At 46.0% G+C, this 57671-nt stretch carries 57 protein-coding genes (2 of these 57 running past the window's edge); 31 read left to right on the top strand and 26 right to left on the bottom strand.

Going from position 1 to position 57671, the window contains the following annotated elements:
- Window positions 1-311, bottom strand: the 5' portion of a protein-coding gene (locus tag AC5W2J_RS01075; RefSeq protein WP_496057631.1) for a DHA2 family efflux MFS transporter permease subunit. It extends 1072 nt beyond the left edge of the window; the window shows 311 of its 1383 coding nt (coding positions 1-311); it begins with the start codon at window positions 309-311; the stop codon falls past the left edge of the window.
- A gap of 63 nt (window positions 312-374) precedes the next feature.
- Between AC5W2J_RS01075 and AC5W2J_RS01070 the strand changes: the two genes are divergently transcribed.
- Window positions 375-674, top strand: coding sequence for an LPXTG cell wall anchor domain-containing protein (locus AC5W2J_RS01070; protein WP_496057630.1), 300 nt, complete (start codon window positions 375-377; stop codon window positions 672-674).
- A gap of 41 nt (window positions 675-715) precedes the next feature.
- Here the strand turns inward: AC5W2J_RS01070 and AC5W2J_RS01065 are convergent, their stop codons facing one another.
- From AC5W2J_RS01065 to AC5W2J_RS01050, 4 genes are read right to left on the bottom strand one after another with little or no spacing between them, the layout of a single operon-like run.
- The gene (locus AC5W2J_RS01065; protein ID WP_496057629.1) at window positions 716-1942 is read right to left on the bottom strand and encodes a Zn-dependent hydrolase; all 1227 of its coding nucleotides are present in this window, start codon (window positions 1940-1942) and stop codon (window positions 716-718) included.
- Complete coding sequence (locus AC5W2J_RS01060; RefSeq protein ID WP_496057628.1) at window positions 1939-3237, bottom strand: ArgE/DapE family deacylase; 1299 nt, start codon at window positions 3235-3237, stop codon at window positions 1939-1941. Before AC5W2J_RS01060 ends, AC5W2J_RS01065 begins: the two co-directional genes overlap by 4 nt.
- A gap of 27 nt (window positions 3238-3264) precedes the next feature.
- Window positions 3265-4857, bottom strand: a complete 1593-nt coding sequence (locus AC5W2J_RS01055) for a sodium:solute symporter family protein (protein WP_496057627.1) — start codon at window positions 4855-4857, stop codon at window positions 3265-3267.
- Window positions 4854-5027 carry a hypothetical protein gene (locus AC5W2J_RS01050; RefSeq protein WP_496057626.1) on the bottom strand — a complete coding sequence of 58 codons (174 nt, stop codon included), beginning with the start codon at window positions 5025-5027 and terminating at the stop codon, window positions 4854-4856. Before AC5W2J_RS01050 ends, AC5W2J_RS01055 begins: the two co-directional genes overlap by 4 nt.
- 265 nt (window positions 5028-5292) lie before the next feature.
- Here AC5W2J_RS01050 and AC5W2J_RS01045 point away from each other — a divergent pair, with 265 nt between their 5' ends.
- From AC5W2J_RS01045 to AC5W2J_RS01025, 5 genes are all read left to right on the top strand, one after another.
- Window positions 5293-6681 (top strand): sigma-54 interaction domain-containing protein, encoded by a 1389-nt coding sequence (locus tag AC5W2J_RS01045; protein ID WP_496057625.1) that lies wholly within the window; start codon window positions 5293-5295, stop codon window positions 6679-6681.
- Window positions 6682-6761: 80 nt separating this feature from the next.
- A complete protein-coding gene (locus AC5W2J_RS01040; protein WP_496057624.1) occupies window positions 6762-7511 on the top strand; it encodes a LiaF domain-containing protein in 750 nt (249 codons plus the stop codon).
- 129 nt (window positions 7512-7640) lie between these two features.
- Complete coding sequence (locus AC5W2J_RS01035; protein ID WP_496057623.1) at window positions 7641-8609, top strand: M28 family peptidase; 969 nt, start codon at window positions 7641-7643, stop codon at window positions 8607-8609.
- Window positions 8610-8786: 177 nt separating this feature from the next.
- Window positions 8787-9416 (top strand): type 1 glutamine amidotransferase family protein, encoded by a 630-nt coding sequence (locus tag AC5W2J_RS01030; protein WP_496057622.1) that lies wholly within the window; start codon window positions 8787-8789, stop codon window positions 9414-9416.
- A 106-nt stretch (window positions 9417-9522) separates the two neighbouring features.
- Entirely contained in the window at window positions 9523-10293 is a 771-nt protein-coding gene (locus AC5W2J_RS01025) for an acetoin reductase (RefSeq protein WP_496058209.1), read from the top strand.
- 68 nt (window positions 10294-10361) lie between these two features.
- Here AC5W2J_RS01025 and AC5W2J_RS01020 read toward each other — a convergent pair whose 3' ends face one another.
- Window positions 10362-10688 (bottom strand): four-helix bundle copper-binding protein, encoded by a 327-nt coding sequence (locus AC5W2J_RS01020; protein WP_496057621.1) that lies wholly within the window; start codon window positions 10686-10688, stop codon window positions 10362-10364.
- A gap of 70 nt (window positions 10689-10758) precedes the next feature.
- Window positions 10759-12144 carry an NAD-dependent succinate-semialdehyde dehydrogenase gene (locus AC5W2J_RS01015; RefSeq protein WP_496057620.1) on the bottom strand — a complete coding sequence of 462 codons (1386 nt, stop codon included), beginning with the start codon at window positions 12142-12144 and terminating at the stop codon, window positions 10759-10761.
- A 190-nt stretch (window positions 12145-12334) separates the two neighbouring features.
- Here AC5W2J_RS01015 and AC5W2J_RS01010 point away from each other — a divergent pair, with 190 nt between their 5' ends.
- Complete coding sequence (locus AC5W2J_RS01010) at window positions 12335-13105, top strand: hypothetical protein (RefSeq protein WP_496057619.1); 771 nt, start codon at window positions 12335-12337, stop codon at window positions 13103-13105.
- A 101-nt stretch (window positions 13106-13206) separates the two neighbouring features.
- Here the strand turns inward: AC5W2J_RS01010 and pucL are convergent, their stop codons facing one another.
- A complete protein-coding gene (gene pucL, locus AC5W2J_RS01005; protein WP_496057618.1) occupies window positions 13207-14190 on the bottom strand; it encodes a factor-independent urate hydroxylase in 984 nt (327 codons plus the stop codon).
- 45 nt (window positions 14191-14235) lie between these two features.
- On the opposite strand from pucL, the gene AC5W2J_RS01000 reads away from it, so the two are divergent.
- Entirely contained in the window at window positions 14236-14391 is a 156-nt protein-coding gene (locus AC5W2J_RS01000; RefSeq protein WP_496057617.1) for a hypothetical protein, read from the top strand.
- A 355-nt stretch (window positions 14392-14746) separates the two neighbouring features.
- On the opposite strand, the gene AC5W2J_RS00995 is transcribed toward AC5W2J_RS01000, so the two are convergent.
- Complete coding sequence (locus tag AC5W2J_RS00995) at window positions 14747-15673, bottom strand: NAD(P)-dependent oxidoreductase (RefSeq protein ID WP_496057616.1); 927 nt, start codon at window positions 15671-15673, stop codon at window positions 14747-14749.
- Window positions 15674-15875: 202 nt separating this feature from the next.
- Here AC5W2J_RS00995 and AC5W2J_RS00990 point away from each other — a divergent pair, with 202 nt between their 5' ends.
- From AC5W2J_RS00990 to AC5W2J_RS00970, 5 genes are all read left to right on the top strand, one after another.
- Window positions 15876-16646, top strand: a complete 771-nt coding sequence (locus AC5W2J_RS00990; protein ID WP_496057615.1) for a CpsB/CapC family capsule biosynthesis tyrosine phosphatase — start codon at window positions 15876-15878, stop codon at window positions 16644-16646.
- A 121-nt stretch (window positions 16647-16767) separates the two neighbouring features.
- Window positions 16768-18060, top strand: a complete 1293-nt coding sequence (locus AC5W2J_RS00985) for an ABC transporter substrate-binding protein (protein ID WP_496057614.1) — start codon at window positions 16768-16770, stop codon at window positions 18058-18060.
- A gap of 1 nt (window position 18061) precedes the next feature.
- A complete protein-coding gene (locus tag AC5W2J_RS00980) occupies window positions 18062-18982 on the top strand; it encodes a carbohydrate ABC transporter permease (RefSeq protein ID WP_496057613.1) in 921 nt (306 codons plus the stop codon).
- On the top strand, window positions 18983-19822 hold the full coding sequence (locus AC5W2J_RS00975) for a carbohydrate ABC transporter permease (RefSeq protein WP_496057612.1): 840 nt from the start codon (window positions 18983-18985) through the stop codon (window positions 19820-19822). It abuts the gene before it with no gap.
- 36 nt (window positions 19823-19858) lie between these two features.
- Window positions 19859-21352, top strand: coding sequence for a glycoside hydrolase family 32 protein (locus AC5W2J_RS00970; RefSeq protein WP_496057611.1), 1494 nt, complete (start codon window positions 19859-19861; stop codon window positions 21350-21352).
- 35 nt (window positions 21353-21387) lie between these two features.
- Here the strand turns inward: AC5W2J_RS00970 and AC5W2J_RS00965 are convergent, their stop codons facing one another.
- The 4 genes from AC5W2J_RS00965 to htpG all read right to left on the bottom strand — a co-directional run bounded on the left by AC5W2J_RS00965 (window position 21388) and on the right by htpG (window position 26839).
- Window positions 21388-22371: a LacI family DNA-binding transcriptional regulator gene (locus AC5W2J_RS00965; RefSeq protein ID WP_496057610.1), complete on the bottom strand. Its 984-nt coding sequence runs from the start codon at window positions 22369-22371 to the stop codon at window positions 21388-21390.
- 115 nt (window positions 22372-22486) lie between these two features.
- Window positions 22487-23617 carry a GTPase gene (locus AC5W2J_RS00960; RefSeq protein ID WP_496057609.1) on the bottom strand — a complete coding sequence of 377 codons (1131 nt, stop codon included), beginning with the start codon at window positions 23615-23617 and terminating at the stop codon, window positions 22487-22489.
- Between the two features lie 34 nt (window positions 23618-23651).
- On the bottom strand, window positions 23652-24782 hold the full coding sequence (locus tag AC5W2J_RS00955; protein ID WP_496057608.1) for a GTPase: 1131 nt from the start codon (window positions 24780-24782) through the stop codon (window positions 23652-23654).
- A 173-nt stretch (window positions 24783-24955) separates the two neighbouring features.
- On the bottom strand, window positions 24956-26839 hold the full coding sequence (gene htpG, locus AC5W2J_RS00950; protein ID WP_496057607.1) for a molecular chaperone HtpG: 1884 nt from the start codon (window positions 26837-26839) through the stop codon (window positions 24956-24958).
- A gap of 228 nt (window positions 26840-27067) precedes the next feature.
- Between htpG and AC5W2J_RS00945 the strand changes: the two genes are divergently transcribed.
- The 5 genes from AC5W2J_RS00945 (at window position 27068) to AC5W2J_RS00925 (ending at window position 33154) form a co-directional block, all read left to right on the top strand.
- A complete protein-coding gene (locus tag AC5W2J_RS00945) occupies window positions 27068-28327 on the top strand; it encodes an ArsR/SmtB family transcription factor (RefSeq protein WP_496057606.1) in 1260 nt (419 codons plus the stop codon).
- Window positions 28328-28341: 14 nt separating this feature from the next.
- On the top strand, window positions 28342-29832 hold the full coding sequence (locus AC5W2J_RS00940) for a M81 family metallopeptidase (protein WP_496057605.1): 1491 nt from the start codon (window positions 28342-28344) through the stop codon (window positions 29830-29832).
- Window positions 29833-29847: 15 nt separating this feature from the next.
- Window positions 29848-31074 carry a DUF819 family protein gene (locus AC5W2J_RS00935; protein WP_496057604.1) on the top strand — a complete coding sequence of 409 codons (1227 nt, stop codon included), beginning with the start codon at window positions 29848-29850 and terminating at the stop codon, window positions 31072-31074.
- An 88-nt stretch (window positions 31075-31162) separates the two neighbouring features.
- Complete coding sequence (locus tag AC5W2J_RS00930; RefSeq protein WP_496057603.1) at window positions 31163-32380, top strand: NRAMP family divalent metal transporter; 1218 nt, start codon at window positions 31163-31165, stop codon at window positions 32378-32380.
- A 12-nt stretch (window positions 32381-32392) separates the two neighbouring features.
- Window positions 32393-33154 (top strand): LamB/YcsF family protein, encoded by a 762-nt coding sequence (locus tag AC5W2J_RS00925; protein WP_496057602.1) that lies wholly within the window; start codon window positions 32393-32395, stop codon window positions 33152-33154.
- A 287-nt stretch (window positions 33155-33441) separates the two neighbouring features.
- Here AC5W2J_RS00925 and AC5W2J_RS00920 read toward each other — a convergent pair whose 3' ends face one another.
- From AC5W2J_RS00920 to AC5W2J_RS00905, 4 genes are all read right to left on the bottom strand, one after another.
- Window positions 33442-34845: a glycoside hydrolase family 32 protein gene (locus AC5W2J_RS00920; RefSeq protein WP_496057601.1), complete on the bottom strand. Its 1404-nt coding sequence runs from the start codon at window positions 34843-34845 to the stop codon at window positions 33442-33444.
- A 25-nt stretch (window positions 34846-34870) separates the two neighbouring features.
- A complete protein-coding gene (locus AC5W2J_RS00915) occupies window positions 34871-36280 on the bottom strand; it encodes a sucrose-specific PTS transporter subunit IIBC (protein WP_496057600.1) in 1410 nt (469 codons plus the stop codon).
- 157 nt (window positions 36281-36437) lie between these two features.
- A complete protein-coding gene (locus AC5W2J_RS00910) occupies window positions 36438-37427 on the bottom strand; it encodes a LacI family DNA-binding transcriptional regulator (RefSeq protein WP_496057599.1) in 990 nt (329 codons plus the stop codon).
- A gap of 108 nt (window positions 37428-37535) precedes the next feature.
- Window positions 37536-37808: a hypothetical protein gene (locus AC5W2J_RS00905; protein WP_496057598.1), complete on the bottom strand. Its 273-nt coding sequence runs from the start codon at window positions 37806-37808 to the stop codon at window positions 37536-37538.
- 177 nt (window positions 37809-37985) lie between these two features.
- Between AC5W2J_RS00905 and AC5W2J_RS00900 the strand changes: the two genes are divergently transcribed.
- Complete coding sequence (locus AC5W2J_RS00900; protein ID WP_496057597.1) at window positions 37986-38582, top strand: YdhK family protein; 597 nt, start codon at window positions 37986-37988, stop codon at window positions 38580-38582.
- A 158-nt stretch (window positions 38583-38740) separates the two neighbouring features.
- Window positions 38741-39946: a Bcr/CflA family efflux MFS transporter gene (locus AC5W2J_RS00895; RefSeq protein WP_496057596.1), complete on the top strand. Its 1206-nt coding sequence runs from the start codon at window positions 38741-38743 to the stop codon at window positions 39944-39946.
- Between the two features lie 45 nt (window positions 39947-39991).
- Here the strand turns inward: AC5W2J_RS00895 and cyoE are convergent, their stop codons facing one another.
- Window positions 39992-40930 (bottom strand): heme o synthase, encoded by a 939-nt coding sequence (gene cyoE, locus AC5W2J_RS00890; RefSeq protein ID WP_496057595.1) that lies wholly within the window; start codon window positions 40928-40930, stop codon window positions 39992-39994.
- Window positions 40931-41375: 445 nt separating this feature from the next.
- Between cyoE and AC5W2J_RS00885 the strand changes: the two genes are divergently transcribed.
- The 4 genes from AC5W2J_RS00885 to AC5W2J_RS00870 all read left to right on the top strand — a co-directional run bounded on the left by AC5W2J_RS00885 (window position 41376) and on the right by AC5W2J_RS00870 (window position 46028).
- A complete protein-coding gene (locus AC5W2J_RS00885) occupies window positions 41376-41840 on the top strand; it encodes a hypothetical protein (protein WP_496057594.1) in 465 nt (154 codons plus the stop codon).
- A 162-nt stretch (window positions 41841-42002) separates the two neighbouring features.
- Complete coding sequence (locus tag AC5W2J_RS00880) at window positions 42003-43061, top strand: alpha/beta hydrolase (RefSeq protein ID WP_496057593.1); 1059 nt, start codon at window positions 42003-42005, stop codon at window positions 43059-43061.
- 196 nt (window positions 43062-43257) lie between these two features.
- Complete coding sequence (locus tag AC5W2J_RS00875; RefSeq protein WP_496057592.1) at window positions 43258-44352, top strand: alpha/beta hydrolase; 1095 nt, start codon at window positions 43258-43260, stop codon at window positions 44350-44352.
- 95 nt (window positions 44353-44447) lie between these two features.
- Entirely contained in the window at window positions 44448-46028 is a 1581-nt protein-coding gene (locus AC5W2J_RS00870) for a hypothetical protein (protein ID WP_496057591.1), read from the top strand.
- A gap of 323 nt (window positions 46029-46351) precedes the next feature.
- Here AC5W2J_RS00870 and AC5W2J_RS00865 read toward each other — a convergent pair whose 3' ends face one another.
- Window positions 46352-47344, bottom strand: a complete 993-nt coding sequence (locus AC5W2J_RS00865) for an ABC transporter substrate-binding protein (protein ID WP_496057590.1) — start codon at window positions 47342-47344, stop codon at window positions 46352-46354.
- Between the two features lie 180 nt (window positions 47345-47524).
- Between AC5W2J_RS00865 and AC5W2J_RS00860 the strand changes: the two genes are divergently transcribed.
- From AC5W2J_RS00860 to AC5W2J_RS00830, 7 genes are all read left to right on the top strand, one after another.
- Window positions 47525-48553, top strand: coding sequence for a FecCD family ABC transporter permease (locus AC5W2J_RS00860; RefSeq protein ID WP_496057589.1), 1029 nt, complete (start codon window positions 47525-47527; stop codon window positions 48551-48553).
- A complete protein-coding gene (locus AC5W2J_RS00855; protein WP_496057588.1) occupies window positions 48550-49572 on the top strand; it encodes a FecCD family ABC transporter permease in 1023 nt (340 codons plus the stop codon). The genes AC5W2J_RS00860 and AC5W2J_RS00855 overlap by 4 nt, the downstream gene beginning before the upstream one ends.
- A gap of 51 nt (window positions 49573-49623) precedes the next feature.
- Window positions 49624-49911 (top strand): hypothetical protein, encoded by a 288-nt coding sequence (locus tag AC5W2J_RS00850; protein ID WP_496057587.1) that lies wholly within the window; start codon window positions 49624-49626, stop codon window positions 49909-49911.
- Window positions 49912-50401: 490 nt separating this feature from the next.
- Window positions 50402-51160 carry a peptidoglycan DD-metalloendopeptidase family protein gene (locus AC5W2J_RS00845; RefSeq protein ID WP_496057586.1) on the top strand — a complete coding sequence of 253 codons (759 nt, stop codon included), beginning with the start codon at window positions 50402-50404 and terminating at the stop codon, window positions 51158-51160.
- 194 nt (window positions 51161-51354) lie between these two features.
- A complete protein-coding gene (locus tag AC5W2J_RS00840) occupies window positions 51355-52191 on the top strand; it encodes a DUF4397 domain-containing protein (protein ID WP_496057585.1) in 837 nt (278 codons plus the stop codon).
- Complete coding sequence (locus AC5W2J_RS00835) at window positions 52145-52807, top strand: class F sortase (RefSeq protein ID WP_496057584.1); 663 nt, start codon at window positions 52145-52147, stop codon at window positions 52805-52807. Before AC5W2J_RS00840 ends, AC5W2J_RS00835 begins: the two co-directional genes overlap by 47 nt.
- A gap of 191 nt (window positions 52808-52998) precedes the next feature.
- Complete coding sequence (locus AC5W2J_RS00830; RefSeq protein WP_496057583.1) at window positions 52999-53931, top strand: AEC family transporter; 933 nt, start codon at window positions 52999-53001, stop codon at window positions 53929-53931.
- Window positions 53932-53976: 45 nt separating this feature from the next.
- On the opposite strand, the gene AC5W2J_RS00825 is transcribed toward AC5W2J_RS00830, so the two are convergent.
- The 7 genes from AC5W2J_RS00825 to AC5W2J_RS00795 form a co-directional block, all read right to left on the bottom strand.
- A complete protein-coding gene (locus AC5W2J_RS00825) occupies window positions 53977-54198 on the bottom strand; it encodes a DUF1659 domain-containing protein (RefSeq protein ID WP_496057582.1) in 222 nt (73 codons plus the stop codon).
- Window positions 54195-54395, bottom strand: a complete 201-nt coding sequence (locus tag AC5W2J_RS00820; RefSeq protein ID WP_496057581.1) for a YvrJ family protein — start codon at window positions 54393-54395, stop codon at window positions 54195-54197. The genes AC5W2J_RS00825 and AC5W2J_RS00820 overlap by 4 nt, the downstream gene beginning before the upstream one ends.
- A 68-nt stretch (window positions 54396-54463) precedes the next feature.
- Window positions 54464-54682: a DUF2922 domain-containing protein gene (locus tag AC5W2J_RS00815; RefSeq protein ID WP_252314205.1), complete on the bottom strand. Its 219-nt coding sequence runs from the start codon at window positions 54680-54682 to the stop codon at window positions 54464-54466.
- A 39-nt stretch (window positions 54683-54721) separates the two neighbouring features.
- Window positions 54722-54940 (bottom strand): DUF1659 domain-containing protein, encoded by a 219-nt coding sequence (locus AC5W2J_RS00810; RefSeq protein WP_496057580.1) that lies wholly within the window; start codon window positions 54938-54940, stop codon window positions 54722-54724.
- A 6-nt stretch (window positions 54941-54946) separates the two neighbouring features.
- Window positions 54947-55483 carry a sigma-70 family RNA polymerase sigma factor gene (locus AC5W2J_RS00805; protein ID WP_496057579.1) on the bottom strand — a complete coding sequence of 179 codons (537 nt, stop codon included), beginning with the start codon at window positions 55481-55483 and terminating at the stop codon, window positions 54947-54949.
- 219 nt (window positions 55484-55702) lie between these two features.
- On the bottom strand, window positions 55703-56773 hold the full coding sequence (locus AC5W2J_RS00800; protein ID WP_496057578.1) for an ABC transporter ATP-binding protein: 1071 nt from the start codon (window positions 56771-56773) through the stop codon (window positions 55703-55705).
- Window positions 56770-57671, bottom strand: the 3' portion of a protein-coding gene (locus AC5W2J_RS00795) for an ABC transporter permease (protein WP_496057577.1). The gene runs 772 nt beyond the window's last position; only the last 902 of its 1674 coding nucleotides appear in the window; its start codon lies beyond the right edge, outside the window; it ends in the stop codon at window positions 56770-56772. Before AC5W2J_RS00795 ends, AC5W2J_RS00800 begins: the two co-directional genes overlap by 4 nt.

Below are 57671 nucleotides of genomic sequence, written 5' to 3'. Positions count from 1 at the left end.
AGAATGAGCATGGCAAAGCTGTCGGACACAAGCGCAAGAAGCGTACCCGCTGCAAGAAATAAAAACGATGTCAGCACGAGGCCTCGTGTCGTAAACCGGTCAATTAAATAGCCGCTCATTGGAATAAACACAGCAGATGTTAACAAAAATGCGGTCGTCAGCCACTGCACCTGAGCCGCATTAACGTTGAATTCTTCCATCAGCGTCGGGAACGCCGTAATCAATAGAAACTGATTAAATAAAAACAAAAAGTTCCCTCCGACAACAATAAAGATAATCAGCCGCTTCTGCGCGGTATTCAGCGTGACCATGTCTGTTTCCTCCTTTAAAGCATTCTTTCCTATTGTAACAAGGAAGGGAAAGAATAAAAGGGAATGCAGCATGTACCATTTTTTTACATATTTTCTTTTGAAAAGGAAACAGTACACTTAGGAAGAATTGTATTTATTAAAGAGTTCGGCGGTGCAGAAGCACTGCCTGTGGTAGAGGAAGCAGCAGAACAAATCATCGCAGCAGCGCCTTCCGGTTCTGTAGAAAAACCTGCAGTACCAGTTGAGAAAGAGGGCGGCAAGCTGCCGGATACGGCTGGATATGACCTGGCTTATATGCTTACCGGACTGGCAGCTGCCGGCCTTGGCTTCCTGCTTTTGCTGAGAAAAAAAAGAACAGCATAAACAATCCCCTGTGAAGAAAATCTTCAGAGGGGGTTGTTTATTTAATAACAGTGCTGGGTCGTCCATTCATACATAAGCTGCACGGCCTGATCGATGTCCTCCCAGCGGGACAGTTCAGTCGGATGATGGCTTTTGCCTCCGATGCTCGGCACGAACAGCATGACTGTTGGAATGAATTTGCTGATATGCATAGCGTCATGCCCGGCGCCGCTGAACATGGTGGTGTAGGAGAAGTTCTGCTCCCGGCAGATGGATTCCAGCTCTTCGAGAAAAGGTTCGTGAAACGTAACCGGAGGCATGTAGGAGAGTGAAGTCTCCTCCCAGCTGCCCGGTTGCTGCTCCATCGTATGTTCCACGAGTGCCATCATCTCGACAAGACGCTCGTCCAGCACCGCTTTATCCGGATGGCGGATATCGACGCTGAACACCGTTTTTCCCGGTATCACATTAATAGTAAACGGCTCTGTTTTAATCTGGCCGAAGGTGATGGTCGTCTGGTCTTCCAAATGGAGGACCCATTCATGAAGAGCAAGCATTACTTTCATAGCCATAATACCGGCGTCTGCCCGGGAGGCCATCGGTGAGGGTCCGGCATGATCGGCGTCTCCAACAATCGTGAATTCATTCCATGATAACCCCTGGATGCCTTTCACGATGCCGGTCTGCCTGCGTTTATCTTCGAGCACGGGCCCCTGCTCGATATGAAGCTCCAGAAAAGCATACGCCCGCTGCAGCCGGTTGGCTTTGTCTCCCTGCAGATCGAGCCGCTTCAGCTCCTGCTCTATCGTCACGTGATTCTGGTCCGGCAGGTTCATCATTTTTTCGGTTGCATACGTGCCTGACAGTACCCCTGAGGAAATCATTGGTATAGGAAAACGGGCGCCTTCTTCGTTTGTAAAATTGACGAGCAGAAGAGAGCGCTTCGGCGTTTGGCCGGTGTCCCGCACAGACTGAAGTACTTCCAGTCCGGCGAGAACACCGATGACTCCGTCGAACGTACCGCCGTTTGGAACGGAGTCGAGATGGGAGCCGAGTACAATTGGATCGAGCGCAGGGTCGGTGCCGGGAAGAAGACCGTACATGTTGCCAAGGTCATCCTGCGTTATGTCCAGGTCCAGCTCCTCCATCCACTGATGCAATACGTCTCTTGCCTGTTTGTCTTCGTCACTCAGCGCCAGCCGGGATACTCCGCCGCCGGAAAGCGCTCCGATGCCGGCGATCTGGGCGTGACGATCGCGTACGCGGTCGATGCTGATACGATGTGTCATGACAGGTTCCCTTCCCGTTTTTTCAATCCGCACCAGTCTGCCAGAAAAGCGGCGTATACTTTCGTTACCTGTTTCACGCTTTCCAGATCGACCCATTCATCGCCGCCGTGCATATTGCCGCCGATAGGGCCGTAGCAGGTAGCCGGTGTATCATAGTACAACGTGTAAAACCTGGTGTCAGTCGTCGCCGTGATCGGCTGGAAAGAAAGAGCGTCCTCATGTATCGTTTCGTGAGCCCGTCCGAGCGTCTGCATCATCGGGGAGTCTTCCTCTACGGAAGCGCCTTCGGCATGAAAACCGAAAAAATAAACGTTAGGCGGATGGGAAGCGAGCCACTCGTCTTCTTTTACGTACTCGAGAACCCAGGCTTTGAGTTCTTCTTTTATCTCAGCGGGATCCTGACCCGGAAACAGTCCGGCCCGCCCTTCAATAACGGTTTCAGCAGGGACGCTCGAAGGCCAGTCGCCGGATTGAATCGTGCCTATATTAATGTTCAACGGATGGGGATGATCTTTATAGGCATCCGGCCGCTCACGTTTGTTGATCATCTGTTCGTAGCTTTTCAGCGCTTCAATCACTTTATAAGATTTTTCAATCGCATTGACGGCTTCGCTTGCCCGCTCCGTATGGGCGCCGGCGCCGAGGACCGTAATGCGGAACCAGACGACGCCTACCTGGGAGGTAGAGGCTTTCATGCCAAAGGGTTCCGGGATCAGCACCGCATCGGAGTGCCACCCTCTGTCAAGCGCGGCGAGCGCTCCGTTGCCGGTACATTCTTCTTCAATCACCGTCTGCAGCATAAAAGGAGCATCCGGCTCGTAGCCTGCCTCCCGAATGGCGCGGTAGGCAAAAATCATTGCCGAAGCGCCGGATTTCATATCCTGCATGCCCCGGCCGTACAGTTTATTGCCCCGCTGGACGGGGTCCCACGGATTGGTTGACCAAAACCGGAGTGCCCCGGGAGGAACTACATCAATGTGGCTCTGGAACAGGAGGCTTTGGCCGCTGCTGCCGTGGTCTTTGGAAACGGCCGCGACGACTTCCCGTCCATCATACGGATACTCCGGGATAGAGAAGCCCGGATGGGAGGAAAGCTTTTTCACATCCGGTGTGAAACGATCGACTTCCATGTCGAGCGTTTTTTCCAGGTAATCGGCGATATAGGACTGGAGCGGCTGTTCATTGCCAAGCGTGGAAGGGTAGCGTCCGATTTCTTTCAAAAAATCAAGCTGTTCTTCCCAGTGGTTATCAATGGCTTGATGAATATCAGTAAGAGCGGTCTGTAAATGAGGCATAGAACATATCTCCTTTTGTAGTGGGATTTAAAAGCCGAGCATCATCAGGAAGTAGCCCCAGACAATCGCAGCGATAAACACAAAGCTGATGCAGATGATCATGGTTTGTTTGTACTGCTTTTTCAACTGGGCCAGGCCATCCGGACGGCTGGCAAAGTCTTTAATCGTAATTGCAGACATGCTCGTCTGCTTCATTTTTTTGTAAAAAGCCTGTTCGTGGGCGGAAGGACGCGTCGAGAAGCCGACAATAAACAGCGTCAGCACGCCGACCGCAAAGGCTACCATTAAGGAGTCAATGTGAACCGGAAGGGTAATAACCGCCCTTCGCACAAGTTCATCTACAAGAATAAAAGCGCTCGTTCCGGCGAGCATACTGCCAATAGCAGCCTGACTGTTCATGCGTTTCCACTCGAGCCCGCCTACGACAGTAGGCAGCCAGCCGACACCGAAAATCGCGCCGGCATAAATGGAAATCCAGTAAATCGCCGCCGGCTGCATAATCGCGATCACGCAGACGACCGCGGCTACAAGCACCTGGGCGTAGCGTCCGACACGAAGGCTGCGTTTTTCGCTCAGCTTTTTATCAAATAAATGTTCATATAAATCGCGCGCAAGCGCAAATCCTGTCAGAACAAACAGGGTGGAGGCCGTGGACATAATAGAAGCCATCAGACCGGCCAGGCCGAGTCCGCCCAGTGCTTCCGGTACATGGTTCATAAATCCAATAATCATCACGTTATCGGTTGTTTCAATACCAGGCTGAATTACCTGCATGCTGCCGGCTGCCAAAAAGACAATTACCTGCATAAAGGGCGCCAGAAACACGCCGATAACCGCAGCTTTTAAAATAACAAAATCGTTTTTGGCCGGGAACACCCGGGATACGAGTGCCGGTGTGCAGGAAAAAAACAAGATCCAGACGAGAAACTGTGAAATCGACCAGCCCAGCGGACGCTGCTCTGCCCCGCCGATCGTCCAGTAGAATGGAATGGTCTCGCTCAAGGCTTTCATGTTTTCAAAACCGGCCTGGCCGATTAACAATGGTGCAATCAGGCAGGAGATGGCAAGCATCGTGAACAGCATAATAGTGTCTGTTACGACCACGCCATACATGCCGCCGAGGGCACAGAACACAAGCAGAGCCAGCGTGAACAATACGATCATGAAAGGAAAAGAAATGCCGGTAACCTGGCTCAGCACAAGCCCCGCCCCAATCAGCTGAATTACACCGTAGCCAAGCAGCCCAACGATCATAATGATAAGCGCAATAATGCTGACTGTTTTGTTTTTAAAGCGCATTTCGAAAAAATCGGGCATTGTCATGCAGCCTAATGCTTTCATCTTACGGCCGATATAGACAACGGCAATCAAGGTGCCGATCCAGGCTCCGAAGGAACCAAGAGCTGCGATAACGAGCGGTCCTTCAGCATAGGACTGCCCGGCAATGCCGAGAAGCGTCACGGCACTTAAGTATGTAGCACCAAGCGTACCAACGATTAAAAGCGTGGAGCCTTTTTCCCCCATCACGTAGAAATCGGATTTGTTTTTCACGAGCCGGGCGACAAGACCCCCGGCCACTACATAAAAGATCAGTACAACAAAAAATATCGTAGTAGTCACTGGGTGCCGCTCCTCTCTGATTCAGGCTGCTGCCTGGATTTTTCCTGCTCCTGCTCCATCCGCCGGATAGCGGGAAGGTATTTTCTTCTTAAGATAATTACAACAATAACGGAAGAAATGAGTGTGGTTAAAAACGCATTTAAAAATAACACGAATACATCAATATTCATCACGTTCACCTCCTGATTCGTTTCTACCTATATACATAAGCAAAAAGCATGCCAACTTTTACCGGGCTTATCAGCTTCCAAAACCTGTTTTGACAGGTTATCAGGGAATCGGTACACTAAAAGAAAGATAACGATAGTCATATTCGGTTCGTTTGAACCGGATATGATTCGGCTGTGTAAACAATTTTGAAGTATTGAACCAATAACGACTCAAAATGAAAGAATAGTCTAAATATTAATGATTATCTGCAGGGAAGAGGAAAAAATGAAGCTGAAAACATTATTTGAGACACCAATGATTAAAGATTTATTCAATGCGCTGGAAGACGGCTTTTATTTTTCAAATGGAGAAGGAGAAACGCTCTGGAATAATGATGCGAGCGAAAAGATCCTCGGTTCGAAACGAGAGGACCTGAAAGGAAGGAGTGTATGGGAGCTCGAAGGCAGAGGGATTATGAATCCTTCGATAACAAAAATGGTGCTTGAAGCAGGCGAATCGGTGAGCTCTGTGCAGACGACGCAGCAGGGCCGGCAGTATTTCGTGAGCGGCTATATTATTCCGTGGGAGCAGGAAAAGCTGGTCGTTGTACTCTCCCGTGATATTACAAAAGACATGCAGACGACCAAGCAGCTCGAGCAGGCGGAAAACCTGCTTCGTTTTTACAGCCAGGAAGTCCGGGGCATCCGCCTGCAGCGAAACAAGGAAAAAGGCGGGCAGTTTACCGGGAAAAGCAAAGCCTTTACCAATACGCTCGACCTGTTGAAAAAAGTAGCAGCAGTGGACACGACCGTGCTGCTGTCCGGCGAAACAGGAGTAGGAAAAAGCTCGGCTGCCGGTAAAATTCACGAATTCAGCGATCGGCATGAAGGGCCATTTATTTCAATCAACTGCGGATCGATTCCGGAATCATTAATGGAGTCTGAGCTGTTCGGCTTTAAAAAGGGATCATTTACAGGCGCTTACCAGGGAGGGAAAGTCGGGCTTGTGGAACTGGCTGATAAAGGAACATTGTTTCTGGACGAAATTGGAGAAGTGCCAATGCACATTCAGTCCAAGCTTCTGCAGCTCGTGCAGCACAAGACGTATCTGCCGATTGGGGAAACGGCGCCGCGGACCGTCGATGCCCGTATCGTAACGGCAACAAATAAAAATTTAAAAGAGATGATTGCCCGCAAAGCCTTCCGCGAGGATTTGTACTACCGGCTGAACGTGCTGCCTGTTCATCTGCCGGCGCTGCGCCACCGCCAGGAAGATATTTATCCGCTCCTGCAGGTGGCCCTGGATCGTTTTAATACGCAGCATGCCAAACAGCGCCACTTTACTTCTGGTGTGCTGAAACTGCTTCAGGACTACTCGTGGCCCGGGAATATCCGCGAGCTGGAGAATGTTGTGGAGCGGATGGTCATTACAGCAGAGACGGACAACATGAATACGAGCGACCTGCCCGATGATATTATCCGGGAGGTATCGCGAGGAGAGAGTGCGTTTGCTTATGGATTAAACCGGACTCTCGCGGAGGCCGTCGAAGAGCTGGAGCAGAAGCTGATTCTGGAAGCCGAGGCGAAGTATTCCTCCACCCGTAAGGCCGCTGCCGCACTAGGTTTGTCGCAATCCTCCTATATGCGGCGAAAAAAGAAATACATCACGGATTGAACCTTCTTTTCTTTTTGGCAGAAGCGTATAATAAAAGAAAGAGTATGTTTCTCCAAACAGAACGTAAAGGCGGGTAAAAGATGAGACATAATATGTGTTGGATCGTTCCGGTCGCGATTATTGTCGGCGCCAATTTCTTATCTTCTCAAGCCGGCATTAGTCTGGGGTTTCTAATCTGGCCGACCATTGCTTTTGGACTGGCCTATTATTTTTATAAGGGAGGATCGGGCTGGCTTTCCTTATTGTTTATCGGGCTTGCGGTTATTCATCTGGCCCGTCATCTGGAAGGAACATTTTTCGTGTTCGTCATGGCAGTTATACTTGCAGCCGCGGCGGTGGCAGGAGGCATGTTTATTTACTCAAGACGCAATCCGGTTGTTGATATTGACCGGGATCTGCCGGGAGGACGCACGGAAAAAGAAGAAGAACCGGCCGATATTCCACTCTCAGCAGGGATGAAACAAAAAAAGATGCTGCTTGGGGAAATTAAATGGACGAAAATCCCATTCAAACTTCCGCCGACAGCCATTCAGTTTTTCATTGGGGAAGTGACGATTGATCTGTCCAAGGCAGACGTTCAGGAAAAGGATGTGCACCTGCACATCAAAGGAGCCGTCGGCGGGATCAAGATTTTTCTTCCCGACACGTGGGATGCGGATGTTTATACAAAAGTAGGGATAGGTGAAGTAAACATGCTCAAGCAGAAAGAAGGCGGCATGTTTTCCAACTCCCATTTTGAGCACCATACGCCTATGGATCCGGAGCATAAGCTTTATCTTCAGGCCGATATCGGCGTTGGAGAAATTGTTATTAAGAAATCCAGGTGGTAAGACCTTTCTGTTTCGAACAGCCGAAAGGTCCTTTCTTTTGCTGCCCGAAGAAAAGGAGAACTTGGACCGATACTAAACATTCTGAATATATGCTTTAATAGAGAGACGGATAAAAGGAGGGTTTTTCAGATGAAAAAAGCAGGTACTGGTTTGGCAGCCGCTCTTACTGCGGTGGTTCTGGCATGGCCGCAGGCGGCAGAAGCTCAGGAGAACTATGGAGATACGGCAATGGAGCATATGCGCTATTTATCCCAGGATATCGGGGAACGTCTGGCAGGAACAGAAGGTGAACAAGAAGCGAAAGCATACATAGAGACAGCGCTTGAAGACATGGGGTATGAAACCCAAACGGAGGCATTTACATTTACAAGAGACGGCGAAGAGCTTGAATCCGAGAACCTCTCTGTCGTGAAGCCGGGAAAGTTTAAAAAGGAAATTATTGTTGGTGCCCACTACGACACCGTAGCAGATGTAGAAGGCATTGACGATAATGCATCCGGCGTCGGCGTAATGCTTGAAACCGCTGAGCGCCTGGAGGACATAGACGTTCCCTTCACGGTTCGGTTTGTTGCCTTTGGTGCAGAGGAAGGCGGCTTACATGGATCGGAACAGTATGTAGAAAACATGTCCAATAAAGAAAAAAACAATACGCTGGCGATGATTAATCTCGACAGTTTGGTTGCGGGCGATCATATGTATATACATGGAGGCGAAGGAAGAAGCGGATGGTACCGGAATTTTGCCCAGCAGCTGGCTGAAGATGCCGACATTGATATGAAGATCAACCCCGGCCTGAATCCTGAGTACCCGGAAGGCACGACCGGGCTGTGGAGTGATCATGCCCCATTCCAGGAAGCGGGTATGGATATCGGCTATTTCGAAGCAACCAACTGGGAAATCGGGGAACTGGACGGCTATACCCAGACAGAAAAGCATGGCTCGATCTGGCATGAGCCGGAAAAAGACAATCTGGCATTCATCGAATCCGAATTTCCCGGCCGGATGGAAACGAATATTTCCGGATTTTCTGAAGTACTGACCGAATCGTTAACCGAAATGGAGCCACGCACGAAAGCCCACTACCAGCAGTGGAAATAAGACAGCGGCACCAGCAGAGATGCTGGTGTTTTTTTATGCATAAAGAAAAAAGGAATTGTCGAAAAGAAGAGAACGAGGTATGTTTAAAACAAAGGTATTCCGTTGGAAAAAAAGCTGGATGGTATTGTCTGTCTATTGATCGTTTATCAAAAAAAATAAAGAGTGGAGTGCTGCGAAATGCATACGAAACATGTATACCTTTATGTCTTTGACACGATGGCCGACTGGGAATATGGATACGTTACGGCAGAGCTGAACTCGGGACGGTGCTTCAAAAAAGAGGTGGCACCTTTAAAAGTAATCACAGCAGGAGCAGACAAAAAAATGGTTACGACGATGGGGGGCGTGAGCATCCAGCCGGAAATTTCTATGGAGGAATGCTCGACTGCGAAGGAAAGCCTGTTCATTCTGCCCGGAGGAGATACGTGGGGAGAAGGAATTCACGAACCAGTCCTGCAAAAAATCGGGGAAGCGATTCAGAACGAAGCTGTCGTTGCTGCGATCTGCGGGGCGACGGTGGGCCTTGCCCAATCGGGATACCTCGATACGAGAAGGCATACAAGCAATGATCTGGAATATCTTAAAATGGTCTGCCCGGATTATAAAGGGGAACCGTTATACGAAACAGAGCCCGCCGTAACTGCTGGAAATGTCATTACGGCAACAGGAATAGCCCCTTTGGAATTTGCGAGGGAAGTGCTGAAAGCATTGGATGTATTTACACCAGATGCGCTGCATGCGTGGTATCACTTGAATAAAACGCATAAACCTGAATACTACCATCAGTTAATGAATGCGACGAGTTGAATAGGAACACAACCTTTTTTGCATAAAAGACTTAATTTTCCGAATATTGGGAGTATAATGATGATGTAGCATTGTAGAAAAATATAATAGAGAGGTTGGTGTAATGATGAGTAAGACAGCGGTAATCACAGGTTCAGGTCAGGGTATCGGACGGGGCATCGCTCATCGGCTGGCGGGTGACGGATTTAACATCGTTATTAGTGATATTGACGAAAACAAAGCAGAAGATGTTGTTCAGGAAATTCAAAACAATGGCGGCAAGGCCGTGGCAGTTAAAGCGAATGTGACGAGCAAAACGGATATTCATCATCTTGTGCAGCAGAGCGTGCAGAAGTTTGGAAGTGTGGATGTGTTTGTGAATAACGCCGGCATTGACCAGGTCGCGCCTCTATTACATGCAACAGAAGAAGACATTAATACGATTTTCAATGTGAATGTGAATGGAACAATATATGGCATTCAGGAAGCCGCGGAACAAATGAAAAAGCAGGGGGGAGGCAAAATTATTAACGCCTGCAGTATCGCCGGCCACAAAGGATTTGCCCTGCTCGGTGTGTATTCAGCCACTAAATTTGCGGTGCGGGGATTAACCCAGGCCGCGGCCCAGGAACTGGCACCGGAAAAAATTACGGTTAACGCCTACTGCCCTGGCGTGGTCGGTACCTCGATGTGGGAACGGATCGATGCCAGACTGGTAGAAGAAATGGGACTTGCTCACTCCGGGGATGCCTTCAAAAAATTCACAGAAGGCATTGCACTTGGACGGGCCCAGACGCCGGAGGATGTGGCGAACTTCGTATCCTATCTCGCCTCACCGGATTCTGATTATATGACCGGACAGTGCGTGCTCATTGATGGCGGCATTTTGTACAACTAACAGAAAAAAGCGCGGATCGATAGTTAAATCGATCCGCGCTTTTTTTATGACATAGATACATCGTGACATTAAGCTGCTGTCCGGCACGCTTCTGCACAGTCAAAGCAGGCTTTGGCACACTGCTGACAGTGGTCATCATCATGCTTTTCGCATTCTCTGGCGCAGGCTTCGCAGATGGTCGCACAGACAGAAGCCAATTCTTTAACAAATGGGCTTTTTCTTGTAATCGCCTGTTCCAGATAACCACACATATCAGCGGATTCTCTCGCCAGACGGATACATTCGGCCATCATTTTGACGTCGTCCTCCTGCAGGCATTCGCTGAAGCAGTTGTTGGCGGCCGTCATGCTGTCATGCAGTGTGCGGAGCAGATCTTCGTATTTTTCATGAGCCATATCGCATTCACTCCTTTATATCCAGTGTTCTATTGTTACTATTACCGGATAAAAGGAAGATAAAACTACTTTACAATCCCATCGAAAGATACTTGGTTTCTAAATATGGAGCAATCCCTTCGCTGCCGCCTTCACGGCCAAGCCCGCTTTCTTTCATGCCGCCAAATGGCGCTTCCGCAGCTGACGGGGCGCCGTCGTTCCACCCAACAATACCGTAATGAAGGCGCTCGTGCAGATAATGGCCGGTACGGTAGTTTTCCGTGAAAAAGTAAGCCGCAAGACCAAATGGAGTATCGTTGGCCATGTCGATTGCTTCGTCCAGAGTGGAAAAAGACACGATAGGAGCCACGGGTCCGAAGGTTTCCACATGCATAATGTCCATGGAGCGGTCGACGTTGGTGAGTACCGTTGGGTAAACAAAGTAGGTGCCTGCTTCTGCATCTTCCTCGTAGCGGCCCCCTGTAAGCACAGACGCCCCTTTTGCTTTTGCATCTTCAATCTGGCCTTTTACTTTTTCAAATCCCTGGGCGTTAATAAGCGGGCCGATATCGGTTCCTTCTTCGAGTCCGTTTCCAACCTGAAGCGCCTCCGCTTTTGCAGCAAGCTTAGCGGCATACTCTTCGAGCACGTTCTCCTGCACGAAAATACGATTGGCGCAGACGCACGTCTGGCCGGCGTTGCGGAATTTAGAAGCCATCGTATGCTCTACAGCGAGATCGATGTCGGCGTCTTCTGCTACGATCAGCGGCGCGTGTCCGCCAAGCTCCATCGACACATGCTTGACTGTGTCTGCACTGTTTTTAATTAAGAGTTTGCCAACCGGAGTGGAGCCGGTGAAAGTAATCTTTCGGATAAGCGGACTACTCGTAAACACGTCGCCGATCTCCGCATCGTCGCCGTTTACAAACTGAAGCACATCTTCCGGAATACCGGCTTCATGGCCGAGGCGCACAAGCTCCATGGCCGTCAGCGGCGTATTCGGGGCGGGCTTAATAACAAAGGTGCAGCCTGCCGCAAGGGCTGGTGCCGCTTTCCTCGTAATCATAGCTGCCGGGAAGTTCCACGGAGTAATCGCTGCAACCGGGCCGACCGCTTCTTTTGTAACGTATAACCGTTTATTGGCGGCTCCCGGAAGCGTTTTGCCGAACACCCGCCGTGCTTCTTCGGCGTAGTATTCAATATAGTTTGCTGCATATATCACTTCGCCGCGTGCTTCCTTTAACGGCTTTCCGTTTTCCTTCGTAATAAGAGAAGCAAGCATGTCCTGATTTTCCAGAATAAGCTGGTGCCATTTTTTCAACAAACCGGCGCGATGGGAAGCAGCCTGGCGGGACCAGGCAGGGAATGCTTCGTGCAGACGTGTAACAGCCGCTTCCACCTCTTTTTTGGAATGAAGTGGAACGTTTTGGATTGCTTCTCCGGTAGCTGGGTTTTTAATCGTAACAGTCGATGACATACATAACTCCTCCTTCTTCTTTATACCTTTCATTATCCTGTTATTTGGTTGGATAAAAAGAACCAAAATGAAAATATTTATGGTACCAGGAAATAGTATGTCTGGATAAAAATTAACTGTTTTATTGCACTTAGAATAGATATAATTAATTAAGTAAAAGTTAGAAAAAAATGTAAAAAGGGGCGGTGTAATGAGGAAATTTTATTTAATGGCGGGGTTAAGTTTAGTTGGATTAGTAGGGTGTTCTCAAAACGAAGCAGAGAATACTGTAAATAATGCTATGCAGCAAGGGATGGATTATATTGCTATGGAGGAATATGAAAAAGCCGAAGCGGCTTTTGAGATAGCGGCAGATGAAGATTCTCAAGACACTAAAGCTTCTAACATACTTGTAGAGTTAGAATTATTACAGAAATCTTCAAAAGCTATGGAAGAAGAATCCTATGAAGAAGCATTAGAATACGCAGCAGATTTAAAAATATCCGAAGATGGTTCTCAAGCTCTTGTTGAAAAAGGGGGAGAGATTTTTCAACAAGGGGAGTTGGCCCTTGCTTCTGTTAGCGAAGAAGAAATAGAAGAAACGGAAGAAGTTTCAGATGAAGATTCTAACGACATTGAAACGATAGAAGCAGAAGTCCCTAAAGAAGAAATGGATCAAAGCGCCTTAGAATTAGAAGATAGTTCTGAAATTTCAGTGGATGAAACAAACCAAGTAAATGAAAATGATGAGTATGATATTACTACAGATTACTCTCCAGAAGAGGCAATAAAAGATTTAGAAGAATATACAGGCATAGAAGATGGTCAAGATAATGGTGATGTTTATTTAAGCTATGATACGGAACCTGTCTATGATGATTTGGGAATCGGGTGGCGAATATTTATTAGAAGTCAAACAGCAGGGTCAGTAGGTATTTATACTGTAATGTCTAATGGAGAAATTATAGATGAGTGGGAATAATATTTAGAAATAAAAAAGCACCAATAAAATTGAAGAAATAGGCATAGTAGGATTAATATAAAAGGAACCCATAGTATGCTTTACACACTACGGGTCTTTTTTTATGATTTTTTATAGGCCTCCAGATCGGACTGGCGGAGCGAAAATCCCTGGAATCCGAAAGGCGGGCGTGGATCGGTAAACACCCGGCCTTCGTCGGAGCTGGTTTCGTCTACAATTAATTCCCATGTCCGGTTGTTGGATTCAAAGGACACTTCAGCAAGCTGGGGAAAGCGCTCCAGCACGCGCAGGCCGATGTAATAAATCAGGCTCTGGATGCTCGGGGAATTCAATTCGTGAAAGAGCGTGCGGGCAATGCCTGCGACCTGTTCGGAGCTGACATAGCTGTTCAGGTCATCACGGCTGTCTTTATAGATCCAGTTAATATCAAGGTAAATAAAGAGGGGGCGGTCCGTCGTTTCCGGAAGGGTCGTGTATTCGTCTTTAATATATCCCTGAAATGAACTGCCCTTTACTTTAATCAAATGAAGGTCTTTCACGCCGCTCTGCCGGGAAAAAATCGAATAGTCGTTATCTGCGGTGCGCTCTGTTTCAAGCGAAGCGACCGGCAGCTCCCCTTCTTTTTCTTCAAACACGAGCGGACTTTTCCGGAGACCGGATTCATCACCAATGGCAGCTTCAGTAAACAGCTTCTGCACAGCGGATACGACGATACCGTCAATATGGCTGTATGTTTCATAAAAGCGTTCGCTGATATATTCCAGAAACCCTTCCATCGTGGCGCCTTCAAAGCTGCCGGCATGGCGAAGAATAAAGTTTTTCATCGAATCGGTCGCAATCACTTTGGAGTTGTCGCCTTCTGAAAAGGAACTGAAAAAGGCATCTCCTTTTAAAGCGATTTGAATATCCATCGCAAAGATAATGTTACTGCGCCCTTCAAAAGAAGATTCAGGGATCGGCTGGATGTTTTCAAGTGGAGTGGCATAGGTCCGGTAGACAAACACATCTCCCTTTCCGTAATACATCGTGCGGCTTTGTTCGTTTTGATGCTTCACTGCTTCTGTTTTTTTTATTTTCGTTTCCATGTTGTATCCCATCCTTTTTTAAGAATTAAATGCACGGTGGTAAGGGTGCTGGTAATAATTTTCTCAAGCCTAATAAAAAAAGCCGCAGAAAAAGCCTGTAATGAAACTTACAGAGTCTTCGCTGCGGCTTCGGCCTCCCGTCAGGTGCTGCGTCATGACGCAGCACCTGACAGCGGCCAGATTATGTATGAAGCAGAATAACCGTACAGGAGGTGTTCGTGCCCTGATCAAAATCTTTGTAAATAGCTTTTGCCGCCAGGTCAAATTCGCTGACAGAAGTAAAAATGGTAATCCGGCGTTCGGAAATCTCAACTTTCCGGCTCTTTACGCCTTGCTGGTATCATTCTTTATTCATTTCATTGTAGCGGAGGGCCCGTTCTTTTTTGGAAATCTTAAGCACGAGGCTCACCTGCTTTGCTGCAATTCATGGAAGTATCGTATCACGGGGGAAAAAATCGTTCAGCGGAGTTGTAAGATAACGTGACACGTTTTTTAGAAACAATGAAAAAAATCATAAAAAAACAGAAGCTATGTAACACACTCCTGTTTCGTGTGCTTATTTCTCAAAGTAATTCACTGCATTATGAAGCGCCTGATCAGCAAAACGTTCGAGCACTTCATAGGTGACGTAGCCGATGTGAGGCGTAAGAATGACGTTGTCGCAGTCGTGAAAGGCGTGTTCCCGGACAGGTTCTTCCTGAAACACGTCCAGCCCGGCGCCTGATAAATGACGGGTGCGTAGAAGGTGGGCGAGAGCGGTCTCATCTACAAAAGCACCGCGCGATGTATTAATAAAAATAGCACCCTTTTTCATTAACGTCAGCTTTTCTTTGGTTAAGAATCCTTTCCATTCCGGAGCAAGGCGCATGTGAAGGCTGATCACATTGGAAGAGCGTAGAATATCCTCGAGGGACATCTGCTCAATGCCAAGTTCCTTTTCGGAGCCATCTCCGCCGGTAGGACGCCACACTTTAACGTTCATTCCCAATGCCTGGGCAACGCGTGCGGTTTCCCTGCCGATAGCTCCAAAGCCTAGTATCCCAAGCTGCTTGCCATGCAGTTCGGTTCCGGTATGCTGAATCCATTGATTTCGGCCAAACGCTTCCTGATGAGCCGGGAACTGCCTGGCAGCCCCGATCATCATGCCAATCGTTAATTCGACAACGGACGGCCTGGAACCGCCGGGCGTTGTCGCAATATCGATTCCCTTTTTTTCAAGTGCCCTCATATCTATGTGGGCGACACCTTTTCCGGTTTGGGAGATCAACTGCACATCGTGAAGCTGATTAATCACCGCAGCCGCTAGAGGCGTGCGCTCCCTGACAAGAATAATGGCTTTTTTGCCTTCCGCAAGCGAAGGGATCTGTTCCGGTTTGACCGGAATGGTAACAGCCTCCACGTTCCAGCCCTTTTGATGGAGCAGGCGGGCGGCGGGGGAGGAGGAATAAATATTTTCATAATCACCAAGCACGAGAATATTCAAGAAAATCCCTCCTTATTCGGCGGGCCGCAGCCTGTACCGATTCCAATTTAAAAGATAGTTGTATAGTCTTAGATTCCCTTTTTAAACGATCCGTAACCGCAGCCATATTCCATAAAAAGGGAGGGGATATAATTAATTTTCCAAATATGGTATGATGTTCTTAATAAAGTATATGGGGTTCGATATGAGAGGATGCTGACGGGTGATTAATTTATACTCTAAAATCGTTCTGGAAAAGCAGGAGCTGCAAGAGCCCTGGGCGGAAAGCCTGGGAATTGCTGAACGAGCCGTGCGAAACGGCATTACGAGTTTTGTGAATGCTCCGCCTTTTTTCATGCGGGGAAATGGACATCCGACCGGCCTGACGGTGGAAGAGCAGCAGGAGCTGCAAGAGCTTCTGGAAGAAAAAAGCCTGAAGCTGACGGTGCTTTCCGGCCATTGTATCCGTTCGCGCAGACGTATTTCGGAAGAAAAGAAAGAACAGAAGCTTTTGACCGTAAACAAAACGTCGTATGTGTATGTGGATTTAAGCGGGTTTTCGTCTGCTGTTTTTGCAAAAACACTTTTGGACCGGCTGCAGAAAAAGAACTATCGCCCGGTTCTGGTATTTCCTGAATTTGTACCAATGTTCATCAGCAATCCGGGTTTTCTGCATTATTTTGTCAATCGCGGTGCCGTCAGCATTCTATCAGCTGAATCGATCCTGCGCATTCACGGAAGAGATACCCAGCAGCTTGCGATAAAGTTTCTGCAGGGAAACCTTTCCCATGCTCTTTCTTCTTCCCCGCGTTCGGCTCAGGAGCCTTTCCGTTTGAAACAGGCCTATGACCATATGGATCTGGAGTTCGGCACGGACTGGACCGAATTCCTGCAGACGAATGCCGGGCATATTATCGCGGATCAGCCGGTCGTCACGTATGAACCCCAACCTATGTCAAAAAGCAAAAGGCTTTTTCCGTGGGGCAGGGGATAGAATGCCCGCAAGCTTTCTCTATAAAAGAGGAAGCAATATTTTTTTATTTTATGTCATCCGGTTGACATAAAGGAAAACCGGTAATATACTAAGATCAGAAAACGCTTACAAATAGGGAGTGATGAAGTTGAGAGTTTTGGTAGCAGGAATGGTTTCCACTGCTTTACTGCTGTCTGCCTGCGGGAATCAAGCAGAAAGTGATGGGAACGATAATGAAATCAGTCTATGGGTGCAGACATCGAGTGAAAGTCCCGAAGGACAGGCTATGCAGGGATCGGTGGAACAATTTAATGAAAAATTTAAGGGGACGTATACTGCTGATATAGAATTTATCCCACGCGGCGGAGGCGGCGGAGGATACGAAGACAAAGTAAATGCCGCGGTTTCCACTGGAACACTGCCGGATGTACTGACGCTGGATGGGCCAAATACAGCAGCTTATGCAGAAGCGGAAATTATTGCTCCGCTGGATAACTTAATATCCGATAAAGACGATTTGCTGCCCAGTATTGTAGAACAGGGCACATACGACGAGGAGTTGTATGCCGTTGGGTATTCTGAATCCAGCGTGGGCATCTATTACAACAAGGATATGCTCCAAGAAGCGGGTGTTGACCTGGATACGCTGCCTACTGTAGATAATCCGTGGACATGGGATGAATTTATAGAGCTTTCCGATAAACTCAACGCTTATTATGAACGACCTGCTATAGATATGGGACTCAATGATAATAGTGAGTGGTTAATGTACGCCTTTTCCCCATTTATATGGTCGCAGGGAGGCGAAATTGTTTCGGAGGATGGCAGACAGGCAGAAACCGTATTTAATAGTGAAGCCAATCTGAAGGCGATGTCTTTTCTGCAGCATATGCTCAATAACGGTTATACAACCATCTCTCCTGCTGAGAACGGATTTGAAACCGGTCAGTATCCCATGAAAATGAGCGGATCATGGACGATGGAACAGCTGGATACGAACTATCAGGACATAGATTACGATATTATGCCGTATCCTGTTTCACCGGATACTGGTGAATTAGTAACCCCTACCGGCAGCTGGCAGTATGCCATGTCCACGGCAACGCAGAACCAGGAGGGAGCCGGCGAATTAATTGACTTTCTAACCTCCACAGAAGCGGTCGTGGATGTCAGCCTGGCAAACAGTGTGCTGCCATCAAGGTATTCGGCTATTGAAGAAATCGAAGATGAAGTATCGCCGCAGATGAATACCCTGATTGAACAAAATGAAGCTTCTGGAAAAGCGAGACCGGTACTGCCGGAGTATCCGCAGATTACCCGTTCCTTTCAGCAGACCATAAGCGGTCTTCCTTATTACGAAGATCAAGCAGGCCTGCAGGAGCTGCTGGATGAAAAATCACAAGAGATGCAGACTTCATTAGAAAGAAGGGAATAACATGGATCTTACAAAAAAACAGACACGCTTAAAGCGCTGGGAAGGATGGAAATCCAGTTCCCTCGCGTTTCAGGCCCAGCCTTTTTATTTTCTGCTTCCGGCTATTATACTTCTTGGCTTGTTTCTTTTTCTTCCGGCCCTTTTAACTATTTATTATGCGTTTACCGATTACTATTTATTAACGCCCGATCAGCGTCAGTTTGTTGGGTTAAGAAACTTCACACAGATATTCGGGGATCCGGTATTTTTAAGAAGTCTGCAGAACATCACCATTTTTGTTGTAGGCATTATCATTTTTCAAGTAGGAATGTCACTGGGACTTGCCTTACTCATTAACAAGCAGCGAAGAGGAAACATATTTTTAAAAGTAGCCTTTTTCTCTCCTGTTGTAATGTCTCTGGTTGTTATTTCTGTTCTTTGGCTTTATTTGTTAAATCCAACAGATGGATTGGTAAACTCGATGCTGTTATCCGTTGGAATTGATGCTCAGCCATTTTTGACCAGTCCCAACCAGGCTATTTACGCTATTATTCTTGTTTCTGTCTGGCAGGGAGCAGGGTATCAGATGCTTATTTTTCTGGCAGGCCTTCAGAATATTCCGGGTGATGTGTATGAAGCAGCCCGAATAGATGGAGCCGGCAAATGGAAAAGTTTTCTGCATGTAACGATACCCCTGCTGCGTCCTACAACGACTTTGATTGTGTTTACGACCTTGATTGCCGCATTTAAATTGATTATTCAACCGATGATCATGACGCAGGGCGGACCGTTAAATTCAACCATGACGCCGATTTATTATATTTACCAGACGGGCTTTACCGATCGGCTGGTCGGATACTCAAGCGCCATGACCGTAGTGTTTGGACTATTGATTGTAATCGTAACGTTTGTGCAGCGCAGATTTGCAAAGGAGGATTTATAAATGAGGAATGTAAAAAAATTAGTAGAATACATCCTGCTTACGCTGCTGGCATTCTTCTTTATTTTTCCGCTTTTGTGGATGGTGTCTTCTTCCCTGAAATCAGAAGAAAGCATCTATCAGGATTTGAACTCCGTACAGGCGCTTCTGCCGTCTTTTCAGATTACCGAATGGCTGTCGACCTATACGGAGCTGTTCAGCCGATTTGATATTGGCACTTATTTATTTAACAGCGTTTTTTATGCCCTGTTAGTTACGGCAGGAGCGATCGTCGTAAATGCGATGGCAGGATATGCATTTGCTAAATTCCGCTTCCGTGGAAAAAATATCATGTTCAGCCTGCTGCTTGCCATGCTGATTATTCCGGTGGAAACCATTATTATTACCCAGTTTACTATCATCCATAATTTAGGGCTTGTTGATAACCGGCTGGCCGTAATTATTCCCCTGATAGCGAATGCGTTCTTCATCTATCTGTTCCGGAATTTCTTTATCGCGGTCCCGGATTCCGTCATTGAGTCGGCAAAGATGGAAGGCGCCGGCCACTGGACAATCTTTTGGAGAATTATGCTGCCAATGTCCAAGCCGGCAGTAGCTACAGTCGGCACGCTTGCGTTTATTGGAAGCTGGAATGACTATATCTGGCCTTTGATGATTTTAACGGACTCTGATAAATACCCGCTGCAGGTTGCTATAACAAGCATTAACGCGACAGAGCCGGTCTTTATTAATCAAGTAATGGCCATACTTACCATTTCAACAATTCCATTAATTATTGTGTATATCGTAGCGCAGAAATACCTGCTTCAGGGACTAAGCAGTTCCGGATCAGGACAGAAATAATCAAAAATTAAACCAATTAGTTAGGAGCTTCTTACTATGCAGAAAACAACATACAATCACGAGCAGATGCTTAAAAAAGGACAGGCCGCCTTGGAGCAAAATACAGAGCAGTTAAAAAACACGGCGTACCGGCTTGATTATCATTTCATGGCACCGTCAGGCTGGCTGAATGATCCCAACGGCTTGATTCAGCACAAAGGAATGTATCATTTATTTTATCAGCATCATCCGTACAGCGAAGATTGGGGGCCGATGCACTGGGGGCATGCGATCAGTAAAGATCTGATCACATGGCAGCATGAGCCGCTCGCTCTGGCTCCTTCCGAAGCCTATGAGTACGAATCCGGAAAAACGGAAGTCGGCTGTTTCTCAGGAAGTGCTGTAACAAACGGGGAAGAACTGGTATTGATTTATACGGGTCATGTAGAAGGCGGCGAGCCTAAGGAAGTGCAGGCATCCGCCGCATCGTCAGACGGCATTCATTTTACAAAAAATGAACAAAACCCTATTATATCCGGTCCCCCGTCGGAATTATCCGATGATTTCCGGGATCCAAAAGTATGGAAGCATGAAGATACATGGTATATGGTGGTCGGAACGAGTAAAGGGACAAACGGGGCAGCGGCCTTATTTTTTTCAAAAGACTTAGAGGATTGGGACTATGCAGGTACGGTTCTGGAAGGTGATGGGACGCAGGGGGACATGTGGGAATGTCCGGATTTGTTTCCGATCGGGGAGAAACATGCGTTAATTGTTTCCCCAATGAATATGGAGAACGGGAAAAATATCATTATCGTTGGCGAGATGGATTATGCATCGGGCACATTCATACCGGAAACCCAGCAAGAGATAGACGAAGGCATTGATTTTTATGCCGCCCAGACGTTTGCCGATGAGAAAGGAAGACGAATACTTATTGCCTGGATGGATACGTGGGATACCGATTTCCCTACCAAACAGGAAGGGTGGGCAGGGGCGATGACCATTCCAAGAGAAATCACCTTGGACAGCAGGAATCATCCTGTTTTTCTCCCCGTACCGGAGATGAAAGAACTGCGGACGGAACATGAAAGCCATCAAAGCGGAATGCTTAAAGCGGACAGCGTGTGGAATATTAATGCGGATAAAAACCTTACAAACAGCTTCGAGATACAAGCCGATATGAAGTGGAATAAAGCAGAAGGGAAAGGACAGGTTGGATTTAAACTGAGGGCTTCAAGCGAGAATAAAGAGCAGACTTTGGTCTACTATGACATAGAAAAGCAACGGCTCGTGGTGGATACGACGCGGGCAGGAGAAAGCGCTCCTGCTGCCCCTTGTGAAGTAAGTCTGAAGAGAGAAGACAGCCTGTCGCTTCGGATCTTTATCGATACTTCGTCAATTGAAGTGTTTACCGGAGAAGGGGATGCAGTAATAACGAATAGAATTTATCCAAACCCTTCGCATACAGAAGCTGCTCTTTTCACCACGGAGACAGACGTCACTGTGACAACAATGGATACGTGGAAATTGAAAAAAGTTATCGACTAATCTAAACCCCATCAATAAAAATTGATGGGGTTTTATTATACGGTGGATCCTTTATAGTAAGATACCGGATGGCGTGTTTCACTTCTTTCCAAAGGCAGCCGGTCTGTTATCTGCTGCTGAAGCATAGCAACAGCAGACTCGGCAATGGTAGAAATAGGCTGGCAGATGGTGGAAAGGTGAGGGGCGGCGGTGCGTATGGTTTCTGTTCCATCATAGCCGATGATTTTCAGTTTTTCAGGTATGGAAATACCCCTTTTGTAGGCCTCGCGCAGTACGTTAAGCGCTAACAAATCATCGCTTGCAAATATGCCGTCTGCATTAGGATGCTCATCAAGGATTTGACAGATAATGCTGTCCTGCTCCACCTGGTCAAACACACCGGTTATTTCATAAGTAATCGGTGCCAGGCCGCGTTGATTCATCGTATCTTCGTACGCTTTTCTTCTGTAATTTGCAGGAGTCTCCAATTCCCCCGGTCCGTTAATATGTATAATATAGCGGCAGCCGCTCTCCAGAAGTTTCTCTGTAGCAAGTTGTCCTCCCTGGTAATTATCCGAACCAATCACGGGAATGTTTTTAGATAAATAATGGTCGATTGCGACCGTCGGGAGCTGATGCTGGTCGTAATTAAGGATGCCCCGGTTATAGGTGCCGACAATTACGCCATCCACCTGATTGCGGCGCAGCATGTCCCAGTACTTTCTTTCTTTTTCAATGTTATTTAAGCTGTTGCATATAAGCATTTTATAGCCTCTGTTGGAACAGTGATTTTCAATTTCTGCGGTGATTTCCCCGAAAAAAGGGTTCTTGGTAGTAGGAACGATTAAACCAATAATGTTGGTTTTTTTATTATAAAGCGAACGCGCCAGATCATTTGGTATGTAATTGATATCTGTCATAGCCTGATATACTTTGTTTTTTGTGTTCTCGCTGATATAGCCCCTGTTATTTAGGACACGGGACACAGTAGTGGGAGAGACACCGGCAGCCTTGGCCACATCTTCTATTTTAGGTTTCATCGAAAGCCCCCTTAATGCTGTGGTAACGTACATTTGTAATAGGATGCAAAAAATAAAATACGAGACGGCGGCTTTAGTAGACCGGCCTCCGCCTGTATAAAGGGTGGGGATATATTTATCTTTTCTCTTGTATTTCCGCGTCCAGAATCAGTTCGGCTATTTCTTCACAGCTGCGGATGAATTCCCGTCCTGTGTAATAAGAAAGGCCGAAACCGGCTGTCATACTGCCGACGATAGGAACGACTTTTGTAATGTTGGTTACGCGGCGCTGGCCTTTAAATTTGGCCATATATTCCAGCACCATCTGCTCGCTGATGTCGTTTTCAGATGACAGAGCGGCAATCTGGTCGAAGTCTTCCACTTCTTCCTGGTCTTCCTGCATCATCTTCTGCAGCCGTTCTTCCGTCAGGCCGAACTGGTCCGACACCGTTTCTATCATTTCGGTGACAACGTCCACATCCACGGCTGTATCGAGCACATCTTCGTATTCCGCCCCTTTGCCGGCGGCGAGGAACGAATACTTAAACACAAGCCGGTGGGCCGCTTTGGATTTGCGCTTTAAAAAAGATTCGGAGTAGGCTTTTGCATTGCGGTAAAAGATGTCCTGCTTTTTAGCATCGAGCCGTTCGGTTACAGCGTCATGAAGTTTACCGATGCCAAGCTTCGTCTTCGAGCTCGTGAATACAAGCCGGCTGTCGCGTCCGAACACGTCATAAATTAAATGACGGCGGATTTCCCGTTTCAGCTCGCGCCGGCTTTTGTAAGGATCATACAAATTGTCGCTTTTCGTGCGCACAAAAATAACCTGGATGCCGTATTCTTTGGCTTTCTTAAAAAATGCTTCATCATCCCGGTTCAGCTTTGTCTCAAAGCAGCAGAGAAGCACATCAAAAGACTCAATGTCATAGTTGACCCAGTAGTCATCGACCGTATGCTCTTCGACCAGGCCTCCGTATCCGGGCAGATCGACAAACAGCATCGTATCGTCTTCGCCCCAAATATGAGTCGTTACGTTCGTGCCGGGCGTAGTCTTTGTGTCCGTTTTTCGTTCGCCGATCATTGCATTCATCAGCGCGGACTTTCCGCTGCCGGGCGAACCAAAAAAGCCGATTTTCAGCGACGTGCTGAGTTCTGATTCCACCCGCTCGGCAATAACCTCCACCGGTGTATCCTCTTCTACCTGCAGCTCCTGAAACAGCTGCTCTAATTCCTTATCCCATTGATTTCTTCGTTTCACACCCACCATCCATAACCCCCTTGTTCTCTTTCCCTATGATGGCTTACGTTCTTTTTTTATGAATTTCTGCTTCAAGAATTTCAGAAGCAATTTCCCGGCAGCCTTCAATGGCTTCCCGGCCTGTGTAATACGTTAATCCGAATCCCAGTCCGGCTCCGCCTACAATTGGTACGAGCTTGGAGAAGTTTTTTGTGGCTTCTTTTGCGGCGTTTTTCGAAAGCCAGCTTGTCATGATTTTCTGGTTGGAGCCTTTTGCCATAAAGCGGATCAGCTGTTCATACATTCTTAGCTTGTCTTCCTGTTCAGAAGTAAGCTGGCGCAGGCGTCTTTCGGTGATGCCGAACTGGCGACCGATCTGGTTGGTCATGCGCATAACGGCAGGAATATCAATGGCTGCTCCTAAGAATGGAACCGGTACTGCACTGCTTCCGGCGGATATAAAGGAATAATACATCACAACCCGGTGGGCGGCTTTTGCTTTTTCCTCCAGAAACAAATCCGAATAGGCTCTGGCATTACGGTAGTACTTCGCTTTTTTGTCGGTGTCCAGGTGATCGATAATGGCGAAATTCAGCTTATCAATCCCAAGTTTCGTACGGGCGCTCGTAAAGACAAGCACGCTGTCACTGCCGAACACGTCATAAATCAGGTGCTGGCGGATTTCCCGCTTGAGCTCGCGTTTGCTTTTCTCTTCATCATGAAGGGTATCTGTTTTCGTGCGGACAAAGATAACCTGAATGCCTTCAGCGATTGCTTCTTTAAAAAAGTTCTCGTCGTCCTTATTGAGCTTCGTTTCAAAGCAGCAGAGGAGGGCATCAAAGGAGTCAATGTCAAAGTTATCCCAGTATTCGCTGACCGTATGATCCTCGTCGAGGCCGCCGTAACCGGGAAGGTCCACAAACATAATCGAGTCATTTTCGCCCCACGTATGGGTGGTAACATTCGTGCCGGGTGTTACGCCGGTATCGGTTTTCTGTTCACCGATCAGTGTGTCCATCAGCGCGGATTTTCCGCAGCCGGGTGAGCCGAAAAAGCCGATCTTAAGCGGACTGTTTAAATCAGCCTCCAGCTTTTGGGCAATTACATCCACAGCTACAGAGCTGTTGGTTTCCACCGATTTCAAGTAATGATCGAGTTCCTTGTTCCAACGTCTTTCGACTTTATTTTTAGCCATAAGAACCTCCCGAAGTCTAGTGTTGTCGATTTATTTTCAAGCCTGCAGTCAGGCAGGATCATAAAGAGACATATTAAATCAAATTTTCCCTAAAGCGGAGCGGCTTAAACCTGTCTAGAAAAAGAGCTGTTCCTTAATCGGCTATAACACCGGGAACAGCTCTTTACCTATTATTATATCATTACTTTGCACATATCATTGGTAAAGGCGACAGGATCTTCGACGGAAAGCCCTTCAATAAGAAGCGCCTGGTTGTATAGAAGGTTGGTATAAAGCGCCAGTTTTTCTTTATCCTGCGTGTAGGCATCTTTTAAAGACTGGTACACGTCATGATTGATGTTGATCTCGAGTACTTTGTCTGCCTGCACCTGCTGGTTATAGTCCGGCATCTGCTGCAGGATCTTTTCCATTTCAATTGAAACGTCACCATCGGCAGACAGGCAGACGGGGTGGGTCTTCAAGCGTTTGGAAGCCCGCACGTCTTTTACTTTGCCGGAGAGGAGGTTTTTAATTTCTGTGAACAGTTCTTCGTTCTCTTTTTCTTCGGATTCTTCTTTTTCTTTTTCTTCCTCGGATTCAATGCCAAGATCTCCGGCAGCTACTGATTTAAATTCTTTGTCTTCGTAGCTTGTGAGCGTCTTAATGGCAAATTCATCAATGTCCTCTGTAAAGTAGAGAATCTCGTAGCCTTTGTCGAGAACCATTTCTGTCTGCGGAAGTTTTTCAATACGGTTGTAGGATTCACCCGTCGCATAATAAATATACTTCTGTTCTTCCGGCATTCTTTCTACATATTCAGCTAATGTAACGAGCTTTTTCTCTTTAGAAGAGTGGAACAGCAGAAGGTCTTTTAAATCGTCTTTGTTTGCGCCGAAATCCATTTGAATGCCGAATTTAAGCTGGCGGCCGAACGCCTGGAAGAACGTTTCGTACTTGTCCCGGTCTTCTTTAAGCAGCGTTTTCAGCTGGGTTTTGATTTTGTTTTTGATGTTTTTGGCAATCAGCTTCAGCTGTCTGTCGTGCTGGAGCATTTCTCTGGAAATATTTAAGGAAAGATCCTCTGAATCCACAATTCCCTTCACAAAGCCAAAGTAGTCGGGAAGCAGGTCTCCGCATTTTTCCATAATGAGTACACCGTTGGAATAAAGCTCCAGGCCTTTTTCGTATTCTTTCGTGTAGTAATCAAACGGCGTATTTTCCGGCAGGAAAAGAATCGCCTGGTAGCGGACGGCGCCGTCTACACTCAGATGAATATGGGTTAGCGGTTTGTCAAAACCGTAGTGCTTTTCCTGATAAAACGCTTCATAGTCTGCGTCGGTCAGCTCATTTTTATTTTTTCTCCAGATTGGAATCATGCTGTTAACAATCTGTTCTTCCTGTACTTCTTCTGTTTCTTCTTCATTGTCTGCTTTTGGCTGGTGGACGGACACATCCATTTTAATTGGATAGCGGATGTAGTCGGAGTATTTCTTCACAATGGATTTAAGCTTGTGCTCATCCAAGTACTCATCGTAGTTCTCATCTTCTGTGTTTTCGCGCAGCTTAATGATCACTTCTGAACCGACGGTGTCTTTTTCAGCAGGTTCAATCGTATAGCCGTCCGCTCCGTTGGACTCCCATTTAAAAGCCTGGCTGCTGTCGGCTGATTTCGTATAGACTGTTACGTGTTCAGCGGCCATGAAAGCAGAGTAGAAGCCTACACCGAACTGGCCGATAATGTCATGACCGTCTTTAATTTCATTTTCTTTCTTAAACGCATGCGAGCCGCTTTTGGCAATCGTGCCGAGGTTGGCCTCGAGCTCTTCTTCGGTCATGCCGATACCGGTGTCTGTAATAGTCAGCTCACGCTTTTCCTGATCGGTGCTGAGTTTAATGTAGTAATCATCCTGATTAAACGTCAGGGAATCATCGGTAAGGGCACGGTAGTACATTTTATCAATGGCGTCACTTGCGTTGGAAATCAATTCACGGATAAAAATTTCTTTCTGTGAATAAATGGAATTAATCATCATTTCCAATAAACGCTTCGATTCGGCCTGAAATGGTTTAGTAGTCATAAATTATCGTCACCTCGTCTGTATATTTGGCACTCCTCGTGTTCGAGTGCTAAAAAGTCTCCTCTTATATTGTACATGTCATGGAAAACGTGTCAACATGCCTTTTTTAAAATTAGGCAGCTGTTAATTTATTGATTTTTCTGACATTTATATTGAAATTAATTGGATAAAGGTTACAATAGGAACATAAAGGAACTATAAAGATCTTTTTATGAAAGAAGTGATGATATGAATCTATATAAAGTAGCAGTCATAGCTCCGCATGATATTATCGCTGACTGCATGGAAGTGACTGAAACTTTTCCGCTGTTGGAACTACTTCCGTATGCCTATGAAAAGGAAGAAGAAATTTCCAGGATAGTACAATCGGTAGATAGGGATGCCGCTGCCGTCCTATTTGGAGGATTGGTTCCTTTTCATAAAATAAAAGAAAGAATGCGTTTGACGGATAAGCCGGCATTTTTCCTGCCGTTTACAGGAGCAGGATTATTTAAAGCACTGTATTCCTTAAAAAACGTAAATATAAATAACATTAGCATCGACACGATGAATAAAAAACCAATAATAGAAACCCTTGTGGAAATTGGGGTGGAAGAAGCGCCGGTTCATCTTCTGGAGTTTGAAAGCTCCATGAGTGTCAGCGGTATCGTATCGTTTCATAAAGAGTTATTTGAAAAAGGAAAAACGCACTATGCACTGACAAGTCTCGGAGAGTGCTATGAAGCGTTGACTCAAATGAATGTGCCGGTAAGAAGAATCAAGCCGTCCAAATCAGTTATAAGGGAAACACTTGAAAAAATAGAATTATCCTGTGAAAGAGAGCCTTCAGATACCTTTCAGGCAGCAGCCTGCAGTATTTCTTTAAAAGGCTACAGCGAATGGACCGTTAATAAACATGTAATAGAAGCAAAGGAATACGAACTTGAACTGGAAAAATTAATGTATGCCGCTGCAGACAAGGTAAAAGGCTACCACGTCCGTCGATCCCCGGAAGAAATTATATTATTGACGACACTCCGACATACGGAAAAAAAGAAATTTATTCATGAAATAGATGCACTAAAAAAAAGAATAGAAGCCCTTCGTCCTGTTCCTATTCATGTTGGTGTCGGATTTGCACTTACGCTTCAAGAAGCTGCGCTCGAAGCCAGAGAAACAGCAGGAAAGCCATTCATAAAAGAGTTTTCTTATCTGAAACAAATAGAAAAAAAGCCAATGCAGGCGGACTTCCGTGAGCTCGCTGATAAAGTGGGCATCAGTATGCTCACGCTTAGTAAAGTTTATGAACTATCCAAGATATATCAAGGCAGGTTTACCGCCAATCAACTGGCAGAGGGGATAGGTATCACCGTAAAAAGTGCCCAACGGATTTTAAGACAGCTCGAAAAAGCAGATTTAGTGGATGTTACTGGAAAAGAATCACACAATACGAAAGGAAAACACCGGCGTGTGTATGGTTTAAGTAAACAGTTTGATAACCATTCATAAAGGAGGCAGAAGAAGTGAGAATAGTCATTGGACAGTTATCTCATGAAACAAATACTTTTTTGGAAGAAAGGACGGACCTGTCTTTTTTTGAGGTGGGAGAGTGGGAAATAAAAGAGACCCTGCTGACCAATCACACAGGAGTTCAAGATTACCTTGGAGGAATGATAGAGAGCGCAGCAGAAGAAAACATAGAAATTCTGCCTGCCTTATCTGCTTTGGCTTCTCCTTCCGGCCTGATTAAAAAAGATACATATGCGTATATTAAAAAAGTATTTTTGCAACAGTGCCTTCAGTATTCCAATGTAGACGCGTATTGCCTGGCTCTTCACGGGGCCGGGGTAGTGGAAGGTATTGATGACCTCGAAGGAGATCTATTAAAAACGCTTAGAAAAGAAATAGGCAGGTCCATACCGGTTGTTGTGACGTTGGATTTACACGCCAACGTTACAGAAAAAATGGCTGAACATGCAGATATTTTATTATCAATAAAAGAATATCCGCATATTGATACTTTTACGACTGGAAAAAAAGCGCTGCAGCTTGCTTCGCAAGTAGTACAAAAAAAGATTAAGCCGATCATGCATATCGAAAAACTGCCTCTGCTTCTTCCTACATTTACTACGATGAATGAGCCTGCTAAAGAACTCGTTCTAACATGCAGAAAACTGGAGCAGCGTGCCGGCGTACTGGACTGTTCCTTCATTCATGGCTTTCCTTATGCAGATGTAAAAAGTGCGGGTGTTACTGTTATTTGTATTACCGATGCTGACAGTTTTCTAGCAGAAGAAACAGCCTTAACAGCTGCGTCAGCCATCTGGCAGGTGAGAGAACAGTTTTTTCTACCTTTTCTTTCCCCAAAAGAAGGAGTGGAAGCTGCTGCTGCCAGCAGGGAATCGCCTGTCATTATTAACGAAACCTCAGACAACCCGGGTGCAGGTACACCGGGTGATGGTACTTTTTTATTAAAAGAGATGCTGGAAAAAGATATAAAGAACAGCTGCTTTGGCGTTATAAATGATCCTGAAGTAGTGCAGCTTGCTCATGCAGCGGGAGTTGGAGAATATATCGAATGCTTGATTGGAGCAAAAATAGATAATAAGCACGGACATCCTCTTTCTATTAAAGGCTATGTAAAATCGTTAACCGATGGGAAGTTCATTCAAGCTTCCACAATGTGGAAAGGTATGAAAAGAAACATCGGAAAAACCGCAAGACTGCAAATAGGAAATGTAGACCTTATTGTATGTTCCCGAAGAGCCCAGGTATTTGATGACCAGATTTTTTTGCTGCATGGAATTGATGTTTCTGCCTGCAAAGCAGCAGGCCTGAAATCCAGTCATCATTTCAGGGATTACTACAGTAAACTGGGTGGCTCTATCATTACTGTAGACTCTCCAGGACTCAGCACAAATGATTTATTGTCGTTTTCTTATCAACATATTCGTCCCTCTATGTATCCTTTTGAAGAAACAGCAGAGTACAGTGCCACTTCAACTAATTTGTAAAGGAGGAAAAGGAATATGGGTGAAGCATTAATTAGTCCTGATGATTATTGGGTGTTGTGGGGATTTTTAGCTATATGGGCTGCAGTAAGTATTTATTTAGAACAAACGTATCAATGGGCCTCCAAGATTTCGGGAGCCATTATCGCCCTGCTGGGAGCGATGATTCTTACGAATATCAATGTACTTCCCGTAGAATCTCCTGTATATGATGCTGTATGGTCTTACATTGTGCCGCTGGCAATTCCACTTTTATTGTTTCAAGTTAACTTGAAAAAAATATGGAAAGAAAGCAGCCGGATCCTTTTCATTTTCCTGATCAGTTCTATTGGAACAGTAGCGGGTACTACACTAGCATTCTTTGCATTAAAAGATGTCATCCCGGAACTCGATAAAATCGGTGCTATCATTACAGGTTCTTATATTGGGGGCGGAGTAAACTTCGCTGCAATGGCTGCTAAATTCGAGACACCCGGAGAGTTGGTTTCCGCTACAGTAGTCGCCGATAACTTAATGATGGCAAGCTACTTCTTCGTTCTTATTGCTATACCGGCGATTGGATTTTTTAGAAAGAATTACCGGACTCCTTATATAGAAGAAGTGGAAAAAGAAGCGCAAAATGCAAAAGGGAAAACGATTTCGGAAAGCTTTTGGGCAAGAAAAAACATTTCACTTAAAGACATTGCATTATCTATAGGAACGGCATTTCTGCTGGTCGTTGTGTCTTTTAAATTAGCGGAATGGTTCGCTTCAATTATTCCTTCTGGAGAAAACGTATTTTGGCTTTATGCGGTACTCGGTGGATTACTCGGAGACAGTTATTTAATGTTAACTACAATCACTATTGCAGCGGTTTCGTTGTTCCCCCGGAAATTTGAAGCAATGAATGGCAGTCAGGAGTTTGGCACCTATTTTATCTATATATTTTTCGTCGTCATCGGCATTCCTGCTTCTTTACCAATTATTTTTCAAAATGCTCCGCTGTTACTAGTATTTGTAGCTATTGTCGTGATTATTAATATGCTTATTTCCTTTACTTTAGGAAGGTTTTTCAATTTCAGCCTGGAAGAAATCATTCTCGCAACAAATGCTAATGTAGGTGGACCTACTACAGCAGCTGCAATGGCGATAGCGAGAGGATGGAAAGATTTAATTGTTCCGATTCTGCTGATAGGTACGCTTGGTTATATTATTGGGAATTATATAGCGACAGCGATGGGATTGTGGTTCTCTACTTTATTATAAAACGCAGTAAAGATATCATTTTTACAAATTAGGTCGGCACAGCCGCCTTTTTTGTTTATACTGGGCTAAAAGAAAAGGAGGCAGTGACATGAGAAAAGATCCGCTGGCTTCAGCCTATTTGTCTTCGAAAAGTCGAATGAATGCAATGATCGGTGCGGTATTTCTAATGGCCACTTCTGCGATAGGCCCGGGATTTCTAACACAGACGGCCGTTTTTACTGAGCAGCTGCTGGCAAACTTCGCCTTCGTAATCCTTGTGTCGATTATTTTGGATATCGGCGCCCAAATCAATATCTGGCGCATTATCGCCGTTGCGAAAATGAGAGGGCAGGACATAGCAAACGCGGTTTTCCCGGGGCTCGGCTACGTAGTGGCGTTTTTTATTATTTTAGGGGGCCTTGCCTTTAATATAGGAAATGTAGGAGGGGGCGGGCTCGGCGCCAATGCCCTGCTTGGCGTGGATCCGACAATTGGTGCCATTTTGACCGGTATTATCTGCATTGTGATTTTTCTATTAAAAGAAGCCCATGCGGCAATGGATCAGATTGTCCGTTATTTAGGTATTGTTATGATCGGATTTACCGCCTACATTATGATTGTCAGTAACCCGCCTTACGCGGAAGCGGCCTTTCGTACGGTCGCTCCGCTTGAAGTGGACTTTCTGATTATTATTACGATCGTAGGCGGTACGGTAGGCGGATATATTACGTTTGCCGGCGGTCATCGTCTGTTGGAAGCAGGCATTACCGGCAGAGAGAATTTAACATATGTCACAAGAACGGCGGTCTCGGGAATTATTGTTGCTTCTGTTATGCGGACCCTCCTGTTTCTTGCTATCCTGGGAGTAGTAGCCGCTGGATATTCGTTGAATGCGGACAACCCGACGGCCTCGGCCTTTCAAATAGCAGCGGGCGACATCGGCTACCGGATTTTCGGACTCGTGCTCTGGTGCGCAGGAATTACGTCTGTCATTGGGGCGGCGTTTACGTCGGTGTCATTTTTAACTACGTTTCACAAAAGCGTGGAACGGTATAAAAACTACTGGACGGTAGCTTTTATTGTGTTATCAACGACCATTCTGGCCATTATAGGAGAGCCGGTGATGCTGCTCGTCCTGGCAGGCGCGGTAAACGGGCTGATTCTGCCATTGACGCTCGGTTCGATTCTGCTCGCTGCTCACCGTGTCAGTATTGTTAAAGACTACAAGCATCCGATCTGGATGACCATATTCGGGGCGGTCGTTGTAGGTTTAACGGCGTATCTCGGTATTTATACAATGATAAATATGCTTCCACAGTTGTTTTAGAGGAGGAACACGATGGCGTACCACATTGATTTGAACTGTGATTTAGGAGAAAGCTTTGGAACCTATGTATTAGGGAATGACGAAGAAGTGTTAAGAGAAATTACTTCTGCCAATATTGCCTGCGGGTATCATGCAGGAGACCACCGGGTAATGGCGCAGACGGTAAAACGGGCGAAAGCCGCCGGTGTTTCTGTAGGGGCGCATCCGGGGTTTCAGGATCTGCAGGGGTTTGGACGCAGAGAAATCCAGACGACGCCGGAAGACGTCTATCAGTTGATAGTGTACCAGGTCAGTGCACTCCAGGGCTTCTGCCGGATCGGAGGAACATCCGTGCAGCACGTGAAGCCGCACGGCGCATTGTATAATATGGCAGGGAGAGATCCGGTGCTGGCTGAAGCAGTAGCCGCAGCGGTTCGTGACGTGGATAAAAATATTATTCTGTTTGGTCTTTTCGGCAGCGAACTGTTGGCCGCAGGCGAAAAACAGGGGCTGCGTGTCGCAAAAGAAGCCTTTGCGGACCGGACCTACCAGGCGGATGGCTCTTTGACCCCGCGCGGACGGGACGATGCCTCCATTCATGACGTAGCGGAAGCGGTCCGTCACGTAGAACAGATGATTCTGGAAAAAACCTGCACTGCCGTGGATGGCACGATTATCCCAATGGAAGTGGATACACTCTGCGTTCACGGAGACAACCCGCAGGCACTCAGCTTTACCAGATCGATGCGGCAGATGCTGCTGGAAGAAGGCATTCAAATTCGTTCTTTCTCTTAAAAAAACAAGGCTGTCCCAAACGTACAGTTGGAAAATAGCGGAAGCTTTCGGCAGGCATGCTTCAGCTAAAGAGGAAAGAGCCTTCTTTATCTTCACCGATGGCTGGTCTGCCTGAGCATTCCTGTCGGAAAAGAAAGGCTCTATTGATCAAAAAAGGACCATCACGGTATGTAAAACCCCTCGTATTCTTTCCAAAAGGAATACGAGGGGTTTCGTCTGGCATCTCTTATTTATTAGCAAAATGAAGAATACAATCTACAGAGCAGGTTTTGGGACAGCCCCGTTTTCTACGTCCAAATACTTCTCAGCTCCCACGTCGTAATAGTGAAGGGGGATTCTTCAAAAGGGTGAAGGGAAAGTTCCCGAGACTCTTTTGAAGGAAAGATGCGGGAAGTGAAGACATGCTCCCCGTTGTTAATAAAAATTTCTATAGAAGAAGTGTCTAAAAAGATATGAAGGTTTTTCAATTTTTTAACAGAAGTTTTTCTTTCTTCTTTTTGACTGCTTTTAAGGCTGGTACGCTTAAAAGTAAATGTCTGTTGAAAAGCATCATAGTGAATGTCAGCTGTGTTTCGAATGTTAATCGCAAATGAAGCAGGGGGACATTCCAGAAACATCTCTAATGTCTTTTCTTCAGATAAAGAAAGATGAACTCCTTCAGTAGAAAGAGAGGAGTAATGATACGTCTGCTGTTTATTGCGTAATAATTTTAACTCTTCCGCAGGAATCTGCTGAAGGGAACCATTCACCAGCTTGAGTTCCCTGGGAATCGTCATCGCATGAATCCAATTGTTCACAAGGGTAGGGTGGTGGTTTTCTGTTTCATCCGGCATGCCCATCCACGCGATCAAGAGTCTTCTCCCTTTACTGTCCAGCATAGTCTGGGGAGCATAAAAGTCAAATCCATGATCCAGCTCAGTGAATCCTCCGTGCTTGTAGGTTTTATTCTCGTAATTTAGAGTTCCTGTAAAATAACCGGACTGAAACAGGTTATTGTAACGGTCTCCCTCCGCTTCCATTCCCTGCGGAGATACTAGGAGAATATCTTCCCCCTCCAAATAGAACAAATCCGGACATTCCCACATGTAGCCAAAATAGCCTAATCCGTTAACAAATGAGCCGGCAATAGAGCCGTGATGGGACCAATAGGTAAAATCTGTGCTGCTGAAAAAAGCCACTTTTCCTGTGTAGTCTTTTCCTTGAGCGCCGATGACCATATACCAGACTCCATTTCGTTTCCACACTTTTGGATCTCTAAAGTGAGAAGTATAGTCGGAAGGCAGATTAAGAACAGGGCCTTCTTTGTTAAAGGTTTTTCCATCTGAAGACATGGCCCGGCATTGATAGGTAGAGCGTCTGCCTTCCTCGTCTTTAACGTTTCCGGTATAAAAAAGAAAAAGGGAACGATCAACTACGATGGCACTACCGGAATAACAGCCATTTTGATCATACCAGCTGTTAGGGGAAAGAGCCGGCGGCTGTCTCTCCCAGTGAGCCAAATCTTTAGACGTATAATGTCCCCAGTGTTTTCTTTCATGGGTAGGAGCAAACGGATTCCACTGATAAAAAAGATGATACGTTCCATCATACTCAACAAAACCATTTGGATCGTTCAAAAGCCCTTGAGAAGGAGTGAGGTGAAATTGAAGACGGTAATCATCGGAAAGGGGTTCCTGGCTGTTTGAAATCAAAGGGTAGTCTCCTTTCTTTATAAAATTATGGAGTCTTGGATTCCTTTTGGCTGAGGTGCTTCTTATCGGAAAACCCAAAGAACCAGGTTAAAACGAAGGCTACGGCAATCGCCACGATGTTAACTAAAATATAAGAGAAAATTTGTTCATTTAAATAAAGCAGTGCACCGGGAAGCACAGTAATAGCCATCCCTGTTCCTTGAAGATTTAATACGGAAGCCAGAAATCCGCCGGCGCCGCCTCCAATAAGTCCCATAATAAACGGTGTACCATAACGAAGGTTTACCCCGAAAATAGCCGGTTCTGTAATACCTAAGAGAGCAGAAAATGAAGAAGGATAGGCTAAGGCTTTTAATTTCTTTGAACTGGTCTTCGCTGCCACCGCAAGAGCTGCCCCGCCTTGTGCCGCTACTGAGGCTGTAACGATGGCGTTATAAGGATTGCTTCCTGTAGCTTCCAGCATTTGAATTTCCAATAAATTAAATACGTGATGAACACCTGTTATAACGATGATCTGATTGAAAAAACCAATCAATAATCCGGCAATGCCAAATGGCCAGTCCAAAACAGCCAGGGTGCCGGCTAAAATTACATTTTCTAAAGCGTGAAGGCTGGGGCCCAGAATAAAAAGAGCCAGAGATATCATGATCAGCAAAGTAATAAATGGTGTAACAATAAGATCCAATGCTTCGGGCATTTTTTTTCGAATCTGTTTTTCAAGCTTTGCCCCTACCAATCCAGTAATAAAAGCGGGCAGGACAGAACCTTGATACCCGGTGACCGGAAGAAAATTAAAAAACATAATAGGTTCTGCTTCATTGCCGGCTACTTCCCAGGCATTAGGCAGGGCAGGGCTGACAAGCATTAAACCGAGAACTAAACCAATTATAGGACTCCCGCCGAATACACGGAAGGCTGACCACGCAACTAATGCCGGCAGAAAGACAAAAGCCGTATCGGTAAGAATTTCTGTAAATAATAAAAAGTTGGCAGGAATTTCGTCAGGGGTCATGCCAAACCAGGCCAGAATTTGTTCCTGCAGTACTAATCCCCGCAGTCCCATAAAAAGACCGGTGGCAACAAGGGCAGGGATGATAGGAACAAACACGTCACCAAAGGAACGGATAGCACGTTGGAAAAAATTCCCTTGATTCTCATTTTCCTGTTTCTGCTGTGATTTCGTAGATTCAGGAGTTCCAAGCTGCACGACTTCTTCATAGATTTTGTTAACGGTGCCGGTGCCTAATATAATTTGATACTGTCCGGAATTATAGAACGCCCCTTTAACTTTATCTGTGTTTTCGACTTTTTCCTGGTCAATTTTTTCTTTGTCCTTTACCATGATCCGCAGCCTGGTTGCACAATGCGATACCGAAGAAATGTTTTCCTGTCCACCTACAGCATCAATAATTTGAGCAGCGATCGCCTTATTCATTCAAAACCCTCCTTATGTGTAAAGAAACCTGTCCTTTCAGTATGTGTAATCGATTACACATACAAAAAAATAATATAGTACATGCACATAAACGTTCCTAAAGGATATGTTATCGATTACACATTAATTTTAATGTGTAATCGGTTACATGTTACGATCATACGCTATCTCTAATTAAAAGTCTATAGCCTAAAACCATTTTTTGGATAGTATGATCTTTGGTTCGGATTTTATTTAGTATTAATTTTGCTGCTTCCCGGCCGGCTTCTTCGTTTTTGAAATCTATTGTCGTTAAAGGAGGGTCAACGTTTTCAGAAATTTCAGAAGCACCGATGCCGGCAACGGCTATATCTTTTGGAATGGAATAGCCTTCTTTTTTTAAATAACGCATCGCTCCGACGGCTAGACGATCTGTCACTGCCAGGACTGCTGTCGGTTTGACATCGGAACATTGAATAATGGACTGCATCGCATCGAACCCCGGCTGAATGCCAAAGGAAGCTTCTTTCATTAACCCGGTTTCTAAACGGAGTCCGCTTTCCTTCATGGCGTCTTCGTATCCTTTTTTTCTAAGAGAGCCAACTGCTTCATCTTTTTCATTCACGCCAATAAATGCAATGTTCTTATGGCCTTTTTTTATTAAATACAAAGTTAATTCTTTTGAAGCGTTATAGTTGTCATAAACAACATAGGACTCTTCGGCAAATTTCTGCCCTACAACGACGAAAGGAATATTGATTCTTTTCACTTCTTTCATTAACGAGGGGTCTACGTTAGTGGCATTTAGTATGATGCCCTCGACCTGCCTGCTGCGCAGAAGTTTTAATAACTCAATTTCTTTTTGAGGATCCAGGTTGGAGGCAGTTAAAATAATTTGATAACCATGTGCTGCAAGCTCCACATTAATACCATCCACTACCCGGCTCCCGGATTCTGTGCTGAGCTTTGGTATGATCACACCGATTACTTTAGTTTGTTTTGTTCTAAGAGACTTAGCGTGCTCACTTGGTATGTATTGATGCTCTTCTATTATTTTCAAAACTCTTGATCGTACCTCTTCACTGACGTAGCCGGAATTATTTAGAACTCTTGATACTGTCGCGCCGGAAACATTGGCTAAGGATGCAATCTCTTTTATAGTAATCAATGTAGGAACTCCTTCTGGAAAATACTAATACATCTTCCTATTATACAAAAATAAACAATTCCCGTCCTCTATTAAGAAGGAGAATTGTTTATAAACAGATAGGGACTATCAGATGACAAGTGCAGATGGCATCATGTAATAGGAAATAATAGAAGATTTACTGGAATGCGGTGTGGTATCGATAGCAGTTACTTTCGTCTCATAGGCACCAATGTTAAATTCTTCCCCAAGTTCAAAGCCGTCCCACTCATTGAGGCTCTCATCGAGTATTGGAGAGGTTCGCAGGGCTTCTACAGTATCGAAAAACAAAATCTGCTGCTTTGTTTTTGGGTCAGCGGGAACATAAATGAACTGAATCACGGTGTCATTGGAAAGATTCAATCGATAACCACCTTCTTTTTATAGTATGGAAAGTTCTTTATAAAGAATTATATACGAGATTATCGATCTGTCAATAAGTACCAGAAAAAAATCTGTATTCTTCACGAATTCTTCATACATGTACGATAAGCTGTAACCATACAGAGAAATTAGAAGAGAGAGGGAGGCACCTTACCGATGAAAAAAATCACAGCAGGAAGTACGTTGCTGGCAGTCGTTTTAGCTTTAGGAGCCTGCGGGAACGAGGAAGAGCCGACAAATATGATGGATGAGGATACGATGATGGACGAAGATATGTCGGAGCAGGAGATGATGGACGGGGAGTCAGAAGGCCACATGAACCATTCCAGTTCCGGAGAAGTACCGGATGACCTCCAGGAAGCAGACAATCCTGAATATGAGGAAGGCAGCCGTGTCATGATTGAAACAGGTCATATGGAAGGAATGGAGGGAGCGGAAGCCGTCATTGAAGGCGCGTATGACACGACGGCCTATGCTGTCTCTTATACCCCGGAAAACGGCGGTGATCCTGTAGAGAACCATAAATGGGTCGTTCATGAGGAATTGGAAGACCCAGGAGAGGATCCTCTTCAATCCGGTGACACTGCCGTGATGAACACAGACCATATGGAAGGTATGATGGGAACAGAAGCTGAAATAGATTCAGCCGAAGATACGACGGTTTATATGATTACTTTTACCCCGACAGATGGCGGGGAAGAAGTATCCAATCACAAATGGGTTACCGGCGATGAATTGTCTGAAATAAACTAATCAACAGGGGTCTTCCTTTTAAAAAGGAAGACCTTTTTTGTATTTTCCGATAATTTTTATTTCTTTTTTTCCAAATAAAGGGCTACACCTGGCAGGAGGGAACAGGTATGCTTGTAGAAGAAAAAAAGATGTTATGAATAGAAAGGTGTTCAACGTATATGATACAAAACCCGCAGGGCAGGCAGCGGCTCGGGCTCGCAGTGCTTCTGAGCCTGCTTGCTATTCTTGGGCCGCTTAATATTGATATGTACCTGCCCAGCTTTCCAAACATTGCCGAAGAGTTGAACGCCAGTGCATCCATGGTCCAGCTCAGCTTAACCACCTGTTTAATCGGACTTGCCGTCGGACAGATTGTGGTCGGTCCGATCAGTGATGCGAAAGGAAGAAGAAGACCGCTGATCATTTCTTTAATTTTATTTGCGGTCGCCTCGTTTCTCTGTGCGGTTGCGCCGAATATTACGACATTGATCATCGGGCGTTTTCTGCAGGGGTTCACCGCAGCTGCAGGTGTCGTTTTATCCCGGGCGGTCGTCCGGGATATATTCAGCGGGCGTGAGCTCACGAAGTTTTTCTCGCTTCTGATGGTCATCAATGCTACAGCACCGATGGCAGCTCCGATTGCCGGCGGTGCTATCCTGCTTCTGCCTTTCGCCAACTGGTCGACTATTTTTATTTTTCTTGGCCTGCTTGGTCTGATCATTGTTATTATTATCAGTCTCCGGCTGGAAGAAACCCTTCCTATGGAAAAAAGAATGCCGAGCACGCTCAAGCAGTCTGTCGGTACGCTTTTTGATTTAACGAAAGACAAAGCCTTTATTGGCTACGCGCTTACCCTTGGATTTGTGCATGGAGGAAGCTTTTCTTATGTTTCCGGTACGCCGTTTGTGTACCAGGGCATTTATAACGTATCGCCGCAGGTATTCAGCGTGCTGTTTGGTATTAACGGTATTGCTATTATTATCGGAAGTTTCCTGATCGGGCGTCTTTCCGGCATCGTGACGGAACGAACACTTTTGCGGACGGCGGTTCTGATTGCGTCGGGAGCCACAGCGTTTCTTCTCATGATGACGATCATAGAAGGGCCGCTGGCGCTCATTGTTATTCCTATCTTTGTATACATGACGGCGATGGGGATGATATTAACGAGCTCCTTTACGCTGGCGATTGCCAAACAGGGCCACCGGGCCGGCAGTGCAAGTGCTCTGCTGGGAATGCTGCCGCTGTTGATCGGATCGATTGTTTCTCCACTTGCCGGAATTGATGAAACGACGGCGGTTCCGATGGGAGCGATTATGTTCAGCACGACGATACTTGGAATGATTGCCTTTTTCCTGCTGACCGAAAAGAAAACGGATATTGTGTAATAAAAAAAGACCGGAGGGCATGAGCCCTTCGGTCTTTCGTATGGATTACTGGAAAAACGGCATGATAAGTGAATATCCGATAATGACAGCAAACAGCAGTGTCATATGGTTCAAGGAAAAAATAAACATGGTTTTTGCCCATTTTTCCGGTGCCATTTTTTTGTAGGAAGCAATGCTTGTAATCAGCCAGGCGGCGCTTAAAATAAAAGCGACAGCCACAATAAAAGAGCTGAGCTGGATGAAAAGAAAGCTGGAAAGCACAAGCGCGATAAGATAAACATTAGTCTGAATATACGTCCGGCGGTTGCCTTTCACGACAGGAAGCATCGGAATACCGGCTGCTTTGTACTCATCGTGGCGGCGTATCGCAATCGCATAGAAATGCGGCATCTGCCAGATAACCATAACGATGAAAAGACCTAATACTTCTAAATGCATAAAATTATTCGTAATAGCGGCCCAGCCGATTAACGGCGGTACTGCCCCGCTGATGCTGCCTACTTCTGTGTTATAAATGGTGCGGCGCTTTGTCCACATTGTATAGGGCACAACATAAAGAAAGAGCCCCAGAAATCCCATAAGAGCGGCAAGTGGTGAAGCGAAGGCTAAAAAGCCGATACCGGACAGCGACATGACGGTGCCGAGAATAAGAGCATTCCGGGAATTCATACGCCCGGTTACAGTCGGCCGGTTTTTTGTACGGTCCATGATTTTATCAATGTCCCGGTCATATACGTTGTTGAACGTTCCTGCTGCACCAATAACAAGTGCCGATCCTATGATCGCAAGAATGATTGTACCTATTTGATCAAAAAAAGAAATACCATTTATAAATAGTGCAAGGCTGATCCCCGCGAACATGACAATTAAATTGGATTTAATGATTCCGGTTTTTATCGTCTCAGCAAGTACTTTACGGAGTGCCTGCTGCGGAACGAGGAGAGAGTCCTGTTGAGCGTTATGCTCGATATTTTCACTTCTCATCTGCGTCTCCTTCCCCCTTGAGTTGAAATGTTATGTAACCAATGTATCATATTAATACTACCAAATCCCGAAATCAAGAAAGAGTTCGGGATGTTGTCAATAATATGTGAACGCTTTTTGACTAATATCAGATAGTTCACACAGCTTTCGTACAAAAACGCTACCACTTATTATACCTTATACGCTTACATTTTACGAGAACTTAAATAGGACTAAACACTCAAAAATGGATTAAACAATAAAATAAAGGTGTGAACACGCAATCGACGTGTTTGAGTTATAAGCTTTAATAAAAATAAGAGTACGGTTGAATAAACCAGGTTGTCGTTCTTTTTCAAAAAACAAAAGAGCATTCAGTAAATAAATAAGCCCGGAGGCACTGGACAGAGCGGGGAAAGACACTTAGTATAAAAAGAAAAAGAACAAACTTTCGGGAGGTAACTATATGGACAATCAATGGATGCTTGCAGCAGCAATGGGTTTTGCCATAGGTACATCCGGCGTGCTTCCTGCCCAGGCGGCAGGAACGGCTGAGCAGTCTTCTGCTTCCGTAGAAGAAAAAGCAGAAGATGACACCATCGCTTCTCAGTGGCAGACAGCGCTGAAGCAGATTGCCTCCCAATATGATATCGATATACAAAACAAAGCAAGACTTGATGTGATTGAAGAAATCGAAGACGCTGTGTTGAAAGAAGCCGCCCTTCAGTACAACATACCGACAGCACAGAAAGAACCGGTAGAGGTTATAAAAGATATTCAATCAGTGCAGCTAAAGCAGGCTGCGGACGTTCTTAATATAGATGTAAACGGCAAAACGCAGGATGACATCGTTGGAGAGATACTGGATAAACATGAAATAGAAGCAGAAACGAAAGGATTGTTTCCTTTTATTTCCTACTTTGCTGTGTAAATTCAGGGTAAAAAAAAGAGCCGGAGCGGCTCTTTTTTTTGTTTTCAGGAAAGCAAATGTTAAAAGAGGCATCATTTCGGGAATTGATAGTAATAGTGAACAAAAATTACAGTCCAATAGTTATATAGAATAGTGATAATGTCATTATAAGGAGGACCGGTCATGCAGTACACCCAAGAAGAACTAGTCCAACGTTTACAAACAAACGCTGTCGTTCATTATAATGGTATGGAGAAAATAGAAAAAAGTATTCCTTTTCAAGAGAATGAAAAAGGGATGGACCCAAGAGTAAAGCAGCTTATTCTCGATGAAGAAAGCACGAATTTTAAAAAGCCGATTGAACTGGCGGATCTGGAAGAAATCCGCAGCAGCAGCGGTTTTAAAAATAATGATTTAAGCCGGGGTATCCGCGTGGAACACAGAAATATCTTTCTGGAAGATAGATCACTGCATATCCGGCTGTATAACCGCGGAGAGGAATCAAAACCGGCCATTATGTATTACCACGGTGGAGGCTTTTTTCAAGGGGATATGGACGCAGCGGAAAATCCATGTAAACTTCTCGCCCAGGAGACGGGAGCCGTCGTTATTTCCGTGGAATACAGGCTGGCACCGGAGTTCCCTTATGCCGCCGGACTGACCGACTGCCTGGAAGCGCTCCGCTATATATATGACACTGCGGAAGAATTGTCTATAGACCGCGATGCCATCGGATTGGTTGGTGACAGCGTTGGAGGAAACCTGGCACTTGGGGTCAATCATTTGAGTACGAATGAGCCATGGATTATTTCTCATTTAGGCCTGCTGTACCCACTCGTCGATCTGTCGGATTTTTCAGGGAAGAAATGGAATATGGCCGCATATGACTTCTCGGAAGATGAAGCATTGATTCGAAGAGAACTCATTAACATGAGGCAGTCTCTTTTTTTTATCCAGTCTCTTTATTTGAACGATCTCGAACAGGCGATGTCGCCTCTCGTGTCACCGGTGCTGAGCGAAGTAAAGCAGAATATTCCGCCTGTGACCATTGTTACGGCTGAATTCGATTATTTAAAAATTCAGGGAGCCGAATTTGCCAGGCAGATGGCCGATGCTTCGGTTCCTGTCCGCCATATTGAATACAAAGGGATGAATCATGCTTTTGTAGAGAAACTGGGCCGGTATCCTCAGGCGGCCGATGCCATTGCAGAAATCTCCCGTCACTTTAAAGAAACCATATAACGCTTTTCTTAAGCCGCCTGCTTATTGTAGAGGCGGTTTTTGTGTGAAGAAAAATTCACTATTGCTGATTAAAAATAAATGGTTACGGGAAAGGGACAGAAGAACTATAAAGAACGGCATCAGTTATATACAATTAGAAGAGTCGGGTTGGAAGGCACAAGCCACTGCAGCGAGCTCTTTTTAGGAGATGAATATTATGGCAGGGCACGATCAGCTGAAAAAGCAGATGCGGGAAAAAGAAACGCGCCGGATCCAGGGAAATATGGAGAAAATCATCAAGCATATTCCGGACCAGGAAGAGACCGGCGGACTGGATCCTAGAGTGAAGGACTGGATGCTGACAGCAGAGCCTGACAAAACAAGAAGGCCTTTGGAAGTAGACGATTTGGAAGAAATCCGGGAGCATGAAGGCTTTCCAAATACAGATATAGCTCCATCCGTTTCCAGCCGCGAGCTGACGATTGACCTGAAAGATCGGAGCATTCCTATCCGCATTTACAACGAAGGCGGCGGGAAAAAACCGGTAATGCTTTATTTTCACGGCGGTGGATTTTTCAGCGGTAATATCGGCATGGTGGAAAACCCGTGCAAGTGGCTTGCACAGGAATCAGAAGCGATTGTCATTTCAGTTGGCTACCGTCTCGCGCCGGAGCATCCGTTTTCCGATGGACTAAATGACTGCCTTGAAGGAACAAGATGGGTGTGGGAACAGGCAGAACATCTGCAGATAGACACTGACAACATCAGCCTGGCAGGAGAAAGCGCCGGAGCTAATCTTGCTCTTGGTGTAGGCGAACTGACCCTTGATGAAAAATGGGATATTAAGCATATAGCTCTTCTTTATCCGCTTGTCGACCTGGCAGATTTTACCGGAGAACAGTGGAAAATAGACCAGTACAAATTTTACAACGACGAAGCGCTGATCCGGGAAGAGTTGACGAGTATGCAGCAGGCGACTGTATTTATTCAATCCTTGTACCTTCAGGATTTAAATGAGGCCAATTCGCCGCTCGTATCCCCTATTGTCAGTGAAAACAAACACAGACTGCCGCCGATGGCTATCGTAACGTCTGAGTATGATTACTTGAAAATACAAGGACAGGAATATGCCAGGCAGGTAGCAGCAGCTGGTGTTCCTGTGAGACTGTGGGAATACAAAGGAATGGACCATGCTTTTGTAGATAAACTTGGATACTATCCGCAGGCGGCCGATGCATTAACGGAAATAGCCGGTCATTTTCAGGCAGTCACAGCAGGAAAAACCGCGGCAGAATGGAAAAAAGGTTCATAATGTTCATAAAAAAACCGGTGAAATTAACAGGTATTCTCATAAATGGATAGAATAAAAGCCCGGAGTTGTTTAAAATATCCTTATGGCTGTAAATAATGCAATTCTTAAGACATGGGATGGTGAATACGATGGATGGAAGTTCTTTATGCAAAGGGCTGATATCATTAAAGGGACACAAGCTTCGTCTGGTATATGCTCTTTTGCAGAGAACAAATACCATTGATTTGTTGATTTCAAGAGGACGGGAGGCTCTTTCTCCTGAAAGTGAAGATGCTTTTGGTTCGCATTTAGAAAGAGAAATCAGCCAGCTGGAGCAGGAAGACGATATTTTGCTTCAGCTGGATATTTTTTCAGAGCTTGGCCGGCTGATGAATGTGATTCAGCCTCCGCTTACGAGCGAGGCCGTACTTAAAACGCAGTCAGACAATATTCTGGAGCATGCTTATTTATACTTGGAAAAGCAGAATAAAGTGTTTAAACAATTTGCCGAAGTCCAGAAAAGCGGGACGAAGCTCGATCATATGATTCATTTTATTATGCTGTCCCTGCTGGACATTGTTGATACGGAATCAAGAGAATATTCGGAAGAAGAACTGGAAGAAACGGCTGAAGCGCTTCATGGCTGTCTTGAAAAACTTCCGGATGAATCAAAACAAAAACTGGCCTACCAGATTGGAAAGCCTGTAACGACTACGGCCGAAGTGAAGCGGATTATCCGCCGGTCTGAGCTCAGCAAACTGTTCTCTGCCGCAGCAGAAATTGAAGGATTATCTTCTTATCTCGAAGTTAACAAGCTGCTGCCGGTGCTGTTAAAGCGAAAAGGAGTAAAAGTACCGTTTGCTGAGCAGACGGACACCTCTTATTTAACGGCAGCGTTTGCCTCTCCTTTCTTTTTTCTGCCGGTAATTCTGGGAAACAGTTTTTTCTCTCAGGGCGCCCAGCATTTTTATTTCAAAAAACTGCTCGTGCCAAGCACGATTGTGTACATTTCGCTGCTGTCTTCCCTTACAGAGGAAGAAGAAACCTATGAGCCATTACTGGAAGCGTGGAAAAAAAGGACGGCTTTTTATAAAAAGGAATTAGAGCATGCGGAACAATTGAAAAATAAAATATCCTCCCAGGAATCAGTGATTCGTTCCAAGGAGCAGAAAGTCCAGGCACTAAAACAGGAAATGGATCGAAGCATGTCCATTCTTGATGAAGCGAAGAACGATATCTGGCTGTCTTTGTATACGAACGGTTTAAAGGAATGGGACATCAATGAAACGTTTGCTTCCTACCGCCGGGAATACAAGGAAGCGATGAACCGTTTAAATGAAATCGAACGCCAGCGCCGGAAGCATAATCCCCGTGCCGGTTTTCGGAGCATAATGAACCGCACGGCAGCGCATGTAACAACGTATATGGATGAAAAGAAAGAAAAGCGAGAAGCCAACGAAGCGATGCGGAAAATGGTGGATGAATTCATTGAGGCAGAACACGCCTATGAGCCATATAAAAAAACGGCAGCGCTGGAAAAGAAGAAAAAGGTAGAGGAACTCCAGAACGCCAAACAGGAGGCAGAATACCAGAAAGAACAGGAACGCCGGCGCTGGAAGGATTATAAAGAACAATATAAAGAGAGCCTTGCCACAATCAGGGCGCTGGAACGCGACAACGCTTCAATTACGAAATAAGAAAAGCACGATCCTCTCTTGAGGATCGTGCTTTTCAGGCTGTTGAAAAAGACGATAAATACGTATTTTTATACAAAATCCTGTACAGGGGTGCTTTCCGCAGGCCGAGCCTTAAGCTAAAGAGGAAAAGAACGACCTCTTTAGCTTCACCGATGGCTGTTCTGCAGGAGTCACCCCTGTATATTTTTCTTCTCCTCTTTTCAACAAAGTATTAAAAGAATTCAAGATCGTGTATAAATATACAAGGTGAAATAGTTTCTCGACAAACTGAAAAGCACGATCCTCTCTTGAGGATCGTGCTTTTAGTATAATGAGGCGCTGGGTTATTCGTCCGCGCTGTCTTCAAGACTTTCGACTACAAAGTCAAGCTGGCTTTCAAGAGATACAGGATCATTAAAGAAAGAGGCAGCCGTATCGAGCTCGTAAACATTATCTTCCTCAACGGCAGGAAGGTTCTGCCAGACATTACTTTCATAGACTTCATCGGCTGAGCCTGTTTCCGATTCCTGCCATGGGCTCGTGAAAATGATATCTCCGGCATACTCGTCCAATGCTTCCAGCGAGACGTTCACAAATCCTTCTCCACTGTCGATAGCATCTTCCTGTACTGCTTCCGGCGCGGCCAGGCCGAATTCATCGTAAATAATCTCGCCGCCGCGGGCAAACGTATTACCAAACACGTAAACGCCTTTTTCAAACGGCTGAATTAGAGAGATCGTACGGTCTCCTACGCTTTCTTCTACAGAAGCCCGGTTTTCTTCAATGGATTTATCCCACTCCGTAATCCATTCTTCGGCGGCTTCTTCTTCGCCGGTCATCGTACCGAATTCCTGGAGCTGTTCTTTAAAGGGAAGCTGGCCGTAATCGATAGTGACAGTAGGAGCGACATCCTGAAGCTGTTCGAGGTTTTCATCCGAGCTCAATGTCACAATAAGGTCGGGTTCGAGGGCCAGCACTTGTTCTACAGAAGTGCCATCGCCTAAATCTTCAATGCCTTCTGTCATTTCTTCGTCAAAATAGGGATTTTCCAGAGCCTGGGTGGTGGCACCGATTGGCTTTTCATCAAGCGCAAGGAAATATCCCACATAAGAAGGGGCGAGCACTACTATGTTCTGCGGGTCTTCTGGTATATCAAAGGAACCGTTGGGTCCTTCATAGGTCACGGTCTCACCGGAGCTTTCCTCCTGTGTTTCTTCTGCAGAGGATTCTGTATCCTCTGTCTCTTCCTGGCTGTCTGCTCCGCCGCCGCACGCCGCCAAAAGCGTTACTGCTGCCGCGGAGGCAGTAAACATGCTTCGATGAATCCACTTTTGCATGATGTATCTCCTTTTAGGTTATAATTGATAAAGATTATCATTATCATATAATTTCTTCGTTCATTTTGCAACGTATTTATTATGAGGAAACACCTAGACATTTACTGTAGTTATTGCTAAGCTTTTTATGATTGAAAATGATTCTCAATCAAAACAATAAAAAAACAATGAGGGTTACATATGAAAGATAAACAAGCAGAAAAGGTAAAGCGCAAACCGCTTTCCGCGGCTTTCCTTTTTATTATTGGAACGCCGCTTTTGTTTTTAATGTTCATGCTCTCCATTTCTGTCGGAGCCGCAGATATTGATCTGCAGACCGTATGGGCTTCGCTTTTTTCCTTTGACGCTTCCAATAACCAGCATGTGATTATCCAGGAGCTGCGTCTGCCGCGCTCTACGGCTGATGTGGTGGTCGGCGCCGGATTTGCAGTAGCCGGGGCGGTTCTTCAGGGAATGACGCGCAATCCGCTGGCAGAGACCGGAATTTTTGGTATTAACGCCGGTTCAATCTTTATGGTAGCGATATGTTTTGCTTTTTTTCCGGGGCTTTCCTACAGCAATCTTATTTTATTTTCCTTTGCAGGAGCTGCGATGAGTCTCGGGCTGATATTTGGCATTGGAGCGATGACAAAAGGCGGTCTTTCCCCGGTCCGGCTTGTTCTGGCAGGGGCCGCCATCAGTGCTCTGTTTACCGCTTTAAGTGAAGGAATAGCTATTTATTATAATTTAAGCCAGGATCTGGCTTTTTGGTACGCAGGCGGAGTGGCAGGCGTAAGGTGGGAACAATTGCTGCCGGCGCTGCCTTGGCTCGCAGTCGGACTTGGTATGGCTGTAGTGCTGTCGCGCTCGATTACGCTGCTCAGCCTTGGAGAGGATATTGCCGCAGGTCTGGGAGCGAGAGTCCGTTGGATCAAGCTGTGCTGCGTGATCGCCGTACTTATTTTGGGAGGGCTGTCCGTTTCTATTGTCGGTCCGGTTGCTTTTGTAGGCCTTGTGATTCCTCATATTGTCCGCTACTTTGTCGGGGCCGATTACCAGCTGATTATTCCAGGCTCTATTATTGTTGGAGGTATCTTTATGACATTGGCTGATATCGGCGCCCGGATGATCAATCCTCCGTATGAAACCCCGATCGGCGCCCTGTTTGCACTGATCGGCGTTCCGTTCTTTCTTTATATAGCCCGTAAAGAAAGGAGAGAAAGTTTATGAAATCAACCGTTCAGGAACGGCTGCGGAAAAAACAGCTGTTTTTCTTTGCCGTTATTATCCTGCTCATTATGGCCGTCTTTTTTTACAGTATGAACACAGGCTTTACGAGCCTGTCTCCAATAGAAGTAATTCAGACCTTTATCGGGAGGGGGGACACTCAGAGCAGTTTGATTTTGTTTGAATTTCGTCTCCCCCGGATTGTCCTCGCTCTGCTCGTAGGAGCCTGTCTGGCGATTTCCGGCTGTATTTTGCAGGGAGTATCGCGTAACAGCCTGGCAGATCCCGGTATTCTAGGCATTACAACAGGTGCCGGATTGTTTGTCGTGTTGTATATTTCCTATGCGTCTTCTTTTGAAGCGGCTTCCGCTTTTACGCTGCCTTTTCTTGCCCTGATCGGCGGGTCTATAACTGCTTTTCTTATTTACGTCTTATCCTATGAAAAAAATGTCGGGCTGCTGCCGTACCGGATGATATTGAACGGAATTGCTATTGCAGCCGGCATCAGCGCGTTAATGACGATACTCATGCTCCGCCTCGCCCCGGAGCAGTACAGCTTTGTAGCCATCTGGCTGGCCGGACGCATCAGCGGTTCCACCTGGAATGAAGTGCTGTCGCTCCTGCCGTGGCTTGTTATTTTGTTTATTGTCATTATGTTTCGGGCGAGAGACCTGGATGCGCTCGCCTTCGGCGATAAAATGGCGACCGGTCTCGGCGTCACGGTGGAAAAAGAACGGCTTATTCTTACAGGGTCCGCCGTAGCTCTTGCGGCCGCCGGGGTGTCTGTCAGCGGCGGTATTGGATTTGTCGGCCTGATCGCTCCGCATTTAGCACGGAGACTGGTCGGAAGCCGGCATGTAATGGTGCTGCCCGCCTCAGCTCTTCTTGGCGGGCTGCTGCTCTTAACGGCAGATACGATCGGCCGCTCGATTATTGAGCCGTCCGAAATTCCGGCAGGCGTGGTCGTAGCCGTAATCGGCGCTCCTTATTTTCTTTACCTCCTCGCCAGGCAGAAAGCCTAGGTTTAACAAGAAGAGTATCTCAATGTATACTGGAAGCAGTAAGGAGAGGAAGTGATCAGTCTGTATCCTATTCCGTTAACCATTGTGTATGCTGCCATTATCATTTTAATAGCCTGCAGCATTTATATGATGTATCGAAAAAAAGTTCTGAAAGGTTTTAAAAGCATGGTGACTCCTATCTGCTTTCTGCTTGTCCCAATCATGAATCTGATTGTACTCTGGATGGGATGGTCGTCAATTGTCAGCTGGACAGCGTTTACCGTACTGCTGCTGCTCGGTGCTTATTTTATGAAGTACCTGCCAAAGCCTGGACCGGAACAAAATATGTCTGAAAAATAGTTCTCCAGAGACCGGAAACCAGTTTACGCTGGTTTCTTTTTTTGTATAAACATCTGTAATATTTTAAACGGGAAAAAAGCCGCTGCCTGCGCTGTTTAGCAAATAAAGGAAGTACGGAATTAGAGATATATTACATAAAAGAAGCGGCGGTATCGTTCGCTGCTGGGGCATTCCGTAGTGCCCTTCCAGTGAATTGGATGCTTAAATTACAAAGTGTTACATATTTAACGAGATAATGACGAGATTTCATTTATGATTACACTCTTCTAACAAGCATCGATAATCTATTGTGTTAACAGATTTGGCTGTCTATACTTCAACTAGTCAAACAGACACTATTGCCATTCAGTGAAACACAAAAATAAACTCAGGAGGTGAACGAGCGTTACTCAAGAAAGCCGCAAAAAGAAATACATAGATTAATCGAGTTATGGGGATTCGGAACTATGTTGTATTAACGGCCAATTGAACAATAACGCTTCGTACATTTATGAAAAAATTTATTCTAACTTCAATCGTGGGCACAGCCCTTTTAGCAGGACCTATTGCAGGAGCAGATGCTTCTGTAGGCGATCAGACACTTCGTGACGGAATGAATCATTCAGACGTAGCCGAACTTCAGGAGTGGTTGAATGAAAACGGCCATGACGCAGGTTCTGTAGACGGTGTCTTCGGACCAAATACAAAATCCGGTGTGAAATCTCTTCAGTCTTCTGAAGGATTAAGCGTAGATGGTATTGCCGGCAACAACACATTCGGTGCGATGGACCTGGAAGCATCTGCAAACACTAATTCAAGTGCTTCTTCTGAAAAAGTAGCAGGAGCTTCAACGGAAGCTTCTCAGTCCACTGGATTTAGTAATCCTACAAGCGGACCGGTAAGTTCTGAATTCGGGCCCCGCAATGGCAGCATGCATAACGGTATTGATATTGCTTCCGGCGGTCAGTCCAATATTTCAGTTGACGCGTCTGCATCAGGTACAGTGAAGCAGGCAACAACGATGAGCGGATACGGTAACACGGTTATTGTGGAACACACAGTAAACGGACAGACATTCGAAACGCTTTATGCTCACCTGGCTTCTATTAATGTATCTGCCGGCGACAGCGTTGGTCAGGGCGAATCTATTGGAATTATGGGTAACACTGGACAATCTACCGGTACACACCTTCACTTTGAAATTCACGAAGGTGCCTGGAACGGTGCTAAATCCAATGCCGTGGATCCAAGAAACTACGTAAGCTTCTAAATCATACTAAGTAAGCCTGTTCCCAAGCGGAACAGGCTTTTTTTATATTTTTATTTAATTAGTTATTTGAAAATTGAAAAATTAATGTTTAGATCGTATAATAAATGGATATAGTATGTACAACTATTGTTTAATAGTTGGTTGTACATTTTCCGTCCCTCAGACACGTATCTTAATAGAAAGAAGGGAAAGGTATGAAAAAGTTTGCTGGATCGATGTTAACAGGTGTGCTGGCGTTTGGGTTGGTTGGTGGAGGCACGGCTTTGGCCGACAGTCATGACATGGATGATGGTTCATCTGAAGATAACGGAATGGTAAGAATTGTTCATGCATCTCCTGATGCACCGGAAGTGGATGTGTATGTGGATGGAGAAGCAGTGGTCGAAGGGGCGGCATTTAAGGATGCAACGGACTATTTAGATGTACCGGAAGGAGAACGTGAAGTAGAGATTTTTGCGGCAGGAGAAGAGGGTGAAGGAGACCCGGTTCTGGCAGGCACGCTTGATGTGGAAAGTGGAGAAGCGTATACAGCTGCAGCTACCAACACACTTGATGAGCTTGAGCTGACAGTACTCGAAGACAAGCAGGACACAGCGGAAGGTATGTCAGATATTAGAGTGGCACACTTCTCACCTGATGCACCAAATGTTGATGTCGCGGTAACAGATGGAGATATACTGTTTGAAGATGCACCATTTACCGGCGTAACGGACTATCTTGAGGTAGAAGCAGGTTCCTACGATCTGGAAGTACGGCCTACAGGCACAGAGGATGTAGTACTTGATCTTGCCGGCACCGAGCTGGAAGGCGGCACAAGCTATTCTGTCCTGGCTGTTGGTTTTGCAGAAGGGGATCCTGCCCTTGATGCTATTGTTCTCGCTACACCATCCAGTGACAGCATGCCATCTGAAATGCCGCAGACTGGTGCAGGCGGAACGGATAACACAATGATGTATGTATTGGCCGGACTGCTGGCAGCTGGTCTTGGAGCTGGATACTATGTACGCCGCCGCGCGGACGCTTCTTCATAGTATTGTCCTCGCGTTCCTGATTCTTTTTTTAACCGGCAGTTCCGAAGAACTTATGGAAGCGGAAACAGAATTTACAGAAACGGCAGTAGAAGAGGTGGAAGCGGTAGAAACAGCAGAAACAGCAGAACCTGAGCATCAGATGGAGACGGTATCTGTTCCCCGTAGTGCGTCTGTGGCTCCTGCAGAAATAAAAATAGACGCGATTAACCTGGAAGCCGCCGTGGATGAGATGGGGTATACAGAAAGTGGAGGAATGGAAGTGCCGGATAACGGAGAGGAAACCGGCTGGTTTTCGCCGGGATTCAAACCGGGACAGCAGGGAAATGCCGTCATAGCCGGCCATGTAAATGACCGGTCGGGGCCTGCTGTATTTTACCATCTGGATAAACTAAATCCGGGGGACCTGATTGAAGTGACCGGTACGAATGGAGAAACAATTGCGTTTGAAATGGAATCTTCTGCGTCTTATCCGTACGATGATGCACCGATCCAGCAGATTTTCGGGGCATCGAATGACAGAAAGCTGCAGTTGATTACATGTACGGGAGAGTTTGACAATGATGCCGGGACCCACCGGGAACGATTAGTGGTTACCGCATCAGCTGTAGAATACTAAAAGAGAGCCGGCTCCTGCAGCCGGTTTTTTTTTGCAGAAAAAATTGGTTGAAGCGCTGTCATAGAAGGGATCAGGCGCACTTTAGCTTGCATGCTTATGAGAAGGGGCGTACAATCTGTTAAGTGATGCCGGCTGCCTGAACTTGAAAAAGCCTGTTTAATAGAAAGGATTTATATTTTATGCTGCAGTTAATGACACCTGTTTTTGTGATGGCGACCATCGTGCTGGTCGGCTTTTTCATTACAAAAAAAATGGATATATCGATTCAGACCCGCAAGTTTTTATCGTTTACCGTGATCAATTTTGCCCTTCCGGCAGTGATTGCGAACAGTATTTTTCAAACCCCGCTGGACCGGGAGATGTGGAATAACTTTGCCGTTATTTACATATTCGGATTAGTTTTAAGCAGTATAGGAATGACAGCTGGTTATTTTGCAGCCAAAAGCATGGGGTACGACAGCAGCTCCAGGCGCCAGCTTGCGATATTGGCCGGCTGCGGAAACACTGGATTTATTGGGATTCCTGTTGCTTATATGATCTTTGGCTCAACGATCGGCGTCTATGCTGCTATTTACGACGCTTCAACGATGACGCTCGTATTTACAGTGGGCGTACTGCTGTTAAAAGGAGAGCGCTTTTCTTTTAGACAGCTGCGCTCATTAGTAAATGCCCCGTTTATAACGCTTGTTGTCAGCCTGCTCATTGTCTCCACCGGAGTAGAGATCCCGATGTACTTTACGGAACTCGCCGGCACACTTGCCGGGATTTCCGCACCGCTTGCCATGATATACCTGGGTCTGCTTATCCCGACGATCCCTTCCTCGAGCTACAAGGCAGTCCGGGACTCTTACAAGCGCTTTATCGGCACGGCGGTTTCCATTAAAGTGCTTCTGCTTCCGGCTATTGCCTTTACGGCGCTTTTATTTCTGCCGATCGAAGGGGAACTGGCTTACATTATTGTGATCCAGGCTTCCATGCCGACGTTTATTCTGGCCATTGTTTTGTTTGAACGGTATCTAGGCGATGGTTCGCAGAATTTAGGTATTACGGCTATATTACTGTCGTCCCTTTTGAGTCTGCTCGTGCTTCCGCTCGCGATCTTTTTGGGCACGACGTATTTATAAAGCATAGGAAAACCCCTCCGGTTTTATAAACGGAGGGGTTTTTGGTCAGCTGTTTGTGTTATCCAGTACATATTCATTGGAACGTATCACTGTCAGCATGTAGTGCTGCTGCAGACTGATGAGAGCTGCGGCAGCTTTAGCCAGCGCTTCGTCATCGGAATAACTCGAGATATTCTGGAAGGTTTTCTTTTTAAATGTGTCTTTGCCGGCACTGTTCGTACCTGTATAAAATTCGATTACCAATCGGGATTGTTGTATATCAGTCATTGAGAAAAATCTCCTTTCACGAATGGGGATGAGGGGGAAGGGCGGGGTTCAGAATGGGATGCGGGACGAGGCGGAGTCTGATGAACGGTATAAATCAGCATATCCAGCTTTTTTTCCATGCGGTGCAGCAGATAAAAAGCAATAGCTGCTGAAATGCCGTGATCGCTCACTACTTGAATCCATAGATCTGCATTCACAACGGTATCTCCTTTACATCTGAATAAATAAGAGGGAAGCCGGGTGCTGCCCGGCTATTACATCAAACCTATGCTTCAAAAATAACATCAACACTGCGGTCCACAATACGGGCATCCCGCTTTCCGACGAAAAGTCCGCCGGAAGAGGTGAACGCGGCAGATGCAATAACAGCATCCATTGCGGCTTCTACAGCAATTGGGTCAGCTGGTTCAATAGGCTGCTCCAAAGTGATTGTTACTAGTTTTCCTTCTTCGTTTTCAAAGCGCAGTTCAAGTCGTTTATTCATTATAGGGGACAGCTCCTTTAGGTGATTGGTATAGTTTTTTTATGCAAGGTGGTGAAGGCTGTATTCATTGGTACGGACAATAGTGGAAACCGGAAGGGATTGAAGAGAAGCGAGAGCCTGGGCAGCTTCGTAAAGCGGAGCGCTGTCTGCGCGGTTGCGGATCTGTTGAAATGATTTGGAAACAAATGATTCTTTTCCATCTTCTGTAAGCCCTGCGTAAAACTCAATCGTCAGCTTGGATTTAATGGCCTGGTTCATCGTGCGTCACCTCCTTTCACTTTCTATATAGAGCGGAAGGGGAGAAAAGGGGGAGGCGCTGCATTCTTTTTTTAATTTTTGCAGTGCCATTTTACGCCACGACTTTACCGTAGAAGAAGAGACCCCGTACCGCTGGGATATCTGCTGAATCGTCCGGCCGTAAATGATGGCTTCGATCACCCAGGTTTTTTCCCTGTTGGAAAGAAAATGCAGATAGTCTTCAATGGATTTTTCTGCCGCGAGGGGTGTTTCAGTAAAGTCAGAGACGATGCCTTCTGCCGCTTCATCCGTCAGCCATATGTGCTGCTGGTCGTAAGTCGACTCCCGGCGCAGGTGGGTGAGCATTTCGCCGCGAACATAGCTGAAAGCAAAGGTTGAAAAGGTGCCTTTTGACTCGTTGAAGTTCTGCCGGGCTTTCCATAGGGCGATGCGCCCGACTTGAATAAACTCTTCTTTGTTTTTATGAATATGAAGCCGTTTGACCATTCCTCCAATAAGAGGCATGTATTCTTCCATTAGTTGTTCAAATGTAGTCTCCTGCATCGTAAACCTTCTGTGGAGCGGCGCGCCTTCCGTTTATTCCATGGTAGGCCTATCATACTGCGGCCCGGCTGCCTTGGACGAACCGCTCATTATAATGCTGGGCTCTCCATTCTTCACCGGACGCCGCTTCGTTTGTTTCTGCAAGACGGTACAGATGAAAAATACGGCAAAAAGTCTTCCTCTGTTAAGGAAGACTCTGGATTAATGTATATGTTCTTATTAGGCCTGCATAAGACTGGCCCCTTTTATAGAAGGTTCTTTTAGTTGGAGCGTAACGTTGTCACCGGGGGAAAGGCTTTGAAGCATATCAGCATGAACGATAAGGTCTGTTTCCTGAACGGTAACCGTACAGCGGATATAAGTCCCTTGAAACTGCACGTTTTTTATGACCCCCTGCAGGGCGCTCTCATTAGGTTCTGTTGATAAAAGAAGTTCATCAGGGCGGGCAGGAAAAATAGATTTTTTTTGAAAAAGCGGAGCGGTTTTTGGCTTTTCCCAAAAAGTGCCGTGCTGATTAAAAGGGTGAAACGTGGAGTGATTCCAGGTCCCGGGTATAATATTCGCTTTACTGACAAACGTAGCAGCAAAAGCAGTGGCTGGATAATAGTAAACCCCTCTTGGCGTTCCCACCTGTTCAATCCGCCCATCTTTCATAACGACGATACGGTCAGCCATAGCAAGAGCTTCTTCCTGATCGTGCGTAACATAAACAATAGTCGCACCAGAGTGTTGATGAATGCGCTGGATTTCCTGGCGCATTGTACTGCGGAGCTCTGCATCGAGACTGCTTAAGGGCTCATCCATTAATAGCAGGGAAGGGGAAGCGACGATAGCACGGGCCAGAGCGACCCGCTGTTTCTGTCCGCCGGAGAGCTGATGGGGCATACGGTTCGCAAATACCGTCATACCGGTCAGTGCAAGAACTTCTTTGACACGCTCTTGTTTATCGTGTCGACTCATTTTTTTAGAAGAACGATGCTGCAAGGGGAACATGATCTGCTCTTCAACCCGCATATGGGGCCAAAGGGCGAATGATTGAAAGACCATTCCAATGGAACGTTTTTCCGGAGGCAGAGCGTGGGAAGCGTCGGCTGCCATCGTTCCGCCAATCGTTATCTCTCCGGAGGAGGGCCGGTCAAATCCTGCCAGCAGCCGAAGAAGCGTAGACTTTCCACAGCCGGAAGGACCTACAATAGCAACAAATTCTCCTTCTTTTACTTCTAAGCTGATATTTTTTAGTGCATCTAATTCTCCAAAAGATTTGGTGACACTGTGCAGACATGTGCTCATACGATGATCCCTCTTTTCTCCATCCTTTTTTTAAGCAGCAGCAATCCAACTCCTGCAACAGCCATTCCTCCGACGATAAGGGAGGAAAAAGCCGTGGAATGCGTGGTATATCCAGCCTGCTCAAACTGGAAAATCATAACGCCGATCGTTTCGTTTCCGGAAGACCAAAGCAGGGCGGAAACAGTCAGTTCTGCCAGGGCGGAAAGAAAAACAAGGAAAGCACCGCCTGCAAGGCCGGATACCATAAGAGGCACCATGATTTTTCTCCAGAGAGAAAAGAACCCTGCCCCGCTGCTTCGTGCGGCTTCCTGCATAGGTTGTCCAATCTGCATAAAAGCTGTAGCGCTGGCGCGTCCCTGTAATATCGTAAAGCGGGTAATATAAGCAATAATTAAGATCCATATACTGCCGTATATACCAGGATTCCAGCCGGGCACCGGCTGCATCCAGGTGAAGATCAGCGCGAGGGCAAGAACCGTTCCGGGCAGGGCATACGGAAGAGCAATACTCAGCTCGGCACTTCTGGAGCACACCGAGGGGCGGTACACCCGGAAATAGGCAATAGCCGTTCCAATTATTAATGCAGCAAAGGTAGTAATCAAAGCTAACGTAAGGCTGTTCGTTAACGCCCCCTGCACCTGGCTGTTTCCTGTCAGTAAAAAGTTATAATGCTGCAAGGTTATCGTATCGAGTCGGAAAGGGGCTCCAAAAGCAGGAGACAGCGAAGCTGCTGCCATAGCAGCTAATGGAATAACGCTGATAATGAATAGAAAAGACCAAATGACAGCTTCGACCGTTTTTCTGTACTTTCCAAAAGTAAAACGGGGAGCTTTGTCTTCATAAGACGTTTCATGATTCTGTGATTTTTTGATCAGCAGCCATTGGAAGAGCGTGCCGG

The organism is Sinobaca sp. SA16-1 (genome assembly GCF_059510515.1).
Note: the sequence above shows the minus strand (reverse complement) of the source record. Positions and strands in the feature narration are given on the sequence as shown.

What these genes read in the sequence shown, in the direction of transcription:
- AC5W2J_RS01070 (WP_496057630.1), top strand. Translation starts at nt 375, where the DNA reads ATGCAGCATGTACCATTTTTTTACATATTTTCTTTTGAAAAGGAAACA.
- AC5W2J_RS01065 (WP_496057629.1), bottom strand. Translation starts at nt 1,942, where the DNA reads ATGACACATCGTATCAGCATCGACCGCGTACGCGATCGTCACGCCCAG.
- AC5W2J_RS01060 (WP_496057628.1), bottom strand. Translation starts at nt 3,237, where the DNA reads ATGCCTCATTTACAGACCGCTCTTACTGATATTCATCAAGCCATTGAT.
- AC5W2J_RS01050 (WP_496057626.1), bottom strand. Translation starts at nt 5,027, where the DNA reads ATGAATATTGATGTATTCGTGTTATTTTTAAATGCGTTTTTAACCACA.
- AC5W2J_RS01045 (WP_496057625.1), top strand. Translation starts at nt 5,293, where the DNA reads ATGAAGCTGAAAACATTATTTGAGACACCAATGATTAAAGATTTATTC.
- AC5W2J_RS01040 (WP_496057624.1), top strand. Translation starts at nt 6,762, where the DNA reads ATGAGACATAATATGTGTTGGATCGTTCCGGTCGCGATTATTGTCGGC.
- AC5W2J_RS01035 (WP_496057623.1), top strand. Translation starts at nt 7,641, where the DNA reads ATGAAAAAAGCAGGTACTGGTTTGGCAGCCGCTCTTACTGCGGTGGTT.
- AC5W2J_RS01030 (WP_496057622.1), top strand. Translation starts at nt 8,787, where the DNA reads ATGCATACGAAACATGTATACCTTTATGTCTTTGACACGATGGCCGAC.
- AC5W2J_RS01025 (WP_496058209.1), top strand. Translation starts at nt 9,523, where the DNA reads ATGAGTAAGACAGCGGTAATCACAGGTTCAGGTCAGGGTATCGGACGG.
- AC5W2J_RS01020 (WP_496057621.1), bottom strand. Translation starts at nt 10,688, where the DNA reads ATGGCTCATGAAAAATACGAAGATCTGCTCCGCACACTGCATGACAGC.
- AC5W2J_RS01015 (WP_496057620.1), bottom strand. Translation starts at nt 12,144, where the DNA reads ATGTCATCGACTGTTACGATTAAAAACCCAGCTACCGGAGAAGCAATC.
- AC5W2J_RS01010 (WP_496057619.1), top strand. Translation starts at nt 12,335, where the DNA reads ATGAGGAAATTTTATTTAATGGCGGGGTTAAGTTTAGTTGGATTAGTA.
- pucL (WP_496057618.1), bottom strand. Translation starts at nt 14,190, where the DNA reads ATGGAAACGAAAATAAAAAAAACAGAAGCAGTGAAGCATCAAAACGAA.
- AC5W2J_RS00985 (WP_496057614.1), top strand. Translation starts at nt 16,768, where the DNA reads ATGAAGTTGAGAGTTTTGGTAGCAGGAATGGTTTCCACTGCTTTACTG.
- AC5W2J_RS00980 (WP_496057613.1), top strand. Translation starts at nt 18,062, where the DNA reads ATGGATCTTACAAAAAAACAGACACGCTTAAAGCGCTGGGAAGGATGG.
- AC5W2J_RS00975 (WP_496057612.1), top strand. Translation starts at nt 18,983, where the DNA reads ATGAGGAATGTAAAAAAATTAGTAGAATACATCCTGCTTACGCTGCTG.
- AC5W2J_RS00970 (WP_496057611.1), top strand. Translation starts at nt 19,859, where the DNA reads ATGCAGAAAACAACATACAATCACGAGCAGATGCTTAAAAAAGGACAG.
- AC5W2J_RS00965 (WP_496057610.1), bottom strand. Translation starts at nt 22,371, where the DNA reads ATGAAACCTAAAATAGAAGATGTGGCCAAGGCTGCCGGTGTCTCTCCC.
- AC5W2J_RS00960 (WP_496057609.1), bottom strand. Translation starts at nt 23,617, where the DNA reads ATGGTGGGTGTGAAACGAAGAAATCAATGGGATAAGGAATTAGAGCAG.
- AC5W2J_RS00955 (WP_496057608.1), bottom strand. Translation starts at nt 24,782, where the DNA reads ATGGCTAAAAATAAAGTCGAAAGACGTTGGAACAAGGAACTCGATCAT.
- htpG (WP_496057607.1), bottom strand. Translation starts at nt 26,839, where the DNA reads ATGACTACTAAACCATTTCAGGCCGAATCGAAGCGTTTATTGGAAATG.
- AC5W2J_RS00945 (WP_496057606.1), top strand. Translation starts at nt 27,068, where the DNA reads ATGAATCTATATAAAGTAGCAGTCATAGCTCCGCATGATATTATCGCT.
- AC5W2J_RS00935 (WP_496057604.1), top strand. Translation starts at nt 29,848, where the DNA reads ATGGGTGAAGCATTAATTAGTCCTGATGATTATTGGGTGTTGTGGGGA.
- AC5W2J_RS00930 (WP_496057603.1), top strand. Translation starts at nt 31,163, where the DNA reads ATGAGAAAAGATCCGCTGGCTTCAGCCTATTTGTCTTCGAAAAGTCGA.
- AC5W2J_RS00925 (WP_496057602.1), top strand. Translation starts at nt 32,393, where the DNA reads ATGGCGTACCACATTGATTTGAACTGTGATTTAGGAGAAAGCTTTGGA.
- AC5W2J_RS00915 (WP_496057600.1), bottom strand. Translation starts at nt 36,280, where the DNA reads ATGAATAAGGCGATCGCTGCTCAAATTATTGATGCTGTAGGTGGACAG.
- AC5W2J_RS00900 (WP_496057597.1), top strand. Translation starts at nt 37,986, where the DNA reads ATGAAAAAAATCACAGCAGGAAGTACGTTGCTGGCAGTCGTTTTAGCT.
- AC5W2J_RS00895 (WP_496057596.1), top strand. Translation starts at nt 38,741, where the DNA reads ATGATACAAAACCCGCAGGGCAGGCAGCGGCTCGGGCTCGCAGTGCTT.
- cyoE (WP_496057595.1), bottom strand. Translation starts at nt 40,930, where the DNA reads ATGAGAAGTGAAAATATCGAGCATAACGCTCAACAGGACTCTCTCCTC.
- AC5W2J_RS00885 (WP_496057594.1), top strand. Translation starts at nt 41,376, where the DNA reads ATGGACAATCAATGGATGCTTGCAGCAGCAATGGGTTTTGCCATAGGT.
- AC5W2J_RS00880 (WP_496057593.1), top strand. Translation starts at nt 42,003, where the DNA reads ATGCAGTACACCCAAGAAGAACTAGTCCAACGTTTACAAACAAACGCT.
- AC5W2J_RS00875 (WP_496057592.1), top strand. Translation starts at nt 43,258, where the DNA reads ATGGCAGGGCACGATCAGCTGAAAAAGCAGATGCGGGAAAAAGAAACG.
- AC5W2J_RS00870 (WP_496057591.1), top strand. Translation starts at nt 44,448, where the DNA reads ATGCAATTCTTAAGACATGGGATGGTGAATACGATGGATGGAAGTTCT.
- AC5W2J_RS00865 (WP_496057590.1), bottom strand. Translation starts at nt 47,344, where the DNA reads ATGCAAAAGTGGATTCATCGAAGCATGTTTACTGCCTCCGCGGCAGCA.
- AC5W2J_RS00860 (WP_496057589.1), top strand. Translation starts at nt 47,525, where the DNA reads ATGAAAGATAAACAAGCAGAAAAGGTAAAGCGCAAACCGCTTTCCGCG.
- AC5W2J_RS00855 (WP_496057588.1), top strand. Translation starts at nt 48,550, where the DNA reads ATGAAATCAACCGTTCAGGAACGGCTGCGGAAAAAACAGCTGTTTTTC.
- AC5W2J_RS00845 (WP_496057586.1), top strand. Translation starts at nt 50,402, where the DNA reads ATGAAAAAATTTATTCTAACTTCAATCGTGGGCACAGCCCTTTTAGCA.
- AC5W2J_RS00840 (WP_496057585.1), top strand. Translation starts at nt 51,355, where the DNA reads ATGAAAAAGTTTGCTGGATCGATGTTAACAGGTGTGCTGGCGTTTGGG.
- AC5W2J_RS00830 (WP_496057583.1), top strand. Translation starts at nt 52,999, where the DNA reads ATGACACCTGTTTTTGTGATGGCGACCATCGTGCTGGTCGGCTTTTTC.
- AC5W2J_RS00825 (WP_496057582.1), bottom strand. Translation starts at nt 54,198, where the DNA reads ATGACTGATATACAACAATCCCGATTGGTAATCGAATTTTATACAGGT.
- AC5W2J_RS00815 (WP_252314205.1), bottom strand. Translation starts at nt 54,682, where the DNA reads ATGAATAAACGACTTGAACTGCGCTTTGAAAACGAAGAAGGAAAACTA.
- AC5W2J_RS00810 (WP_496057580.1), bottom strand. Translation starts at nt 54,940, where the DNA reads ATGAACCAGGCCATTAAATCCAAGCTGACGATTGAGTTTTACGCAGGG.
- AC5W2J_RS00805 (WP_496057579.1), bottom strand. Translation starts at nt 55,483, where the DNA reads ATGCAGGAGACTACATTTGAACAACTAATGGAAGAATACATGCCTCTT.
- AC5W2J_RS00800 (WP_496057578.1), bottom strand. Translation starts at nt 56,773, where the DNA reads ATGAGCACATGTCTGCACAGTGTCACCAAATCTTTTGGAGAATTAGAT.